Below are 54869 nucleotides of genomic sequence, written 5' to 3'. Positions count from 1 at the left end.
GGCGAGGACTTCCTCTCCTCCCTCCGCCCCGCCTACGACGCGCTCCGCGCCACCGTCGAGGACGCCTGCGTCGCCGCCCGCGGCGTCTCCGGGCGGCTGCGCGTCGGCTTCCAGGGCACCGCCGACGACCGCTTCATGGCCGTCGTCGGCCTCTTCGAGGACCGCTACCCGGACTGCTCCACGGAGATCACCGAGGTGCCCCTCTCCGACCCCTTCGGCCCGCTCCACCGCGGCGAGGTCGACATCGCGGTCGTGCTGCTCCCCGTGGCGGAGGACTCCCTCGTCCTCGGCCCGGTCTTCTCCCGCCAGCCGCAGTACCTCGCGGTCTCCAAGCGGCACCCCTTCGCGTCCCGCACGGTCCTGTGCGCGGAGGACCTCGCCGACTCGCCCCTCGTCGGCGTCCGCGGCCCGGCCCCCGCGTACTGGCGCGAGGCCCAGGCCCCCACCCGCACCCCCGACGGCCGCCCCGTCCCCGCGGGCCCGATGGTCGCCACCCTCCAGGAGGGCCTCTCCCTCGTCGCCGCCAACCGCGGCGCGATGCTCCTGTGCCACCCCACCGCCGAATACCACCACCGCCGCGACATCGCCTACGTCACCCTCACAGGCATCCCCGACTCGGCCCTCGGCCTGGTCTGGAACCACGACCACGAGAACTCCCGCATCCGCGCCTTCGCGGAGGCGGTGGAGGAGACGCTGGTGTAGGGCGACGGGCGGTGATGTGACGCCCTGTCACCGAGCGGGTGCGGCGCTTTATGATCGCAACTCCAAGGGGAGGGGGCGCACATGGCGGCAGGCGACTCGGCGTCACGCAGGGCACAGGAGGCCCGGCGGCAGGAACGGCTCCTGCGGGAGCAGTGGCAGGCCGCGCGCCGGCAGGCGGGCCGCTGGGAGGCCGCGAGCGAGGGGGAGCGGCAGGTCGCCGCGCAGCTGCTCGTCCTCACCGAGCGGGGCTGGCGGCTGCTGGTCGACCGGCGCTGGCCCGGGACGCGCTCCGGCAATGTCGACATGCTGCTGATCGGCCCGGCCGGGGTCTTCGTCATCGACGTCAAGAACTGGCGGTCGCCCCCGGAGGTCTCGGGCAGTCGCCTGAGCGCGGGAGGCGAATCCCGCGACGGCGACTACGGCAAGCTGCTGGCCATGACGAAGGCGGCCGAGCAGGCCGTCCTGGACTTCGGCATGTCGCCGGTGGCCGTCCAGCCCCTCATGGTCTTCGCCGGACAGCGGGTGCGCGGCGAGCTCGGGCGTGTGCGGCTGCTGGGCGAGCACGAGGTGGGCCCGGTGCTCCTCGCGGAACGGCAGCGGCTGCGCCCGGCGATGGTCGGCGCCATCACCAGGCACCTGGAGCAGGTCTTCCCCGCGTACGAGGGCTCGGCCGTCGCGCGGGAGGAGCCCGCGCGCCCGGACCCTCAGGACGACGGCAGGACAGGCCTGTTCGACGTGGAGAAACTGCGGGAAGCCGCGATGGCCGCGGCGCGGGAGGCGCCGATCGAGCAGTGGATGACCTTCCTCCACCCGGACCAGGCCGCCCTGGTGGGGCGCAGGTGGTCGGGCCCGGCCCGGATCAGCGGGCCCGCCGGCACGGGCAAGACCGTGGTCGGCCTGCACCGTGCCGCCCACCTCGCGCAGCGGACCAGCGGCCGGGTGCTGTACGTCACGTTCGCGAAGAACCTGCCGCGGGTGCAGAGCACCTTCCTGAGGACCATGGCCCCCGCCGTGGCCGATCGCGTCGACTTCCGCAGCCTGCACTCCTGGGCCCAGGAATTCCTCCACGAGCGCGGCATAGCCAGCCGCTCCACAAGGAGAAGGCCGAGACCGCCTTCAGCCTGGCCTGGGCGGGTGTGGGCCGGGACAGCTGCCTCGCCGAGAGCAGCGCCACGCACCAGTACTGGCAGGACGAGATCCGCTATGTGATCAAGGGGCGGGGGATCACCGCGTTCGAGGAGTACGCCGTGCTGCCCAGGCGCCGCCGCTCCACCCGCCTGCGGCGCCCGCACCGCGAGGCCGTGTGGGCCCTCTACGAGGCCTACGAACGGAACCGGAGCGACCGCGAGGTTCACGACTTCGACGACACCTCGCCCTGGCGCTGAAGGAGGCCCGCGAGCATCCGGACCGGTCACCGTACGGCGCGGTCGTCGTCGACGAGGTCCAGGACCTCAGCCTGGTGGGTGTCCGGCTCCTGCACGCTCTGGTGGGCGACGCACCCGACGGTCTCCTCCTGATCGGCGACGGCCAGCAGTCCGTGTACCCCGGAGGGTTCCGGCTGTCGGACGCGGGTGTCGACATCCGGGGCAGCCGGGGGCAGGTGCTGCGCGTCAACTACCGCAATTCCAAGGAGATCCTGGACGCGGCGCTGGCGGTGGTCGCCGAGGACGCCTTCGAGGACCTCGACGGCGTCCGGGTCCCCGGACGCCGGGAAGTCGACCTGACCTATCACGACGGGCACGTCGTCCGCGTCACGGAAGACACGGTCGAGGAACACGACCGGGCGCTGCTCGAGGCGCTGCACGCCCATGCCCGGTCAGGGCCCGCGCGGCCCTGGGGCGACAGTGCGGTGCTCTGCCCCTCCTGGGCCGCCCTCCGGCACTACCAGCACCTCCTGACCCGGGCGGGCATCCCCGTGTGCCCGCTGGAGCAGTACGACGGGCAGCCGGTGGACGCCCTCAAGCTGGGCAGCTATCGGCGGGCCAAGGGCCTGGAGTTCAAGCACGTCCACCTCCCCCGGCACGACGCCGAGCTGCACGGCGGAGCGCCCGGCAGCGAGACCGTCCAGGAGCGCCGCGAACTCGCGCGCAGCCAGCTCTTCGTCGCCATGACCCGGGCCCGCGACACCCTCTGGCTCGGCAGCGTCCGCGCGGACCGGGAGCACCGGCCGCCGGAGTGAGGCCCCCGTGAAACGCAGAACACCCCTCCGCCCGGGTTTCCACGGGCGGAGGGGTGTCGCTGGCGGTAGCGGTGGGATTTGAACCCACGGTGGAGTTGCCCCCACACACGCTTTCGAGGCGTGCTCCTTAGGCCGCTCGGACACGCTACCGAGAGAGAGCTTAGCGGACGTTGGGCCGTGCTCTGAAATCGGTGTGCGGGGAGGGGCTCGGGAAGGGTCGGGGGGCCGGTCAGCGGGTGCGGAAGAAGTCCGTGAGCAGGGCCGCGCAGTCGTCGGCGAGTACACCCTCGACGACCTCGGGGCGGTGGTTGAGACGGCGGTCGCGGACGACGTCCCACAGGGAGCCGGCCGCGCCCGCCTTCTCGTCGGCCGCGCCGTAGACGACGCGGTCCAGGCGGGAGAGGACGATCGCGCCCGCGCACATCGTGCACGGCTCCAGGGTCACGACGAGGGTGCAGCCGGTGAGGCGCCACTCGCCGACGGCCCGCGCGGCGTCGCGGATGGCGAGCACCTCGGCGTGGCCGGTCGGGTCGCCGGTGGCCTCGCGCTCGTTCCGGCCGCGGCCGATGACGGAGCCGTCCGGGGCCAGGACGACGGCGCCGACCGGCACGTCACCGGTGCCGGGGGCCAGCGCGGCCTCCGCCAGGGCGGCCCGCATCGGGCCGTGCCAGGGATCCCGTACGGGGTCGTGCCCGGGGGCGGGTACGGGATCGGGCCGGTGGCCGGAGCGGCCGGGGACGGCTTCGTTCATCGCACCAGTGTGCGTGACCCTGTCCGGCGGGCCGTCAGCGGACGGCCTCCAGGACCTCGGTGCAGCCGAGCGCGTCCGCGATGCCGCTCAGCGCGTCCCCGTCGAAGGACCGCAGCTCCCGCGGGCCCACGCCGAGGTCCTCCAGGATCAGGTGGTCGCCCAGCGGCCCGGCGGGCACCGGCCGGGCGGCGGCCGAGGCGTCTGCCTCGTCCTCGTCCGGCTCGGGCTCGCCGTCCTCCGTGCCGTCGAGGTCCGGGAGGCTGCCCAGGTCGCTCTCGGCCTCGTCGCGGCCGAGCAGCTCGTCGGTGAGCATCGAGCCGTAGGCGTTGCGACGGGCGGCCGCGGCGTCGGAGAGGTAGACCCGGGGGTCGTCCTCGCCGTCCACCCGGACGACACCGAACCAGGAGTCCTCCTGCTCGATGAGCATCAGGACCGTGTCGTCGTCGACCGAGGACTCACGGGCCAGGTCGGCGAGGTCGGACAGGGTTTCCACGTTGTCGAGTTCTGTGTCGCTCGCTTGCCACCCGTCTTCGGTGCGCGCGAGCAGTGCGGCGAAGTACACCGTGACTCTCCCACTGGTCATAGGCGGTGCCGGGCCGGACGGGGACCACCCCGCCCACTCGGAATCGTGGCAGAAACCCGGCCGTTGCGAGAGGTCTTCCGCGCTGCGTCGTGCAGCAGTCCGAAGAGATGTGCCTCACGCGGGCTCCGTACGGGCGTCGCGGGTACGGGCGTGTCACCGAGCGTGTCGCGCCGCGGCCGCCCGCCGGGCGGCCGCGGGCGGGCATCGGCGGCTCACCAGCGGAAGGTCCGCATCCGCATCTGTTGCCGCATCCGGGCGGCCCGTGCCCGGCGCGGCTGCACGCGGTCGCGCAGCTCCTTCGCCTCGTTGAGCTCGCGGAGGAACTGCGCCCGTCTGCGCCGGCGCTCCGTGTCGCTCTCGTCCTCCGCCGCCCTCGGGGGCCCGGGGTCGTCGCCGGGCCCGCTCCCGTACGTGTCGTGGCCGCGCCGGGTGTCCGGGTTGTCCGGGGTGCCCGCCGTGCCGGCCGTGTCCGTGGTGTCCGGATTCTCGCGGGTCTCGCGGTCAGCCATGGGCAGCACCACCTCGCGCCGAGGTCCTCGCCCGGAGCCACAGACCGGGCGTACGTGCCCACTTTCCCCCTAAGTGGTGGTTTGATGCCAGTGCAGCGACGGACTGTCGGAGGGCTCCGCGAGGGCACTGCCGCCCACCGCGCGGGAGCTGGCGCCCGAAAGCTCGGTTAATGTCGATGTCATGCGGATCCACGTCGTCGACCACCCGCTGGTGGCGCACAAACTCACCACGCTGCGCGACAAGCGCACGGACTCTCCCACCTTCCGGCGTCTCGCCGACGAGCTGGTCACCCTGCTCGCGTACGAGGCCACGCGCGATGTGCGCACGGAGCAGGTGGCCATCGAGTCCCCGGTCACGGCGACCACCGGCGTCAAGCTGTCCCACCCGCGCCCCCTGGTGGTGCCGATCCTGCGCGCCGGTCTCGGCATGCTCGACGGCATGGTCCGGCTGCTGCCGACGGCCGAGGTCGGCTTCCTCGGCATGATCCGCAACGAGGAGACCCTCAAGGCGGAGACCTACGCGACCCGGATGCCCGAGGACCTCTCGGGCCGCCAGGTGTATGTGCTGGACCCGATGCTCGCCACCGGCGGCACGCTGGTCGCGGCGATCAACGAGCTGATCGAGCGCGGTGCGGACGACGTCACCGCGATCACCCTGCTGGCCGCCCCCGAGGGCGTCGAGGTCATGGAGCGCGAGCTCGAGGGCGCGCCGGTGACCGTGGTCACCGCCTCCGTCGACGAGCGGCTCAACGAAGACGGCTACATCGTCCCGGGCCTGGGCGACGCGGGCGACCGCATGTACGGCACGGCCGGCTGACGGTCCCGTAGGAGCACGGAAAGCACACGGTGAGGGCCCCGCGACCGGGGCCCTCACCGCGGCCGTTCACGCCGGAGTGCGGTGAGCGGTCAGCACTTCGCCGGCGCGGGCGCCGGCGCCTTGGACGCCGGGGACTGCGACGGCGAGGGGGACGCCTCCTGCGAGGCGGGCTCCGACGCGGGCTCGCCGCCCATCTCGGTGAGCGCCCGGTCGGCGTCCTGCTTCGCCGAGAGCTCCTTGAACTCCGCGCCGAGGATCAGGTCGACGTCCTCGCCCGTGCGCTGGTCGTTCCTGACCTCCGTGCCGCCCAGCTGGGTGCCGAGCACCTTCAGCGACCCGTCGGCGGTCTCCGGGGCGCCCAGCAGGAGCCCCACATTGGCGACCTTCTTGTCGTAGAGCTCGGGGGCGTTCCCCACCTTGCCGATCCTGAAGCCGCGCTTCTTCAGCTCATCCGCGGTGATCTTGGCGAGCCCGCCGCGCGGCGTGGCGTTGTAGACGTTGACGGTGATCTCGTCGGGCCTGGGCAGTGGCCTGGGGGCGTCCGCGCGGCCGGCCGCGGCCGCCTTGCAGTCGCCCTTCCCGTTCTTGGTGCTCTTGCCGCCCTTGCCGTGTGCCGCCTGTGTCGTCTCGTCGCCGCCGGAGAAGACGTCGACGAGCTGGAGCGTCCCCCACCCTGCCAGCGAGAGCGCTGCGGCGACGGAGACGGCGGCGAGCACGATCCTGCGGCGATTTCTGGGGCGGCGCATGTGCGGGAAGCGATTGCCCGTGATGCGGTATTTTCCGCCCATGCCGGGAGGGGTGAGCATGCTCATGGGCGCAGCGTAGTGCCGGGCGGAGCCGCTGCCTACTAGATGATCAATGGGTTGCGCGCACGCCAACCCGAAAGGCCGAACAACGGCCGGAAACAGGCTCCATTCGGGCCGCAGGGCCCGGCGTTGACCTGTCGACTGATCAGTGCGACCGGTCGGTTCAGCCCAGTTCGAGCACGCGTGCGTGGAGCACCTGGCGCTGCTGGAGCGCGGCGCGCACGGCGCGGTGCAGACCGTCCTCCAGGTAGAGGTCGCCCTGCCACTTCACGACGTGGGCGAAGAGGTCTCCGTAGAAGGTGGAGTCCTCGGCCAGCAGGGTCTCCAGATCGAGCTGCTGCTTGGTGGTCACCAACTGGTCGAGCCGCACCGGGCGGGGGGCGACGTCCGCCCACTGCCGGGTGCTCTCCCGGCCGTGGTCGGGGTACGGCCGCCCGTTTCCGATGCGCTTGAAGATCACACGGAAAGCCTACCGGGCCAGTGGTCCCCGGCGCAGCCACGGCGCGGGAGTGCGAAGGCGACAATCGGCCGCATACCGGGAGTGAAGCCTGCCGGGCGCCCGGAAATATCCGGTCGCCGGCGGTGGTCAGCTGTTCGGGGGCACGAGCACGACGCCCGTGTACTCGACGGCGGACGTCCCCCGGTTGGCGTAGGAGTGCGGACGGTCGCCCGCCATGCGCAGTCCGTGACCCGCGGGCAGCACGGCCTCCTGGCCGCCGACGGTGACCGTCAGCGTGCCGCGCCGCACGTGCAGGAGCTCGACCGTCCCGGCGAGGTGGGACTCGCTGTGGTGCTCCTCGCCGGGCGCGAGCCGCCAGTGCCACAGTTCGCCGCCGACCGGCTGGGTGGCGCCGGTGACGAGGGTGCCCGTGCCGCCGTCGGGGCCGCTCCACAGGACGGGCTGGTCGGCGGGCGGCGACGGCTGGAGCAGGGGCGCCGCGGGCTGCTGGAGCAGGTCGGTCAGGGGTACGCCGAAGGCGTCGCAGAGGCGGATCAGGGTGGCGAGGTTCGGGTTGGAGCGGGCGTTCTCCAGCGCGACGAGCATGCCCTTGCTGACGTGCGCGCGGCCGGCCAGCGTGTCGAGGCTCCAGCCCCGTTCCTTGCGCAGCGCGCGGGCGCGGGCGGCGACGGCCTCCATGACGGACCGGTCGTCGGCGGACCGGTCGTCCTTCCCGGCGGGCCGGTCGTCGGCGGGCGTGCTGTCGGAGCTCATGGCGCCCATCTTCCCGCAACTTCGACTTCCGGTCGGTCGGTGTTACCGTCGAGTGCAGTGGAATGACCAACGGGAGGCTGACATGACGGTGGATCTCGACACGGTGGCCGGGAGCGTGCGGGTGGACGACGCCGTGCGCGCGCTGCGGCCCGACTTCGCCGTCCTGGCGATCGCGGCGGACGGGCTGCCGACGGGCCCGACCGACGCCTGGTCGCGCGGCCTCCTCAAGGACGCCGCCCAGTCCGTCGCCGAGGTGGACGTCACGGCCGAGCCGCACATCGCCGCCTGGCGGCAGGCGTACGCGGCGTTCGGCGCCAAGCCCGGCCGCACGCGCAACAGCGCCGAGGCCCTGATCCGCCGGGCGCCCGCCGGGCTGCCGGAGGTCAACCTCCTCGTCGACGTCTACAACGCCGTCTCCGTCACGCACCGCCTGCCCGTCGGCGGCGAGGACCTCGGCGCGTACGAGGGCGCGCCGCGCCTGGTCCGCGCCTCGGGCGACGAGCGCTTCGACACGGTGGCGAACGGCGGTCCCGCGGTCGAACACCCGGAGCCCGGCGAGGTCGTGTGGTGCGACGACCTCGGCGTCACCTGCCGCCGCTGGAACCACCGGCAGTGCGTACGGACGCGCATCACCGAGACCACGACCTCCGCGCTCTTCCTGCTCGAACGGCTCGACCCGCTGCCCTTCGAGGCCCTCGACGCGGCGGCGGAGGACCTCCTCGGCCGCCTCCGCGAACGCGCCCCGGGGCTGCGGGCGGTGACCCGCCTGGTGCGCTGAGCCTGCGCGATCACCGGTTTGTGCAAGGGCAGTTGGGCGAGGCGGTGCCACTGGCCGCGTACGCCCCGGTGCACAGGTGTATGAAGCCGGATATCACTTCTTCGGCGGCTTCTTCGAGGCGGCCGCCTTGGCCGCGCGCTTCATCTCCTGCTTGTGCGCCCGCACCTTGGCGAGCGACTCGGGCCCGGTGATGTCCGCGACCGAGCGGTACGCCCCCTCCTCGCCGTACGCCCCGGCCGCCTCGCGCCAGCCCTCCGGCGTCACGCCCAGCCGCTTGCCCAGCAGCGCGAGGAAGATCCGGGCCTTCTGCTCGCCGAACCCGGGGAGCTCCTTCAGCCGCTCCAGCAGCTCCGCGCCGCTGCCGACGTCGCCCCATACGGCGCTCGCGTCACCGCCGTAGTGCTCGACGAGGTACTGGCAGAGCTGCTGGATCCGCTTGGCCATCGACCCCGGATAGCGGTGCACCGCGGGCTTCTCCGACAGCAGCGCGGCGAACGCCTCGGGGTCGTGGGCGGCGATCTCGTACGCGTCCAGATCGTCGCGGCCCAGCCGTCGCGCGATGGTGTACGGACCGGAGAACGCCCACTCCATGGGGACCTGCTGATCCAGCAGCATGCCGATCAGCGCGGCGAGCGGGCTCCGCCCGAGCAACTCGTCGGCGTCCGGCTGCTGGGCGAGGTGAAGGGTGATGTCCATGCCCCGATGATCGCCCCGGGGAGGGCGCGGGAGGCGCTCCCACGCCCCGCGGTCACTTGTCGGCGTGGCCGCCGAGGTAGAACAGCAGCATGATGAAGCCCGCGAAGACGTGTGTCACGAAGACATAGACCAGGACGCGCAGGGCGACCTGTTTCTCGCGCCACTTCTCGGTGTCAGCGGCCATCACGGGCCTCCCTCACTCCGGGACGGCCCCGGTGACCCCGCAAGTCTATCGCTGCGGTGTTCGATCACCGGGGCCGTCGAGTGTCTGGAGTGCCCGCATTCGCTCCCCCGGTTCCGGGGGAATTGTTCGGTCGTTCCCGGAGCGGCTACTCCGCGATCTCGGTCCGCTCCCACCACTCGTAGACGACCAGCCGGCCCTCCCCGGTCTCCTGGTGCCGTGACGTGACCTTGAAGTGCTCGTACCCGCCACGGAACGGGATCTTCAGCTCGACCCCGGGCGGAGTGATCGGCACGATGCGCTCGGGCAGTTCGTCCGGCCCACCTTCGAGGAATGCTCTGGCAGCGCTGCTCATGCCCCAGTCTTCCCACAGAACCTCGGGCCACCGCTCCCCGGCGCGCCGACGGCCGCCGACCCCGGGAGCCGGATCTTCCGTGCGGGCCGTTGACGCCCCCGCGGGCGCGGGCCGCGTCAGTGCTGCTCGGGCGCCTTCTTGGTGATCGCGTCCGCTATGCGCAGCGTCATCTGCATCTGGCTCTCGTCCCGGTGGGTGGGGTTGAAGGAGTACTCCGCGCGGCGCTTGCCGTCCTGGGTGGAGACCATCGCGGAGTTGTAGCCGTACCGCTCGCCGGTCTTGCCCCACAGGGTGACGCCGTTCATGGTGACCGCCTGCAGGCCCATGCTGTAGCTGGCGGGGGAGCCGCCCTTCAGCATGCGCACGTCCTGGGACGGCAGGGTGAACATCTTGTCCAGCTGGGGCTTCGGGAGCAGCTTGCCGGAGAACAGCGCGGAGATGAAGCGGTCCAGATCCCCGGTGGTGGAGATCATCTCGCCCTCGCCCCAGGCCTCCGACTGGTTGTAGTCGGTGGCGTCCTTCAGGGTGCCGTCGGACATCGCCAAGTAGCCGTGCACGTGCGGGCCGTGGATCCTGGGGTCGTTGCCGGGCAGGGAGGTGTTCCTGAGCCCGAGCGGGCGCAGGATGCGGGCGTCGATCTCCTTGCCGTACGCGTGGCCGGTCACCTTCTCGACGAGCATCGCGGCCAGCACGTAGTTGATCCCGCGGTACTCCTGCTTGGTGCCCGGCCGGAACTTCAGGGGCTTCCGCGTCGACACGGCGACGAGCCGCTCGGGGGTCCACTTGTCGTAGCGGTGCGCGAGGACGTCCTCCGGGGTCGTCTTCTGCGGTACGTCCGCGCCGCTCTCGTCGGGGAGGCCGCTGGTGTGGTTCAGCAGCTGGCCGACGGTGATGGGGGCGTAGTCCTTCGGCAGCAGGCCGGGCAGATAGCGCTGGACCGGGGTGTCGAGGTCCACACGGTGCTCGGCGACCAGCTGCAGCACGGTCGTGGCGACGAAGACCTTGGTGATGCTGCCGATCCGGAACCGGTCGTCCGCCCGGACGGCCTGGCCGGTGCGCAGGTCGGAGGTGCCGGAGGTGCCGTACCACTGGCCCGCGGAGCCGCTCACCCGCAGCTGGGCCGCGGTGGCCTGGGGGTGCTGGAGGTCGGAGATGGCGGCCCGCAGCGCCTTGGTGTCGAGGGGCGGCGGCGTGGGCGCGGCGGCCGCGGCGCCGCTCGCGGGGAGGACGGCGGTCAGCAGCAGTGCGCCGGCCACGGAAGCGCCGACCAGGGCCCGGCGGGGCAGGGAGAAGGAGGTCATGGCTCCATGCTGTCGGCCGGACGCCCCCTGATCATCCGGGGCCGTCCCCCAGAGGACCCGGACGCGACCCTGAGACGTGCCGGGGTCGGGGGGACGTGTGTCCTCGGGGTGTGCGGGCGTACGGCCTTGCACCGCAGTCGAGTTGGGGACAGGGGCGGGTTTGCGGAGGGGGTCCGGATATACGTCAGGACGCCAAGCGATAATCAATCCTCCGGTTTCTTGGGGGAGTTGTGTCCATCGCGTTGTGTCAGGCGTTGTGGAGCATCGGTAGCGGTCATTCCGGTGATCGTGGTGTGACGCCGACTGATAGCGGATCGAAAAGATTGCCGTCAAGTGGCCGTCAGATTTTTTGACGACACTTGAAATACGCCTTTTCTTTACGTCCGTTGGTCCCCTCGCGCCCCGGGTGTACCACGGGCGCCAATCGATCCGGAGGGGGCTCGCCCACGACCGGCTTGATCAGCCGTTACGTCCCTCCGATGGCAGGAAGGGTGGTAGTGGACAACCCTTGACACGCAGCCGGTCAACCCAGAGGATCAGCACACCGGTTCACGGCGAACCGCGAACGGAACCTGGCCCTCCGCAAGGAGATCCGGGGGCCGTCGTCGGTGCTGATCGGCCGGTCGGTTGCTCTATACATGGGGGGATGGATCCGGGATGGATCACAAACGAGTCGCCGCGCCTTGATGCGGTCGCGATAATTCGCGCAAATCAATGACGCTCGGGGAAAAATTGAAATCGAGCGCCGATTTCATCGAATGCGTTCGGCGCCGCATATTCTGACGAGGGTCGCTCCGGGGGTGGATGCCGGCGTGCCCGCGATCGTCACTGCAAGGGTGTTGCCTGGGGGCGGCATGAAGGACCTTGTCGACTTCCATTCGTTCAACTCCTGCCTCATTCCACGTAGTTGCTCAATGAAGCTCTCCTCGGAGGCCGTCGCCACCGGAGTCGACGGCGAGGACCGGTGCCCGCCGGGTCCGACGGATCCCGGGTGCCGACGTGTGTCATGTCCGGTGCCCTGATCCGGCCGCCCTTCGCCGCGCCCTCGCCGGCGCGCGTCGTGCCGTGGCCGGGGGGCTCGCGCGTCCCGTGCCCGTCGTGGCGTGACGCCCCGGGCGACACGGACCCGGCGCGGCCCAGCGCGGATCCGGCCCCGTGGCATCGGGGCGGGCGGTCCGAAGCTCTCGCCCGCCCGGCCCGACCTGCGAGAAGAGCCTGGTCACTAAGGAGTTCAGCGAAATGGACCACGCATTCCCCGGAAGCGGTCGCCTCGTCGACTGCCTCCCCGACCTGCTCCGGGAACAGGCGCAGAAGCAGCCCCACGACATCGCCGTAGTCCACACGGGCGAGACCCTCACCTACCGCGAGCTGGTGGGGCGCAGCTCCGGGCTGGCCGCGTATCTGCGCGGGCTCGGTGTGGCCGGCGACGACTGCGTCGGCCTGTTCGTCGAGCCGTCGATGGACTTGATGGTCGGCGCCTGGGGCATCCTGTTCGCCGGAAGCGCCTATCTGCCGCTGTCGCCGGAGTACCCGGAGGAGCGGCTGCGGTACATGATCGAGGACACCCGGGCGCGGGTCATCGTCTGTCAGGAACACCTCACCGCGCGGCTGGCCGAACTCGCCCCGCACGGCACACGGATCATCACGCTGCGGGATGCCGGGGAATTCCAGGCGGCGCGTACGGAAGGCGCGCACGAGGAGCCCGCCGACGGCCCGGCCCCGGACGATCTGGCGTACATCATCTACACCTCCGGCAGCACCGGAAAGCCCAAGGGCGTGATGATCGAGCATCGCAGCATCGTCAGCCAGATGCGCTGGCTGCACGACGTGCACGCACTCGACCGCACCAAAACCGTCCTGCAGAAGACGCCCATGAGTTTCGACGCGGCGCAGTGGGAGATCCTCGCCCCGGCCTGCGGGGCCAAGGTCGTCATGGGCGACCCCGGTATCTACCGGGATCCCGAGCGGCTCATCGAGACCATCGCCGAGCACGAGGTCACCACGCTGCAGTGCGTGCCGACCCTGCTCCAGGCGCTGCTGGACACCGAGGAGCTGCACACCTGCACCTCCCTCACCCAGATCTTCAGCGGCGGCGAGGCCCTCTCCCGGAATCTCGCGGTGGAGTGCCTGGAGACCATGGAGCGGGTCGAGCTGATCAATGTGTACGGGCCGACGGAGTGCACCATCAACTCCTCGGCGTTCACGGTGGACCGGGACACCGTCAAGGAGGGGCCGCACGCGATATCGATCGGTGCGCCCGTGCACGACACGCAGTACCACATTCTGGACGAGCGGCTTTCGCCGGTGGCCGCGGGGGAGATCGGCGAGCTCTACATCGGCGGGATCCAGCTGGCGCGCGGATATCTGCACCGGCCGGACCTGACCGCCGACCGCTTCGTCGACCACCCTCTCGCGGGGGACGGCGGGGGCGGAAAGCTCTACCGCACGGGCGACCTGGCGCACTGGAACGCCGACGGCACGGTCCAGTTCGCGGGCCGGACCGACAACCAGGTCAAGCTGCGCGGCTTCCGCGTCGAGCTGGACGAGATCAAGCTGGCGATCGAGACCCACGACTGGGTCAAGAACGCGGCGGTGATCGTGAAGAAGGACCCCCGCACCGGCTTCCAGAACCTCATTTCCTTCATCGAGCTCAATCCGAAGGAAGCCGCCCTGATGGATCAGGGCAACCACGGCGCGCACCACCAGTCCAAGAAGAACAAGCTTCAGGTGAAGGCCCAGCTCTCCAACGCGGGCTGCCGGGAGTCCGCGGAGCTGAGGGGAAAGCCGGCCGTCGACCTGCCCGGCGCGGCACCGACCGCGGAACAGCAGGAGCTGGTCTTCGCCCGCAAGACCTATCGCTTCTACGAGGGCGGCGCGGTCGAGAAGGCCGATGTGCTCCGGCTGCTCGGCAGAAAGGTCACCGGCACCGCGCCGCGTGACGTACGGGATCTCTCCCTCGCCGAATTCGGGGAAATCCTGCGGTACTTCGGGCAGTACCTCAGCGAGGAGCGGCTCCTACCGAAGTACGGCTATGCCTCGCCGGGCTCGCTGTACGCGACGCAGATGTATTTCGAGCTGTCCGGGATCGACGGCCTGAAGCCCGGATTCCACTACTACCATCCCGTGCATCACCAACTGGTGCTGATACGCGAGGGAGTCGACTCCGGAACCCCGCGGATCAAGGTCCACTTCATGGGCAAGAAGCGGGCCATCGAACCGGTCTACAAGAACAACATCCAGGAGGTCCTGGAGATCGAGACCGGCCACATGGTCGGCCTGTTCGAGGAGATCCTCCCCGCCCACGGCCTGAACATCCAGGATCTGGAGTACGCCCCCGCCGTCCGGGAGCACCTGGAATGCGCCGAAGAGGACTACTACCTGGGGACGTACGAGATATCCGGGCGGGCCGTGCCGCGGCCGGACGACGCCCTCGACGTCTATGTGCAGGCCCACCCCGGAAAGGTCGCGGACCTCCCGGGCGGGCAGTACCGCTATCACGACGGCGATCTGGAGCGGATCTCCGACGACCTCGTCCTGAAGAAGCACGTCATCGCCATCAACCAGCAGGTCTACGAGCGGGCGAGCATCGGGCTGACGGTCGTCGGCCGGACCCCCGAGGACTGGCGCAGCTATATCGACCTCGGCCGCAAGCTCCAGCAGCTGGAGATGAACGACGCCGACCTCGGCTTCATGTCCTCCGGCTACAGCTCCAAGACCGGCAACCCCCTCCCGTCGGCCAAAAGGATCGACGCCGTGCTGAAGGCGGGCGGCAGGGAGACGGGCCCCTCCTATTTCTCCGTCGGCGGGCGCGTGAGCGAGGAACAGCTGCGCGGCCGGGGGATGAAGGAGGACACCGTCCACATGAAGGGCCCGGCCGAGCTGGTCAGGGACGACCTGGGCAACTTCCTGCCCGACTACATGATGCCGAACCGCGTCCTGGTGCTGGACCGGATGCCGCTCACCGCCAATGGAAAGGTCGATTTCAAGGCGCTGGGCGAGCGGGACGTGGAACTCACGGACCGGCCCTTCATCGCACCGCGGACCGGGACCGAGAAGCGGATCGGCGAGCTCTGGCAGAAGGGCATGAAGCGGGACTCCGTCTCGGTCCAGGACGACTTCTTCGAGGCCGGCGGCAATTCGCTGATCGCGGTGGCGCTGATCAACAAGATCAACCGGGAGTTCGGCTGCTCGCTGCCGCTCCAGGTGCTCTTCGAGTCCCCGACCGTGGAGAAGCTGGCCCGCCGGGTCGACGGCGAGAACGCGGACGCGTCCTCCCGCCTGGTGCGGCTGCGCAGGAAGGGCTCGCTGAGCCCCGTCTTCTGCTGGCCCGGCCTCGGCGGCTACACCATGAACCTGCGGCTGCTGGCCGGCCGGGCGGAGACCGACCGGCCCTTCTACGGGGTGCAGGCACACGGCATCAACCCGGGCGAGACGCCGTACGCCACGATCCGGGACATGGCCGCCGCCGACATCGAGGAGATCCGGCGGATCCAGCCGGAAGGCCCGTACACCCTCTGGGGATATTCCTTCGGGGCCCGCGTCGCCTTCGAGACGGCGTACCGGCTGGAGCAGGCGGGCGAGCGGGTGGAGAACCTCTTCCTGATCGCCCCGGGCAGTCCGAAGGTGCGGACGGCCGAGTTCCGCAGAGAGGCCACATACGCCAATGAGGCCTACGTGACGATTCTCTTCTCCGTCTTCGCGGGAGCCATCTCCGGGCCGCTGCTGGAGAAGTGCCTGGAGGTCGCGCACGACGACGAGAGCTTCGGCGAGTTCATCAGCGCGAACATCGAGGGCCTGGACCCGGAGTTGGTGCGCCGCGTGACCAGGATCGTCCATCAGACGTACTCGTTCGAATACGCCTTCCACGAGCTGGCCGAGCGCCGCCTCGACGCCCCGATCACCCTTTTCAAGGCGCGTGGCGACGACTATTCGTTCATCGAGAACAGCAGCGGATATTCGGCGACGGAACCGACCGTGATCGACCTCGAAGCCGATCACTACAGCATGCTCAAGGACCCCGACATCGCCGAGCTCCTCGACGGGATCGGCCACCGGCTGCGGGCCGGGAGGGAGCAGGAGAACTATGCCGCACGTTAGCATCAAGCATTTTCCGACACCCCTGACGATCGATCAGGAGACGGTGTTGGTCGAGGAATTGACAGCCGCGGTGCAAAAGGCCTTCGGGTGCGACGAGGGGGTCGTCTCCATCGCCCTGGAACCGGTCGCGGAAGCCGACTGGAACGAGCGCGTCTACGCCCCCGAGATCGAGGGCCGCAAGGACCTGCTGCGCAAGACGCCGAACTACTGACGAACACCCCGGGGGGCCGCCCGGCCGTCCCCCCGGAACCGCCGATCATTGACGCGAAACGAGAAGTGACAGTGCGCAACAACCATGTGAACGTCCCGCTGGTCTTCAGCGAGGAGGTGTCCGACGCGATCGCCTCCGGCCGTCCCGTCGTGGCGCTGGAGTCGAATGTCATCACCCACGGGCTGCCGTATCCGGACAACGCGGAGACCGCCCGCAAGGTGGAGGCCGCGGTGCGGGCCGGCGGTTCGGTCCCCGCGACGATCGGCATCGAGGACGGCCGCATCCTGGTCGGCATGACCGACGAGGACATCGAGCGCTTCGCGTCGACCCCCGGCATTCCCAAGGTCAGCAGCAGGGACATGCCGGTCGTGCTCGCCCGGGGCGGCATGGGCGCCACCACGGTCGCCTCCTCGCTGGTGGCGGCCGAGCTCGCGGGCATCCCCTTCTTCGCCTCCGCGGGCATCGGCGGTGTGCACCGGGGCGCCGAGCGGTCCATGGACATCTCCTCCGACCTGATCCAGTTCACCCGCTCCAAGGTCGCGGTCGTCTGCGCCGGCGCGAAGAACATCCTCGACCTCGGGCTCACCATGGAGTTCCTGGAGACGCACTGCGTCCCGCTGGTCTCCTACAAGTCCGACGACTTCCCCGCCTTCTACTGCCTCTCCAGCGGCTTCCGCAGCCCGCACCGGCTCGATGACGAGAGCGTCATCGCCCGTGCCGTCGAGGCGCACTGGGCCCTCGGCAACGACAGCGGGTTCCTGATCACCAGCCCCGTCGACGAGAAGGACGCCATCGACAGCCGGGAGGTGGAGCAGGCCATCGAGGACGCCGTGCTCGCCGCGGAGCGGGAGGGCGTGCGCGGCAACGCCCTCACCAAATACCTGATGCGTGCGGTCGACAAGGTCACCGAAGGACGGTCCGCCAAGGCCAACATGGCGGTGCTCATCAGCACGGCGGAGGCCGCCGGCCGGATCGCGGCCGCCCACGCCGAGCTCCTGCGCGAGAAGAACTGAACTCCCCTTCTCCTTGACGGACTTTCCTCCCCTGACCCCGATCCACCGATCGGAAAGGACCGACATGACAGACGTCGTAGTCTTCGACCTGGACGGCACGCTCGTCGACACACCCCGCGCGATCGTGGAGACGTTCACGGCGGCGTTCGCGGCCATGGGCCTTCAGACGCCGGACCCCGCGGCCGTACGGGCCACCATCGGCCTGCCGCTGGAGACGGCGTTCGGCAAGCTGATGGGCATCGCCGTGGATGACGACCGGGTCGCCGAGGGCGTCCGGCAGTACCAGCGGCTGTTCCGCGAGATCATCCTGCCGAGGGCCGGGGAGCTCCTCTTCCCCGGCGTCTCCGCGGGCCTGGCGGCGCTGCACGCGCAGGGGCTCACGCTCGCCGTGGCGACGAGCAAGTTCTACGCGAGCGCCGACGCGCTGCTCACCGCGGCGGGCCTGCGCGACCTCTTCGACGTCGTGATCGGCGCCGACCAGGTGACCAGGCCGAAGCCGGACCCCGAGTCCGGTCACGCGGTGATGGAGAAGCTCGGCGTCACGGCCGAGCGGACGGTGATGGTGGGCGACACCACCCACGACCTGCTGATGGCCAAGGCCGCCGGAATGCGCTCGATCGCGGTCACCTACGGGATCCACAGCCTCGAAGAGCTGAAGTCGGCCGACCCGACATGGATCGCGGACAGCTTCGACGACGTCCTCACGTGCATAGGCGCGGCCCACCCCGGAACGGGCGAGGGCCGGTAACCGTGCTCGGAAGGTCCAAGCACTGGCTCCTGGGCATCGCGGGAGGCGTCCTCCTCGCGCTGATGACCAATTACAACAGCCTGCTGGCGAAGCACACTTCGTCGGTGTTCGGCTCGTGGGTGGCCCACGGCATCGGTGCGGTGGCCGCTCTCCTCCTCGTCCTGGTGACCGCCAGGGCATTCGGGGCCGGTGGCGGGGAGCGGAAGGAGAAGCGGGCGAAGGCGCCGTTCTGGGTCTACCTGGGCGGCATTCCCGGCGCGTTCACCGTGATGCTGGCCGCCATCGCGGTGAACAGCAGCCTGGAGCTCTCCGGCACCATCGCGCTCATGCTGGTGGGCCAGGTGCTTTTCGGCATCGTGTCGGACTACTTCGGGCTGTTCGGCACCCCCAGACGCCGGCTGGTGCTCGCCGACTTCTTCGTGGTGCTCTCCGTCCTCACCGGCAGCGCGCTCATCATCTTCGGCGGGGCGTGAGAGATGCTTCCCTATATCCTGCTGGCCTTCCTGAACGGCATGATCATCGGCACCAGCCGGGCGGTCAACGGCCGCCTGAGCACCGGGATCGGGCCCTTCAAGGCCTCCCTGTGGAACCACGTCGTCGGCTTCCTCTTCCTCACGCTCGTCCTCCTCGTCATGGGCGACTGGAAATTCGACGACGCCGGCTCCGCGCCGCTCTCCGCCTATCTCGGCGGCTTCTTCGGAGCGCTGTTCGTGGCAGTGAACAGCTATGTGTTCCCGAGGCTCGGCGCGATGAACGCCGCCCTGCTGGTGATCAGCGGCCAGATGGTCACCGCGGTGCTCATCGACTTCCACAATCAGCACGAGACGCCCGGCGCCCTGCGCATCCTGGGCGTCGTCATCGTCATCGCGGGGATCTACTTGTCCAGAGTGACGAGCGCCGCCCGCGAGAAAGGCAAGGCCAATGACTGACGCCACCGTGGTCGAACAGCTGCTGAACGACCGGACGTACCACATCGAGTTCAACGGTCACCTCAGCAACCACGTCAAGCACGCGGTCGTCGCCCTCGACGGACTCGGCGCCTCCCCCGAGCAGATCAGGGCGTACTACGAGAACTACGCGCGCATGACCACCTACGGCTATGGCCTGGAGCCGCCGAAGGTCTCGAAGTACGAGATCACGGAGGCCAATTGGAAGACCTATCTGGGCCGGCGCACCAGCTTCTCCGCCTACTGCGATTTCTTCGAGCAGCAGGAAAAGGAACTGGGCACCGACGAACTCCTGCGGCGGTACGTACCGGCGCTGCTGCCCGGCTGGGTGGGCGCCTTCACGCACGCCACCATCCACCTGGGCTGGGCGCTCGACGCGAAGAACCGGTGGATGACCATCGAGGGCCTCGCGTACATGGCCTTCTCGTACGTCTCGTGCCACCCGGAGCGGGCGCGGGACGGCGGCGCCGGGGGCGAGCAGGCGGTGGACTCCCTGCTCCGGATCGCCGGTGCGTGGGAGGACGACCGGGAGGCCCTCCAGAACTGGGTCCGGGGCCTGGTCGGCGACACCGCGGTCGGCATCGCCGAGGGCATCCACCCCGAGCTCGCCCGGTCCGGCCTGCAGTACCGGATCGCCCGCCTCCTCGGCGCCGGCCACCCGCTCATCTACCGCACCCCCGCCTGGATCGACGAGCAGGACGCCGAGGCGAGCTGGGAGCAGCTCTACTACGTGGTGTCCCTGCTGTATCTGGCCGTCCCCGGCGACTTCGTCCTGCTGCACCTGATCACCTCCCTGCATGCGATGGAGCAGATCGCGAGCCGGCTGCCCGCCGAGCAGCGCAAGCACGTCGTCAAGTGCTTCTGGATCGGCATGCTGTGCGTGATCTTCTCCGGCGCCGACTTCCCGGCGCGCGCGAAGCTCGCGGGCCTGCACGCGGCGTTCCGGGACGCGGTCGACGCGGACGTCCCCGAGGTGTGGGACCAGGACTGGCGGCAGACGGTCCTGCGGGCCTTCGAGGAGGACGAGGAGCACAACCCGAAGCTGGTCTACGTGATGCGGCGAGTGTGGGAGCGCACCGGCTCCCGGTCGGTATACCGCGTCACCGCGGGCCAGTTCACCGTGACGCCGGGCCTGCCCCCGTCCTTCGAGCAGCCGCCGACGGAATAGCCGAATCGCCGAACAGCCGGAAGAGACACAACAGCGGGAGAACAGCCATCATGTCCAGCACGACCGCAGCGACGGAGCCGACCGTGTCGATCGAGAAGTACCTCGGCAGGAATGTGCACCTGCTGCCGCAGACGAATCAGCTGCGGGCCCTGCACACCGTCATCCGGGACCGCGACGCGCGCCGGGAGGACTTCGTCTTCTATTCGGAGCGGATCATCCGCATGCTGGTCGAGGCGGGCCTCGATCTGCTGCCCTTCGAGGAGCGGATCGTCGAGACGCCCGTGGGCCGCGAATACCAGGGCCTGCGATTCGCCGGAAAGCTCTGCGGCGTCCCGATCATCCGCGCCGGCGAAAGCATGGAAGGCCAACTCCGGGCTGTTTGCCGGGGGATACGCATCGGCAAGATCCTGATGCAGCGGGACAAGGTCACCAAGCTCCCGAAGCTCTACTACTCCAACCTGCCGGACGACATCGCCGAGCGGCACGTCCTGATGCTGGAGCCGATGCTGGCGACCGGGGGCACGGCGCTCGCCGCGATCCAGCTCCTGCTCGACCACGGGGTGGCGGAGGAGAACATCGTCTTCATCAACTTCATCACCGTGCCGGAAGGCATCGCCACCGTCTGTGAGCGCTATCCGAAGGTGAAGATCGTGACGTCCGCGATCGAGGAGCGGCTGAACGAGAACGCGTACATGATGCCGGGCATCGGGGACTTCGGGGACCGGTTCTTCGGCACCGACAAGTGAGACGGCGCCGACAAGCGGGCCGGTGCGGACGGCCGTACGGGGTGGCGTGACGCCCTCCCGTACGGCCGGGTGGTGACTACTTCCACGCCTTGTGGGCGGTGTCCCACTTCTGCCAGTGGCCGTTCACCTTGCGCTTCCAGCAGTGGGAGCGCTCGTCCCACTGGGCGTAGGTGCGGGAGTCGGCGTCGAAGCGCTGCCAGCAGTGGCCCTTGCCGTCCCAGTGGTCCTTCTTCTTGTCGACGCCCTTCTCCCAGCCGAGGTGACGGCCGTGGTCGTCCTTGTCGCGGTCGCCCTTGGCGTGCTCGCCGTGCTCACCGTGCTCGCCGTGGAGCATCTGGGTGTGGGCGGCCGGGGCGGGGTGCGGGGCCGGGGCGGCGAAGGCCGCGCTTCCGGTCGCGGCGGCGATGCCGGACAGCAGGGCCGCCGAGGCGGTGACCGCGGCGATACGGCGCATCGATGCGCTGGACATGCGTTCTCCTTGCTATGGGCCCCGTGGGGGTTCCCCGACCACGGGAGCCGTGCTCTTCGTGCGGGAGCATTCTTGGCGCCGCGGGGCCCGGGAAGAGGAGAACGGACAGGGTTACTTCATATGAGGGATCATCTGTTGACGGCCGTGCCTTGTGCGGCAACTGCCGTCGCGTGTGCGGTACTTGGCGTGAATCGGGCGGCTGGGCCGATTCGCAGCAAGGCTTCCCAGGGCCGCGAGCGGGCATGCGGTGAGTCACCCGAACGTGTCTCGGGTCGATGCCGCAACTTCCTTCGCCGTGAGCCGCGTTGAGGCTCACGCGCGCACTCTGGCTTCTTCGGACCCCTCGCCCTACCTTGGCCCCGATGGGCACATCCATCGCACGACTTGCCATGTCCTCGTCCGATGACTCCAGACACGAGGTGAGTCATGTATTTCCGTCGCACGCGCCCCCGGCGAATACACCGGCTGGGTCTGGTCGCCCTGCTGCTCGGCGTCGTGGCCGCGGTGGCCGCCGGGCCCGCGCGGGCGGTGCCCGACGCCGTGGCCCGGCCCCGGCAGCCGCTCGTGCAGCCGATCGATCCGCAGCGGTGGCGCAACCCCGATGACATGACGTGGGCCGAATACCGCGCGGTGCCCGGCACGGACTGGGCGAATCCGGCGGTCAGGCCGACCCAGCGCACCTTCAAGGGCGCCCTGGTGCTGCTGGACTACCCCGATGAGGAGTTCTCGGTCACCAGGCCGGCGGGCTCCACGCCGTTCGGCAATCCGCAGAGCGGCGCGGCCGGCATTCCCCGTGACCGGGTCCCGGCGTTCTACCAGGACTTCCTGAACAAGCCCGGACCGCTCAACCACGGTCACACCATCAACGAATACTGGATGGAGGACTCCGGCGGCCGCTTCGGGGTGGACCTGACCGCCTTCGGCGCGTACCGCATGCCGGGGAAGTCGTACCAGTACGGCATAGACACCGGGATGAACCCCGGCGCCTGCCCCCTGCGGGACACCTGTGACCAGGACATCCGGGCCGACGGAAAGCGCGCGTGGGTCGCCGACGTGGGCGCCGGCCGGACGGCGGAATTCGACTTCGTCTTCTACCTCACGGCCGGAGTGGACGAGTCCTCGGTCTGGCAGGAGTTCGGGCAGATGAAATTCCGGGGCCCCGAGGACGTACCCGCGGCCTGGGGCCCGCCTTCCCCGACGGCGTCCGGCGGGAATTCCGCGAAGACCCGTTATGTGCCGTGGACTTCATGGCAGGCGGCCGCCCGGATCTGGCCCAACGCGGAGAACGGCTCGTCCACCCAGGCGGAGAGCTCCGGCATGGCCACGTACGCCCATGAGCTCAGCCACATCCTGGGGATCGGGGACAACTACAACAACCCCTACGGCACTCCCTTGAGCCGCTCCTACACGGGGATATGGGGCATGCTCTCGCGCGGCTCCTTCAATGGTCCGGGAGGGCCGCACACGCGGTGGCGGATACCCGCCACGGCCGGGGGCTCCATGGGCGCCCAGCACGTCCTGCGGGACAAGCTCAAGCTCGGCATCGTCGACGAGAAGAACGTGCTGCGGCTCGACCGCGACGCCCTCAAGGACTCCGGCCCGGTCGTGGCCCGTGTCACCGCGCGGTCCGCGCCGCCCGGCGAGAAGGGGCTGGTAGGGGTCAACGTCACCATGGGGCGCGACCTTTCCCCCTCCTGCGACCGGAACACCGATCCCCTGTGCGACGGCGGCGGTTACGACAATTACACCGTCGAGGTCGTCGACCGCATGGGCATGGATTCCTTCACACCGGACAGCGGCGTCCTGCTCACCAAGACCAAGAACGCCGACCGGGCGCCCTTCGCGTGGGTGATCGACGCGCACCCCGAGGACATCGACATGGTGGACTTCCAACGCCCCGACGGCACCCCGCAGAAGATCACCATGGGCGACTACCGCCAGCTCAGCGACGCGCTCTTCCACGCGGGCGCCGACTCCGGCAGCTCGTACGAGTACGTGGACGAGGCCAACCGGCTGCACTTCTACATCCTCGACGTGCGGCGCGACGCCTCCGGCGTGCTCTCCTACAGCGTCGGCGTGAAGTCCCTCGACGGCGCCGGGCCGCAGGCCCGCGGCCTGGCCCTCGGCAAGGGCACGGCGCGGGGGAAGGCGGCGGAGGGGCGGGCCCTGTGCACCTTCGCCCTCGCGAACACCGGTTCGCCGCAGTCGTCCGACATCTACCGCCTGTCGGCCACCGCCTCCGGCCGCGGCTGGGGCGCGTGGCTCCCCAACCGCCTCGCGACCACCGCGTCGGGCACCTCGGTCCCCGTGGACGTGGCGGTGACGGCGAAGGCGGGCGCCGACCGCAAGGGCACGATCACCCTCACCGCCCGCTCGGAGAGCGACCCGCGCAGGACGGCCGAGGCCACCTGCTTGCTCAAGAAATAGACCGAAGGCCCTGCCCGGGAGGCGCTCCTGGGCAGGGCCTGGCCGGACGGCGTCCGGTCACTGGCCGAGGGCCACCCGGACGAGCTTGATGACGACCAGGACCATCGCGACCAGGAGGTAGGTGCGCAGCGCCCCCATGCCGATCTTGCGGCCGGTGGCCATGACGGGGCGGGCCAGGGTCTCCAGCGGGGGCATCCGCCAGCTGTCGCGGCCGGTGCGGTCGATCGGGTCCTCCTTCGTCCCGGTGCGCAGCCGGGTGAAGGCGTAGCCCGCCGCGAGGACCCCGGCGACGCCGCAGGCGGCCATGATGTCGAGGATCGCGCCCGCGGTGATGTCGGGGAAGAGGACCGAGGCGGTCAGGATGACCGAGAGGGTGACCAGGACGCCGACGACCGCCGCCGTGAAGGCGTTGGTCTTGGGCCCGTTGACCCAGGGGCCCAGGACCTGCTTGTCGTTGCAGAGCAGCAGGAGGAAGACCGAGGCGGACGGGAGCAGGACCCCGGCGAGGGTCTGGACGCCCTCGGTGAGCAGGCCCAGCGGGGAGCCGGGGATCAGCACGATGGCGGCGGCCGCGGCGACCAGCCCCGCGTAGACCGCGTAGAAGCCCTTGGCGCCCTTGATGCCGCGGTGCAGCGAGTGCTTCATGCCGAGGACGTCGCCGATGGCGTACGCGGTGGACAGCGACACGGCGAACGCGCCGATGATGGAGGCGTCCAGCAGGGCGATCGCGAAGAGCACCCCGGCGAGCTTCCCGGCGTGCGCCTCGATGCCGGTGGCCAGGCCCCCGGCGTCGGTGAAGTCGCCGAAGCGCCCGGTGCCGGCGAAGGTCGCGGCCGCGATGCCCATCATGGCCGCGGCGCCGATCACCACGACACCGATGCCGAGCCACAGGTCGGCCTTCTCGTACTTCATGAAGCGCGGGGTGATGCGCTTGTCGATGACGTACGACTGCTGGAAGAACAGCTGCCAGGGCGCCACGGTGGTGCCGACGATGCCGATGATCAGCAGCATGACGGTGGCCAGCTCCCCGGAACCGCCGGGGATGGCGGGCACGACGAAGTCGTGGGCCATCTGCGAGGACTTCGGGTGGACCATGAAGTAGACGGGGACGAGCAGCAGGCTGCCCGCGCACAGCGCGATGGCGACCCGCTCGAAGCGGCGGAACGACCCGGTGAACGCCGAGGCGATGATGATCGCGGCGGCCAGGATCACCGACGCCACCTTGGGCAGCCCCAGATAGCCGGTCGCCAGGGTGATCCCGATGAACTCGGTCACCAGGGTCAGCGCGTTGAGCAGGAACAGGTCGATGACGGAGAAGGCGCCCCAGAACTTCCCGAACCGCTCCAGGATGAGGCGGGCGTGGCCGACCCCGGTCACGGCGCCCAGCCGCAGGACCATCTCCTGGTTGACGTACAGCACGGGGACGAGCAGGAGCAGGGTCCACAGCAGGCTGGTGCCGTAGTTCTGGCCCGCCTGGCCGTACGTGGCGAAGGCACCGGCGTCGTTGTCGCCGACCATCACGATCAGCCCGGGGCCGACGATGGCGAGCAGCGTCTTGAGCTTGGCGGACAGGCCGCGGCGTTCGCCGTGGTCGTCCTGCTTGATGGTGCCGAGGGCACCGCGGATGTCGCCTATGTGGGCGTCGTCCAGCACCGCGCTGCGCTGCGCCGGAATCGTGGGGTCGGTGATCAGATCGGTCATGGGAGCCTCCCGGACGCCTGGGCAGGGCGAGGAGTCGGCGGCGCGCGACGGCCGTTCATCCGCGGGAGCGCAGCCCGGCGACCCGGGTCGGCCGGGTGCCGAACGGGTGGGGGCGGAGGCGCGGTCGAGCCCGCGGGGAAGGTGGTTACCGTGTGCCGGAGAAGGGCGAGGGCATGCGGAACGAGGGGCTGCTGTGGCCCTGACTACTGCAACTGCTGTCCATGTCTCTCGCCTCCTTCCGGCCGGGACGCGCATCGCGTCGACGACTCGGCAAGGAGCGGACCGGCCTCCGGGCCGGTTCACCCCAACTCGTCAGAGCTTTGGCACTGCACGGCGTAATCCCCCGACCGGGGAAGCCACTTGGGGTCACCCCTTAAGTCGGGGAGACCTGTCCTGACCCTGGGCGTCTCTCGACGTCGTGGGGTCAGTGGCCTGTGTCCGTGCAGACGCCTCACCGAACGAGGTGCCTCCTGCTTTTCGAACCTCCAGAAGCATAGACCCTTACTTGCATAATTACGCAACTACTTGGTCAAGGCTTGACCCTCGCCGCCACGCGTGCTGCCGACCGGAGCGTGGCATTCACCGCCCCCGGGCCCTGGGTAGTCTGCTGCGCGACATCCGCACCACAGGGGGCTCATCGGTGGACCACGACCGCATTGCCGCAGGCACCGCCGACGGCCACCACCGGCTGCACTGGCGCGGGGTGATCCGGACCCGGCGCGCCGTGGTCATCACCTCGCTCGCCGTCGGCGGGCTCGTCGTCTCCCTCAACTTCGGCGGACTGCTGGGCAGCCCGGACAGCCACCAGTCGCTCACCTCCCGGGTGATCGCCGGCGTCAGCGCGGGGGTCTTCCTGGTGGGCGCCCTGATCGCGGTGCGCGGGGCCACGGACGACCTGGTGAAGCTGCTGACCGGCCGGATCAGCGACAACCGGTCCGCCGCGCTGCGGGTGATATGCCTGCTGTCCGGCTACGCGCTGGTGATCCTGGGCGCGCTGAGCCTGCTCCGGGTGCCCTGGGGGAAGCTGCTGCTGGGCGGCGCGCTGACCGGTGTGCTCCTGGGCATCGCCGCCCAGCCGGTGCTGGGCAACATCTTCGCGGGCCTGGTGCTGATGGTCGCGCACCCGTTCACGATCGGCGCGAAGATCAGCGTGCAGTCGGGCCCGCTCGGCGGCCGGATCGAGGGCGAAGTGACCGACATGACGCTGCTGTTCGTCGAGCTGCACACCGAGGACGGCAGGACGCTCATCCCCAACAACGCCGTCCTCGGTGCGGTCATCGGGCCGCCCGGCCGCCCGTCGCAGGCGGCCTGAGGCTCAGGGCCGTGGGCTCTCCCGGCGCGCCCCGGCCGCGACCTTGTCCTGCTGCGCCGGGATCCGGCGTACGCACTCGACAGGGAATCCGGTGGGTCCGGACCGGTGCCCGATTACGATGCATTCATGATCCAGCCCTCGTCGACCGCACCGCCCTTCGGCCGCTTCGAGGAGGCCTGGCCGGCCGCCACCCGGCCCGGACTCCTCCCGGAGCCCGTGGCCGCCGCCCTGGAGCAGTGGCGGGGCTCCGCGTCCCTCGACTCCGTGCTGGTCGTCGACACCGACCCCGAGGTGGCCGACACCGCCGCCTTCTGCGCGGCCTACGACGTCCCCCTGGACGCCTCCGCGAACTGCGTGGTCATCGCCGCCAAGCGCGGGCAGGACGTCACGTACGCGGCATGCGTCGCTCTGGCCACCACCCGGGTCGACGTCAACAAGGCGGTGCGCAAGCACCTCGGCGCCCGCAAGGCGTCGTTCGCCCCGATGGACGTCGCCGTGACGGAGACCGGCATGGAGTACGGCGGCATCTCCCCCGTCGGACTCCCGCAGGGCTGGCCCCTCCTGATCGACGAGGCCGTCGCCGCCGCGCCGCACGTCCTCGTCGGCAGCGGCAGGCGCCGGGGCAAACTGATCCTCCCCGGCGGCCTCCTGTCCCGGCTGCCGAACGCCGAAGTCGTCGCGGGGCTGGCGGGCTGAGACCGGAGCACCTCCGGTCGTCCGGCTACTGGTTCAGCGCCGCCACGCCCGCCTGGGCGAACTTCTCGTCGAGGTCGCCGCTGGGGGCGCCGGCCACGCCGATGGCCGCGACGGGGGCGCCCTTCGCCTGGACCGGGGCGCCGCCGGGCAGGAACAGGGTGCCGGGGATGTCCTTGAGGTTCGGGGTCTGGGCGAGGCGGCTCACCAGGGCGGAGGTGGGCGCGTTCCAGGAGACCGCCGTGAAGGCCTTCTTCTCCGCGGAGGTGTAGGACTGCGGGCCCGCGCCGTCGCCGCGGAGCGTGACGACGGTGTTGCCGTCGCGGTCGACGACGGCGACGGAGACCTTCTGGCCCTCCTTGGCGGCGGCGTCGAGGCTCGCCTGGGCCGCCTTGGTGGCGGCGGCGATCGTCAGGTGCGTCGACTGCGCGAGGTTGCGGTCGTCGGCGTCGGCCTTGACCGTGGTCCTGGTCCCGGCCGCGGGGGACGCGGCGTTGGCGGCGACGGCGCCGACCGTTCCGGCGGCGAGTACGGCGGCGGAGGCGGCGAGGAGCTTCTTGGCGTTGGTCATGGCTCGATCCTCCGGCCGGGAACAGGCCCGCCGCCTCGGCCCGGCGGCTGCTCGTTCCGGGCGGGACGGCCGACCCTCCCGTCAGCCGATCGGCTGATGCGAGGGTGGTTCCGCCGGGTCAGGATGAGCGGGTATACGCAGGTCGAGGAGGGGGCGAGGAGGGCCGGATGCGACGCGAAGGGCCGACGGCGGAGGCAGCCGCCCCCGGAGAGCGGTGGCTCGCGGTCGTCATGCGCGCGTCGTTCTTCCTGCTGCTCGGCGCGTCGCTGGCCCGGTTCCTCACGCGTCACCCCGGTGACCCGCACACCCCGTGGATCATCGTGCTGTCCGCCGGGCTCGCGCTGCTGTACGTGCTCGGCCCCGTACCGCCCGCGTCCCCCGCGCCGCTCCGGCTCGCCTGGCCGGTCGCGGTGGTCGTCGTCTGGATGGTGCTGGTGGTCCTCGCGCCGAGCTTCGCCTGGTGCGCGGTGCCGCTGTTCTTCACGGGGCTGCGCACCCTGCCCCCGCGCGCGGCACTCGCCCTCGTCGCGGTGCTCACGGCCTTCGTGGTCGCCGCTCAACTGAAGCTGTCCACGGGCCGCTTCGACCCGAACCTGATTCTCGCCCCGCCCGCCGTCGCGGCGATCGCGGCCGCCGTCTTCGTCCATATGCAACGCCAGGCCGACCGGCAGCGGGAACTGATCGACGACCTGATCCGCACCCGGCGCGAGCTCGCCGCCACCGAGCGCCGCGAAGGCACCCTCGCCGAACGGCAGCGCCTGTCGATGGAGATCCACGACACCCTCGCGCAGGGCCTGTCCAGCCAGCAGATGCTGCTCCAGGCGGCCGACCGGGTGTGGGCGGCCGACCCCGGAACCGCTCACCGGCACGTCCGTACGGCGGCCTCGATCGCCGAGCGGAACCTGGCCGAGGCGCGACGCTTCGTCCACGACCTCGCCCCCGCCGATCTCGCCGACGGCGGCACCCTGGAACAGGCGCTGCGCGCCCTGGCCGCGCGCGAGGCGAAGGAGTCCGGCGGTCTCGCGGTGCGCTGCCACGTCGAGGGCACGCCGGCCGTCCCGCTGCCCGAACGCGTCGCCTCCGCGCTGCTGCGCATCGCACAGGGCGCGCTGGCGAACGTACGCGAGCACGCGGGCGCCACGACGGCCACCCTCACCCTCACCCACCTGGACGACCAGGTGGTCCTGGACGTCGCCGACGACGGCACGGGCTTCGACGCGTCGGCCGCGGCTGAGCCGGCGCCGGGCGCGCGGGGGCACGGGCTGCCCGCGATGCGCGCCCGGGCCCTCCGGCTCGGCGGCACCCTGACCGTCGAGTCGGTGCCGGGCGAGGGCACGGTCCTGTCCGCCGCGATCCCCCTGGACCTCTCGTCATGACCGAAGCCGCTGTCCGCATCCTGCTCTGCGACGACCACGCGGTGGTACGCGCCGGGCTGCTCGCCCTGCTCGGCAGCGAACCCGACATCGAGGTGGTGGGGGAGGCGGGCACCGGCGAGGAAGCGGTGGCCATGGCCGCGAAGCTCCGGCCGGACGTGGTGCTGATGGATCTCCAGCTCGGCCCCGGCATCGACGGCGTGCAGGCCACCCGCAGCATCTCGGCCACCGGCATCCATGTGCTGGTCCTCACCACCTACGACACGGACGCCGACATCGCCCGCGCCATCGCCGCGGGCGCCACCGGCTATCTCCTCAAGGCCGAGCGCCCCGAAGAACTCTTCGCGGCGATCCGCGCCGCCGCCCAGGGCCGCACCACACTCTCCCCGCCCGTCGCCAGCCGCGTCATGAACCAGATGCGCGGCGCCGCGCCCCCCACCCTGACCGCCCGCGAACTCGACATCCTCGCCCAGCTCGCCCAAGGCCTCGGAAACCGCGACATCGCCCGCGCGCTCTTCATCAGCCAGGCCACCGTGAAGACCCATCTCGGCCGGATCTACGACAAGTTGGGCGTGGACACGAGGGCGGGCGCGGTGGCGGTGGCTAAGGAGCAGCGGTTGCTGCCTTGAGCGGCCGGCCGGCTGGCTCCGGGGCGGTGGCGCGTGCGGGGCTCCGCAGCGTTCTGTCGGCGTTGAGGGACGTGGCGCAGAAGACAATGAAGGGCCCCACCGCGAACGGTGGGGCCCTTGGGCATCGTGCCTGGTGAGGTGCTGGCGGAGGGTACGAGATTCGAGGGGTTGTCCCAACACGCTTTCCAAATGTCCGTTTGGTATTATAGCGGGGGTCGCAGCCGTCCTGACCTGCGGCAGAGTCGGTCGGGTATGGGGCTTCAGACTGTGCTGAATGCAACCAAAACTGCAACCAGGCGCGATGGGTTGGCCGCGAAGCAGCGGGATCGCGCTCTGAGCTTGGGAATCATCGTGCTGTACGGGCTCGCAGGCTCTCTGACCTGTAGCAACGGGTGGCAGGGAATGCTTTTATCGGCCACGCTCATCAAGTCTGTGGCCTTAGGGGATCGCGCGCTTTCGCTTGGAAGTCATCCATCGAAAGTTCCCTTCGCCAATAATGCCTGTCACTTCCGGCAGTATTAGACGATTGCCGAAAATCGCGTATTCGACTCCTGTGCGCTGTATCTGGGCTGTGTGCAGGATGTTGAACTCGACGCATCGAAAGCCTTTGTAAAGCTCCTCGGTAATGCGCTTGTCGGCGTCGTAGGTAAGCAACCATCTCAGTGATGTAGTGCGAAGAATCTTCGCCAGATCTGCGTGATCATTCTGCGTGAGAGAGTCAAGGTAGAGCCTGTCTCCCTGAACGAGATAGGGAGGGTCAACATACAAAAGGACATCGTTGAATGTGGGCTCGAGTTGATGAATGAAGGAACGGGCATCCATTTGGGAAATGCTGACTTGATCGCGAAATTTTCCGAGATGAATGATTCGCTCCGCTAGTGCCTCGCGGTTGAAGCGGGCGTCAATTTTCCATTTTCCATTCTGTGCTAGTCCGCCGATGGGGCGCGCTCGAAGAATGCCTGATCGGTTACACCTATTGAGGAAGAAGGTGGCAAATCCGAGTTCTCGGTCACTCTTGTCAGTGGGGTTCCTATAGATCTCGGAGTATCGATGCCATGCGTCGAGGCTCACCTCCTCTGACCTGACCGCCTCAGCGAGTTGTTCGGAATCAAAGAAAATGCATCGCCACAAGGCGGCAACGCCAGAGTCCAAGTCATTGATATAGATGTGGTCAACTTCGCCGTCCACGAGTAGGCGCAAAGCCGCACCCGCGCCCCCCGCGAATGCTTCAGCATAGGAACGGGGGCGCGGGCGTTGTCGCGATAGTAGATGTGCGATGTAGGGGGCCAATCGAGCCTTGCCGCCAGGGTAGCGGAGAGGACTGATATACCTCATCGCTTCTTCTTTTCAAGGAGCTCATCGACCTTGGAAAGAAGAGGGCCGTAGGCCGCGCTCAGTTTCCGAACCTCAGAAGTCAGCGGATTGTTCTGCCAAGAGTGCACGAAGGAATGGAGGGTCTTGAGCACGAGTGCGCCTTCATCTTTCTGTGAGAACCGCCAAGCGTCACTGAGTGACGAGTCATCCTGTGCCGGGTCAATCTGATGCAGCGCGGCTCCGATCCGCCCTTTCAGGTCCGCCTGATTCCGCTTCCAGCCGAGTTGTTCGGCCGCGTCAGTGACCACGATATCTACGACGATCCGCACCATGATGGCGGCCACGTTAGGCATTTCATCAATGCTGATCCGCTTCGCTTCCTCGAGGACTTCGGAGGTGCGGAGGCTCACGTGCCGTAAAGAGACGCTTTGAAACAACCGCTTCTCAAAGTCGGGGCGCTTCCGTCTAGACGTCTTAGAGGGCGCATCAGAGGATCCGGAAGTTTCGGTTGTCTCGCCGACGTCATGGCCGACTGTCGAGTTAGCGAGCTTCTGCGGCTCATCGAGCCGGTACGCCAACTTCGGCAAGTCATCTTCGACCTGCTGAAGATAGCTGTTCCTTTGCCGTTTCGTTTTGATCTTATCGACAGAGACAGGGCCTGCCAGATCTTGAAAGAGGCGAGAAATGATCGGCCGCAATTTCCCCTTCGGGTAACTGGTCAGCACCACATCCCCGTCGAAGGAGATTCCCATCCGGTTCCGAACTTCCGGATCGCCGATCATCCTGCCGAGGTTCGTGAGGCGTGCCTCCCGAACGGTGGCAACGTCTTTGAGGAGTTCCGCATCCTCTGCGAACAAGTCGCTTACGGCCTCCGTGAGAATCCTGGCCTTCTCGGTTGGAGTTGACCGGCCACCGAACCTGCTGACTTCTGCCGAGTTCCACTTAACGACGCCGATCCCGCTGTTCTCGCCAGTGTGCCTCAGCCGGATCCAATGTGCTGCTTGCGCCCGATTTTCAGCGACAACACACTGCACGCGCCGAGGGACAACGCCACTGTTGGCGATTGCTGCGAACTTCCGCTGCAGCGGCTCGGTGGGTGCTAAGCTCGGCTTGTTCAATAGCTTGAGAGTGGCCACTCTCCGATTGCCTTCGAGGACCACGTTCTGAGATCCGTTCGTCATGACGACGATCAGCTCAGTCGGATTAAGGCCGTGCTGGACGATGTTTCGGGCGAGCCGGAGGAGCTTGTCGGGGCCCTTTTCGAGGAGGGCGGCGATCGATTCTTCGAGACTGCTTGTCTGCTTTGCGTGCCGAGGATTGGTCTCGTCCAAGACCAAAGACGACACGTGCATGCTTGCCTGCTTCATGCCACCCATAGTCCTCGCCGCCCCCTTGCAGTGCACCATATTTTCTGGCAGGCAGATCATACGTGGCCTCGCAACTGACATGCCATATGGACGCTTTTCAGTCATTGGCCGAGAATCACCGGAGAGTGCGCTCTGGGAGCCGCTGAAGGCCAACTGAGGCGGGTCAACGACGAAGGCCCCGACCGTGACGGTCGGGGCCTTGCGTCTGCCCAACTGGGGGTGCGGAGAATACGAGATTCGAACTCGTGAGGGGGCTGCCCCCTGCACGCTTCCCAAATGTTCGTCGGGCGGTTCGGGGCCGGTCGCGGGGGTTCTGACCTGCGGTGGAGTGGATGGCTCGGCGCACTCTGAACGGTGCCGGACGGGGGTGAATGCAACCAGAACTGCAAGCTCGCTGTGGCTTGGGTCCGGCCGCTCGAGGCGGGAGAAGTCCCCCTGCGCCCCGATGGCCCTGCTTCCGGTACTGGCGCCCTGTCCTTGATCAATCCGGCGCCAGCTGGAGAGACCCCCTTCAAGACCACAATTGGGTCTTGAAGGCCGACGTCACGTGAGGCCCCGGGTCAGCCAACAGCGTCCGCAAGGGGCCGGGTCCCGCCCGACAGCGCGAGCAGTGCCGCCTGGGACGGCGAGTCCGGCTCGGCCGCGTACAGCAGCAGCGTCAGCTCCTCGTCCGGCGGCGGCAGCCGCATCGCCTGGAAGTGCAGCTCCAGCAGCCCGTGCTCCGGATGCTCGACGCGCTTGACGCCGTACGCCTTCTCCTCGACCTCCTGCGACTCCCACAGCCGGGCGAACTCCGGGCTGCGCTCCCGCAGTTCGCCGACCACCTCGCACAGCCGCTCGCCGTCCGGGGTGCGGCCGGCCTCGGCGCGCAGCACGGCGACGATCTCGCAGCGGATCTGCGCCGCCTCCGGGTGCGTGGCCTCCGCGTCCGGGTGGAGGAACATCCGCCTGGCGATGTTGCGCTCCTCCGGCGGCAGCCGCGCGAAGTCGCCCCCCAGCTGCCCGCCCAGCCGGTTCCACGCCAGAACGTCCATGGCCCGGCCGTAGACCAGGGCCGCGACGCCGTCCATCGCGTCGAGCACGACCCGCAGGCCGGGCCGCACGACCTGCGGTACTTCCGGGACCGGCCGCCGGGCGGCCCCACCGTGCGCCGCCCGGTGCGCCACGTTCCGCAGGTACCCGTGCTCGGCCACGGTCAACCGCAGCCCGCGGGCCAGGGAGTCCAGAACCTCCGGCGAGACGTTCCCGCCGCGGCCCTGCTCGATGCGCGTGTAGTACTCCACGCTGATCCCCGCCAGCCGGGCGGCCTCCTCGCGGCGCAGCCCGCGCACCCTGCGCCGCGTCCCGCCGGGCGGCAGGCCGGTCCCGGCCGGATCGAGGGCCGCCCGGCGGGCCTTCAGGAACGCGTTGATCTCCGGCTCGGCATGCATCGGGCCATTCTCCGGCATGCCCGGGCCGGCCAGGCCCTGCGGGTACCAGGATCCGCCGGGTCTGGCCGGCGCGGTGCCGGGCGGGCAGGGTCGATCCCGACACCAGGTACACAAAGGGCAGGGAAGCAGCCATGAAGCGCAGGATCCTCGGCGGCACCGGCATATCCGTCAGCGAGTACACCCTCGGCGCGATGATGCTCGGCGCGTGGGGCACCAAGGACCACGACGAGGCCGTCCGCATCGTGCACACCGCCCTCGACGCGGGCATCAACACCGTCGACACCGCCGACATGTACTCCGACGGCGAGTCCGAGGTGATCGTCGGTAAGGCCCTCAAGGGCCGCCGGGACGACGTCGTCCTCGCCAGTAAATTCCACCACCAGATGGGCCCGGACGCCAACCAACGCGGCAACTCCCGCCGTTGGATCGTCCGCGCGGTCGAGGACAGCCTGCGCCGTCTCGGGACAGACTGGATCGACCTCTACCAGGTGCACCGCCCCGACCCGGACACCGACATCGACGAGACCCTGTCGGCGCTGTCCGACCTGGTGCGCTCCGGCAAGGTCCGGGCGATCGGCTCGTCCACCTTCCCCGCCGGGGAGATCGTCGAGGCCCAGTGGGTCGCCGAGAAGCGCGGCCACGTCCGCTTCCGCAGCGAGCAGCCGCCGTACTCGATCCTGGCCCGCGCCATCGAGCGGGACGTGCTGCCCACCGCGCAGAAGTACGGAATGGGCGCCCCCTCTCGCGGGCGGCTGGCTGTCGGGCAAGTACGGCGGCCCCGACGGCGCAGCCCCCGGCGAGGCCACCCGCTCGAGCTTCCTGCCGCAGCTGTTCGACACCGGCCTGCCCGGCAACGCCGCCAAGCTCACCGCGGTCACCGAGCTGAAGAAGGTGGCAGCCGACGCCGGGCTGACGCTGCCCGCGCTCGCCACCGGCTTCGTCCTCTCGCACCCCGCGATCACCTCCGTGATCATCGGCCCCCGCACCCACGACCAGCTCACCTCGCTGCTGGACGCCGCGGGAACGGTGCTGAGCGGCGACGTCCTCGACCGCATCGACGAGATCGTCCCACCCGGCACCGACCTCAACCACGACGTCACCCACTACGACCCGCCCGCGCTCACGGACAAGGCACTGCGCCGCCGCTGACCCGCACCGGACAGGATGTGCCACGTGTCAGCTTACGGCTGACTGAGCGCAGGGCCTCCGCCAGTGTCTGCTCGCCGCTGCCCATGAGTGGCTTCAAGGCAGTCACTTCGTGTCCGAAAGCCCAGACGTCGTCGACCGGGGCCTGGAACGCCAGCACACTGAGCCCTGCGGTGCGGAATGGGCTCTGCTCCAGGTACTTCATGCCCCCGGTGCCGCACAGATACGTACTGGCCCCGACAGCAACGGTGAGGTCGGCGAGGCGCTGCGACCGCCCTGACCGGGCCGGCAAGTCACTGCTGCGGAGAATCTGTCCGGGCCAGCCGAGCATGTTCAGCAGGAGGCGGGTGGATGCCTCGGCCACCAGGGCCGTCCGGTCGGTGGACGCGAACCGGTCGAGCACCGCCGACAGGCCGTGCTGGAAGTTCGGCCAGTGGGGGCTGGCCCCATAGTGCTGCTGGAGCATCCGGGCGGTCCGCTCGCGGGACCGTCCGGGCTCGGCCATCACGGCTTCCCGGATTCTTGTCTGCCGACCCCGGGGCAGGTGGGTGGGGACGGTGAGCCATTGGCGTCGCGTCGGGTCTTCCAGGGCTGCGAGGCGGGTTCGGTGCTGGTAGTCGCGGCGGGTGAACTGGACGTCGTCCAGGACGATCCAGTAGTCCGCCGCGAACAGCTTCGCCAGCGTGGTCAGCCGGGGGAAGAGATTGGGCTGGTGGATGGCACACAGCCCGCCCCGCGGCGGTTCAGACCTTGAGGAGACGGCTGTCGAAGCCGTCTTCGAGGAGGGATTCGTAGGCGGCATATACGTCCTCCGGGACGTCCTGCTCGATGGCGAAATCGAGCTTCGGGTACTCGATCACCCGCTGCAGGTCGCCGACGAGCTGGTGGACGACGAGCTGTTCGTCCCCGATCGTCTTGAGGTAGTCGTCGAACTCCAGTGGAGCCGAGGTGCAGATCACCTCGACCTCGGGCCAGACCTTGCGGGCGGTGGCGAAGGCGCGTCGCTCCATATAGGGCATGGAGACGAGCAGCACGGTCTTCACGGAGATCCCGGCAGCGGCCAGGACGTCGCGGGAGAGGGTGATGTTCTGCCCGGTGTTCGAGGCGTTGGGCTCCAGCAGTACCGCTTCCGTAGGCACTCCGAGGGCGAGCGCGTGCTCGCGGAAGTGCACCGCCTCGCCGCGCGGGAAGCGCTCGGGGGCGGTGGGATTGGAGCCGCCGGAGAAGACGAGGGTGGGGAACAGGCCGGCTCGGTACAGCTCGGCGCAGAAGGCCGGGACGCCGAGGTCGTGGCTGCCCAGCCCGATCGCGGCGTCGCACGGCCGCACCTCGTGGCTCATCTGGTGGTAGTCCCAGATCAGCTTCGCCCGTCGGCGCTGGTCGTCGGTGATGGCCCGCTGGTTGTCCGTCACTCGTCTCTCCCTGGTCACCGCCGCCGGGGGCCGCCTGCCCCTGCGGTCATGGTCCGGATGCTCTCGATGCTGCTCAGCTGGTGGCTCATGCCGTATTGCGCGGCCAGCTTCGCAGCCTGATCGAGGGCCGTCAGGCCATCATCCCGGGTGGCGGTGTCGGACAGCAGGATGTGTCCGTGAGCGGTGTCCAGACGTACGCGCTGCATCGGTGAGTCGGTGACTCCGGTGCTGCGGGCGATGCCGATGAAGTGCAGGGCTTTGCTCAGGTGGCCGGCGCCCCGGTGGGCGAGGGCGAGTTTTTGGTGGGCGACGGACCAGTCGTCCGGCTCGCCGAGTTCTTCGAAGTCGCGGGTCGCGGCGAGCATGACGCGGGTCGCATAGTCGTGCTCGCCTTCCTTGCTCAGCGCGGTTCCCACCCACAGGCGGGCTCTTGCGCGGTCGCGGCGGGCGAGCCGGTCGTCGACGGCCAGGTGTTCGTAGTGGTGGGCGGCGGTCTCCAGACGGCCGGACATTTCCGCGACGACGGTCAGGGAGAGGTCGAGCTGGGCGACGCGGCGGGGAATGTCGAGCTGGCTGAAGATCGACCGGGCTCCGGCATACGCATGCTGGGCCGACAGAGGCCCGACCACCGTCCCTTGGTCGCGCTTGAGGTCGCCCATGAGGGCGGTCGAGCGGGCGAGGAGATACAGGCCCTTGTCGTCCAGCTCCGGCGGCTGGAAGCGGGTCAGCCACCGGCCCAGCAGATTGTCGGCGAACGCGAAGTTCTGGCGGCTCAAGGCGACGACGACTCGGTCCAGGTCATCGGTCCACGATTCGTACTCCCAGGCTCTGGGTCCTGCCGAGGTGACGCGGTGGGTGGTCGCGGGCGGCCCGCCGGCCTCGGAGAGGAAGGTCTCGAACCGCAGATGAACTGACGAGTCCGCGCGGGCGAGCGCGGTATCCAAGATCGCCTGAGTGTCCGGACGGGGCTCCGTCGCGGCCAGGTGCTTCTCCCACTTGGAGACGGTCCTCACCGCGACGCCGAGGTGCTGGGCGAACGCGCGGACGCTCATCCGCAGGGCGAGACGCAGAGCCCTGGCTTCCAGGCCGGTCCAGTGGTGCACGGTCGCCACGCATCGCTCCCTTCCGAGAGCTCATGCAAGCACGGCACACGCATGCGGGGGGACGGAAGTGCCACGCAAGTGCAACACCGCGTCATTTCGCCGCCGCCCGTCAGAGAGGACGCTTCAACACGCAGGTCACAGCCCCTTATTGCCCGGGGCGGCCTTCCTGTTTCGTCTCCCTGATCTCTTGGACGGTCACCCTTCATGGAACCCCTTACCGAGCACCGTCGTGTCAGCGGCCCGGTCGTCTACGGCTTTCTGCGGCTGGTCAACGTCTCCACGGCCCGCCAGGAAGCCCTGGAGCAGTCGCTGGCCGAGTACTGCCGCCGGCACGAGCTGTCGCTGTCCGGACTGTTCACCGAACGCATCACCGAGGTCAACTCGGCGGCGTTCACCGGGCTGATGGACGCGCTGGAAGTGCCCGGCACTTACGGAGTCGTGCTGCCTTCCGCGTCTCACCTGGGCCCCAGGGCCATAGCCGCGGTGAGGGGCAAACGCATCGCGGCGACCGGTGCCCGGCTGCTGCTGGTCCGCAAGGAGACCCCGGGCCCGGCCCGCCGCAGGGGCCCCGGACCGGGCGGCTCCCCGGCCCGGCAGCGCGGGCACGGACCCGCACCGGCACTGGAGGCCGAGTCATGAGCGACGGCATGCCCGCGGCTGACCAGAGGTTCTTCGCCTCGTCGCCCGCCTCCGTCGGTCTGGCCCGCGACTTCTCCGACAAGTCGCTCCTGGCCTGGGGCCTGGATGCCCTCACCGACGACGTCCGGCTGTGTGTCTCCGAGCTCGCGACCAACGCGGTCGTCCACGGCACGGGCAACGGCTTTCTGGTCCGGCTCAGCGCCGATGACGGCTATCTCCACCTGGAAGTCCACGATGAGCAGCCCCGCTGGCCCGAATTCCGCTGCCCCACCCACACCATGACCTCCGGCCGGGGTCTGCACCTGGTCGCCGCCCTCTCGGCCGGCTGGGGCGTCGAGCCCCGCCGGCCCTCCGGAAAGATCGTCTGGTCGCGGTTCCGCATCGCGCCCGCCCCGCAGGAGACGACATGCTGACCCGCCCCCTGACACCCGCGCCATCCACCGGGCCCGGCCCGGGACTGCTGTTCTCGCTCAGCGCCTGGACGTGGTCGGGCAACGGCCCGGACGGGCAGGGCGTCGCGCACATCCTGCTGGCCCACCCGCCCGGACGCACCAGCCACGACACGTCGGCCGCGATCGAGTCCCGCATGCGGCACATCGCCGCCGGCCTCGGCCGCCTTGTCAGTGGCCGCGATGCTCTCGCCGAGATCGACGGCTGTCTGCGCGTCATCGGCAGCCGGGTGCTGCTGAAGTTCAGCGGCTCCCGTTACGGCCTTCGGCTGCCGACCCATCCCGGCTGGACCGACCTCGTCACCCGCCGGGGCCGGGCCGTTCTCATCCTCGGTCTGGACCCGCTGCCGCTGACCGCCTCGATACTCACCTCGACGCCGCCCTCGCGGCCGACCGGCTCCTCGTCGGCCTCGTCCGCACCCCCTGAACCACCAGCCGCCCACGCACGCCCCCACACTCAACCGAGAGGGAACGGCTATGGAACCCTTCGAACGCGCCCGGCTGGACGCCTACTTCACCAAGATCGCCACTCAGTTCGCCCCGACCGAGCAGGCCGCCTCGTTCCTGATCACCCACCTGCTCGCAGAGCGCCCCGGGTTCGTCCGCGCGGTCGCCGCGATGACCCGGCTGCGGGCCGTGCTGCCCAAACCGAAGTCCATCCACCCCGCCGCCCAGCGTGAGGTCGAACAGACCATCCCCTGCGACGCGCTCTCCCGCGAGCTGTTCACCGACCCCGACACGGCGCTGGACTACCTGGAGGCCCGGGCGGCCGGCGAGCCGGTGGTGCTGCTGGACGTCGGCGGCTACTTCGCCCCCGCCCTGGCCGAGCTGCACAGCCGCTTCACCGGCCAGATCCTCGGCGTCATCGAGGACACCGAGAACGGCCACCGCCGCTACGCCGAACTCGACAAGCTGCCTTGCCCGGTCGTCTCGGTCGCCCGCTCACCGCTGAAGGACCCCGAGGACTTTCTCGTCGGCCAGTCCGTCGTTTTCTCCGCCGAGGCCGTCATGCGCGACCGAGGCGACATCCTCCACGGTCGCCCGGCCTTGGTCATCGGCTTTGGCGAACTCGGCTCCTCCATTGCCCGGCTCCTGCACGCCAAGGGTGTCCAGGTCACTGTCAGCGACATCGACCCCGTCCGCCGCACCCAGGCCCTCTCCCAGGGTTTCGCCGTTGCCCGCGACCTCGAAGCCACCCTGGCCACCGCCGGCCTGGTGCTCTGCGCGACCGGCGCCCGGTCCCTCAAAGGCGAGGACTTCCCCCACCTGCGCAACGGCGCCTACGTCGCCACCGTCACCTCGAAGGAGGACGAGCTGGAGCTGGACGCGTTGCCGGACGTCTACAGCCGCAGGATGGTCGGCGAGCACGTCACCCGCTACCAGACCACCGGCCACTACTTCTACCTCGCCAACGGCGGCAACGCCGTCAACTTCCTGCACGGCGCGAGCGTCGGGCCCTTCATCTTCCTGGTCCAGGCCGAGATCCTGTCCGCGATCAGGATGCTCACCCGCGCCGACCTGGCCCCCGGCCTCCACGAGGTCAGCTCGGACGACCGAGCCGCGATCGCGGCGACCTGGCTCTCCTACTTCAACAGGTGATCGACTTGGCCATCACGGCAGACCACATCCGCACCACCATCCACGGCTACCTCGACGAGCACCCCGAGGAGGGGCCCGCTCTCACCCCTGTCCTCGGCCTCCTGGACGACGGGGCCGATCTGGCAAGCCGCAAGGAGTTCCGCGGTCACGCGACTGCCGGCGCCATCCTCGTCCGTCCAGACGGACGCGCCCTGCACATCCACCACCTCGCGCTGGACAAGTGGCTCCTGCCCGGCGGCCACCTCGAACCGCAGGACGGCACCCTCTTCGATGCAGCCCTGCGCGAGCTCACCGAAGAGACCGGCATCCCCGCCGACGCCGTCACGGCCACGGCCGACCGGCCCGTCCACATCGATGTCCACCCCATCCCGGCAAATGACGCCAAGGGCGAACTCGACCATCAGCACATCGACTTCCGGTTCCTTTTCCGCACCACCGCCGATGTCCACCAGCTCCAGACCGAGGAGGTCACCGAAGCTGCCTGGCACGACATGAAGGCCCTCGCCGACAAGCGTCTATGGCGGAGCGTCGCCGCTGCCCTCCGCTGACCCTGCAAGCGTGGTGTGTCCCGTGTCCGATACTGAGGCGGAGCAACACGAAGGCTTGCTCGGCCGGGTTCGGACGCCACCGTACGGGGGTGAATGCAACCAGAACCGCAACCACGGAATGGCCGCGTTCTGCCCGGGCATGGCTTTTTCGGCAACCCGGATATTCAAGGTCGGCGATCAGGTCAGTGTGCCGCTCCGGTGCCCGGGTCACCCGCGGGAAGCGGGGGCAAGTGCAGTAGGTGGTCGTCGGGTTCCAGGTCACGGCCCTGCTGAAGTGCGGTGGCGAAGGCGTCCTCGCCCAGGGCCGCGGTCGCGCGGGCGGTGACGCGGTCGACGTCGCCGCGTTCGGCCCGGGGGAGCGGTGCGCCGACCGACTCCCGGACAGCGGCGGCCGTGCCGAGCAGCCGGGCGGCGTGGCCGGGCCGCCCCGCGAGCGCCTGCGCGCCGGCCAGCCCTTCGAGCGCGAGCGCGACCGCCCGGGGATCGCCCGTCCTGCGTGCCGCGGCCAGACCCTCCAGGTGCAGTGTCTGGGCCTGGAGGGCATCGCCGTGCTGCTCGGCGACGAAGCCGAGCTCGGCGAGGACCAGGGCCGTTCCGGAATCCACGCCCAGTCTGCGGTTCCACTCCAGCCAGGGACGCAGCCGCGCCTCGGCGGCGGCGAGGTCGCCCTGCCTGCGGGCCCCGAGGGCGAGCCCGGTCGCGGCGAACTGTTCGGCAGGCCTGTGGGATTGCTCGGCGGCGAGCCGCCGGGCCCGCTCGTGGAACTCCGCGGCGGACGCGTATTCGCCGGTGAGCAGCGCGATCCTGCCCAGCCTGGACAGCCGGAACGAGACATCCGTCCAGAGCTGGAGTTCCTCCGCGATGCGCACGCCGTCGCGATGCAGCCGAGCGGCCTCCTCGTAGTCACCGGCGATCTCGGCAAGCACGCCCAGCTGTTCGGCGGCCTGCAGCTGGCCCCACCTGTCGCCGAGTTCGGCGAAGCGGGCCGCGCTGTCGACGGCGTGCCGCCTGAGGTCGGTGAGGTCGCCCAGGTACATGGCCTGGGTGGCGAGGGTGCTCTGCGCCGCGGCCATGCCCCAGTGGTCGCCGCGGGAGCGGAACTCGGCCAGCAGGTCGGCGGTCCGGTCCTTTTCGGGCGAGCCGCCGAAGCCGCAGCGGGCGAGGGCCAGGAACCACCGGGCCCTGGCGTCCGCCCCGTCGATCGGCCGGTTCGTTCGCGTGTCGTCGCCGGACAGCAGCGCGAACGCGGCCTGCCTCGCCAGCGCGCTGTTCCGGGCCGCGGCGGAGCCCCGGTCGGAAGCGGGGCCGTCGGAGTCCAGCGCCAGGTCGAACGAGCGCCGGGCCTCGTCGAGACGGCCCCGCAGGAACCAGTACCAGGCCAGCGCGTTGACCTGGCGCACCGCCAGGTCAACGCCGTCGGCCGTGTCGCCGCCCGCCGCGGCGTCGGCGAGTGCGCAGCGCAGGTTCGCGCTCTCGTTGTCGAGCCGCCGCAGCCATCGGCGCTGGTCGGGGCCGTACAGCCACGGCTCCGCCCGTTCGGCCAGTTCGGTGTAGTGGACCCGGTGGCGCCGGCGGGTCGGCCGCGACTCACCTGCTTCGTCGAGCCGGTCGAGGCTGTAGGCGGCCACCGACTCCAGCATCCGGTACCGGGGTCCGTCCTCGCCGTCCAGCACGGTGACCAGCGAGCGGTCCACCAGGCGGGTGACCACGTCGAGGACGGTGTCGGCGGGCACGTCCGGTCCGGCGCAGACCTCCTCGGCGGCGGCCAGGGCGCAGCCGCCGGCGAAGACGGCCAGCCTGCGCAGCACGGCGCGTTCGGGACCGGTCAGCAGCCCCCAGCTCCAGTCGATCACCGCGCGCAGGGTCCGCTGCCGGGCGGGAGCGTCCCGGCGGCCCGCGTTCAGCAGGCGGAAGCGGTCGCCCAGGCGCTCGGCGAGCTCGTGGACGCCCAGGGCCCGTACCCGGGCGGCGGCGAGCTCCAGTGCCAGCGGGATCCCGTCGAGGCGTTCGCAGACCAGGGCCACGGCGCCGGCGTTGGCAGGGCCGAGGGCGAATCCCGGGGAGGCCGCCGCCGCCCGTGCGGCGAAGAGCCGCACGGCGTCGGACTCCCGCAGCGGCTCGACCGCGTGCAGTGTCTCGCCGGAGATCGCCAGTGGCTCCCGGCTGGTGGCCAGGACACGCAGGCCCGGCGCGTGGCGCAGCAGCCGCTCGGCCAGTTCGGCGACCGGCTGGACCAGATGCTCGCAGTTGTCCAGGACGAGCAGCAGGCGTCGGGGGCCGAGCGCGTGGGCGAGCCGGTCCGCCGCCTGCCCGGCGGGCAGGCCGACGGCGGCGTGATCGCGGATGCCCAGCACGGTGGCCACCGCCGAGGCGACCTTGCCGGTGTCGTCGCCGGTGCCGGTGATATCGCCGGTCTCGGCAGCGAGTTCGACCAGCCGGACCCCGTCGGGGAAGGCATCGGCCGCCTGCGCGGCGGCCTCCAGGGCGAGCCGGGTCTTGCCGACACCGCCCGGTCCGGTGAGGGTGACCAGCCGGCCCGATGCGAGGAGGGCGCGGACCTGGGCGACGTCCCGGTGGCGCCCGACCAGCTCGGTCAACGTGGCCGGGAGGTTCGTACGGGACGGAGCGGTGGCGGGGGCCGGGGGCGGGGCCGAGGGTGCCCGGGCGGGCGCCAGCGCCGGGTCCTGCCGAAGGATCGCCCGGTGAAGGGCGACCAGCTCGGGGCCGGGGTCGAGCCCCAGTTCCTCGGCCAGCTGCTCCGTCGACTCGCGATAACTGTCCAGTGCCTCGGCCTGCCGGCCGGAGCGGTAGAGCGACCGCATGTGCACGGCCCGCAGCCGGTCGCGCAGCGGGTGCTGCCGTACGAGATCACCCAACTCGTCGGCGACCGCGTGGTGTTCGCCCAGTTCCAGGCGTATCCCGGCCAGTTCCTCCAACGCGGTCAGCCGCTGTTCGTCCAGGCCGGTGCCGACAGCCTGGGCGAAGGCGACGTCGCGGAATTCGGCGAAGGCGGGCCCACGCCAGAGCGCCAGGGCGTCCGACAGCAGCGGTACCCGGTCGCGCGGCTTCTCGGCCCGGCGCGCCCGCGCCGTCAGTTCGGCGAACCGGCCGGAGTCCACCGCGTCATCGGACACCTGCAGCAGGTAGCCGGCCGGCCGCCGGACGATCAGCCCCCGGCCACCGGGCTCGGCCAGTTCCAGCGTCCGGCGCAGCTGCGAGACCTTGGTCTGGAGCGTGTTGGCCGCGTTTCCGGGGACCGCCTCGCCCCACAGGTCGTCGATCAGGCGATCCGCCGACATCGGCTGCCCGTGGTGCGCCAGCAGATCGGCCAGCAGGGCGCGGACCTTCGGCTCGCGGACGGTGACCGGGGCCCCCTCGTCGGTTCGAACCTGCAGCGGACCCAGCACTTCGAAACGCATGACGTCACGTTAACCCCGCCCGTGGACGGCCTTCGTGCGTGCCCGTGCGTGGACCGTCAGCCGATCGTGCGCGGCCCTCGGCAGAGTCGTCCCCGTGAACGAGAACGGCCCCACCGAACGGAAGAGGAAGCCCACCATGACGAACCCGACCGCCCCGACCGCCATCGTCTCCGCCGAGATCCGGCTCGCCGCACGCCCGGTCGGCGAGCCCACCGCGGACGCCTTCGAGCTGGTCCGCACCGAACTGCCGGAGCCGGCCGAGGGCGAGATCGTCGTCCGCAACACCTGGATGTCGGTGGACCCGTACATGCGCGGCCGGATGGACGACGTGCCGTCGTACATCCCGCCGTTCCGGCTCGGCGCCGCGCTGGAGGGCGGCGCGGTCGGCGTGGTGATCGCCTCGCGGTCCGACGCCGTGCCGGTCGGCGCGACCGTCTCCCACTTCCTGGGCTGGCGCGAGTACGCCGTGCTGGACGCCGCCGCCGCGACCGTCGTCGACACCGGTCTCGCCCCGGCGCAGGCATACCTGGGCGCGCTGGGCACCACCGGCCTGAGCGCCTACGCGGCGCTGACCGAGAGCGCCCCGGTGCGCGAGGGCGACGTGGTGTTCGTCTCCGCCGCCGCCGGCGCGGTGGGCAGCGTCGCGGGTCAGCTGGCCCGCAAGCTCGGGGCGTCCCGGGTGATCGGCTCGGCCGGCGGCCCGGAGAAGGCGAAGAAGCTGGTGACGGACTTCGGGTACGACGCCGCCATCGACTACCGCGCGGGCTCGCTGGACGAGCAACTGGCCCAGGCCGCGCCGGAGGGCGTCGACGTGTACCTCGACAGTGTCGGCGGCGACCACCTGCGGGCGGCGATCGGTGCGATGCGCGGCGGCGGCCGGATCGCGCTGGTCGGTGCGATCAGCGGCTACAACGCCACCGCGCCCGCCCCCGGCCCCGACAACCTGTTCCAGGCGGTCGCCAAGGAGCTGACCCTGCGGGGCATGCTCGTCAACAACTACTTCCACCTGTTCCCCGAGTGGATCGGGCGCGCCGCGGGCTGGCTCGCCGACGGCACGCTGCGCACCGAGGAGACCGTCCTCGAGGGCATCGACCAGGCACCCGCGGCCTTCCTCGGCGTGCTGCGCGGCGCCAACACCGGCAAGATGCTCGTCCGGCTGGACGGCTGACGGCCGTGGCACAGCACGCCCTGCTGGTCCTCGCCCACCCGCGCGGCGACTCCCTCACCGCGCAGATCGCCCACCGCGCCCGCGAACGCCTGGCGGCCGACGGGTACACCGTCGACCTGCTCGACCTGTACGCCGAGGGCTTCGATCCCCGTACCGGCCCCGAGGACGAACCGGACTGGGCGGACCGTGACAAGGAGTACTCGCCCGAGGTCCGGGCCCACATGGACCGGATCGACGCCGCCGACGCCATCGTCGTGGTCTTCCCGGTCTGGTGGTTCGGGCTTCCGGCCATCCTCAAGGGCTGGATCGACCGCGTCTGGAACTACGGCTTCGCGTACGGCCGCAGCCGGCCCCGCCTGGGCGCCAAGCGGATGCTCTGGATCGGGCTGTCCAGTTACCCGCGCGAGCAGTTCGCCGAGCTCGGCTGGGACACCTTGATCGACCGCCAGCTGCGGGGCGGAATATCCGAGTTCTGCGGTATCGAGGACACCTCGGTGGCATTCGTCCACGACTCCCTGAGCGCAGGCCCCCTGGCACTCACCGCGGCGGACACCGCGCTCGCCGCGTTCCTCGGCGCACCTGTCGAATCCGTGAGGTGATCACGCTCCGGACGGCGGAAACCGGGGCGTGCAACGTCGAAGGGCCCCACCGCGAACGGTGGGGCCCTTCGACATCGTGCCCGGTGAGGCACTGGCGGAGGATACGAGATTCGAACTCGTGAGGGGTTGCCCCCAACACGCTCTCCAAATGTTCGTCTGGGGGTCCGGCAGGGTGCGGGGCGGTGCTGGCCTGGGGCGGAGCGGTTGGCGGGTGGCTCGTTGGACCCCGCCGGACGGGGGCGAATGAGACCAGAACTGAGACCGGGCGGTGCCTGTTCTCGCAGGTCAAGGCGCGAGGGTGGTCCCTGGCGGCGGCTACAGCACGCAGCTGGGGTCAGCTGCCCAGGCGACGCAGGAACTCGTCTTCGTCCAGGACCTCGATTTCCTGGCCGGTCTCCAGGAGGGCTTGGGCCTTCTTGGCCTTGCCGCTCAGGGCGTCACCGGGCTTGAGCTGAGTCTGGGAGGCAGAGACGAGGATGCTCGTTTTCTTGGTGACGTTTTTCTCCGGCTGTGCCCCGACTTCGGCGAGCTTGTGGAACGCCTCGTCGCGGGTCATGGATGTCAGCGTGCCGGTGATGCACACGGCCGCCCCGTACAGCTCGCCGTCCGGGTCGGCATCCGGATTCACGCCGGGCAGTGGTGTGCGGGCCCTGGCACTGCGGCCCTTGTGGTGGCTGCCCTGCCATTCACCTGCCGGTGTCATCCAGCCCCATCGGACCTGATGTCCGGACAGGAGAGCGTCAAGAGAATCCGCCTCGGCGGCGCGCATTGCGGCGAGCATGACCTCAGCCGATGCGGTCGCATCCGCGTCGGCGTCGTGGTGGTTGTCGAGGACGACCCCGGCAGCATCAGCGCAGTACGGCAGGCTGTACGAGAGCAGCTTCCACGTACGGCGGGCAATGACCTGCGAGCACGTGTAACGCAGCTCGGGCCAGGACAGGCCGTCGGCGGTGCAAGCGGCTCGTATGACACCCATGTCGAAGCCGGCGTTGTGTGCCACCAGCGGGAGGCCGTCGGCAAACGCGAGTGTCTCGCTCAGCGTGGCCTTCCAGCCGGGTGCGCCTGCCACCGCGTCCGACGTGATGCCGTGGACAGCGATATTGAACGCGTTGAAGTGGCTCAGGTCGGCAGGCGGTTGGATCAGCGTGCCCCAGGTGTCGGTGATGCGGCCGTCGACGACCTTCGCCATGCCTACGGCACACGGGCTGCCCCGGTGCTCGTTCGCGGTCTCGAAGTCGATGGCCACCCAGGAAGAGGACATGCCGCCCACCCTTCCTGCCGGACGATCTTGAGGCAAGGGCCGGGCGTCCTTCTGGCCTGGATCTTTCGGGTTTTGTGGACTGGACGATGCTCGCGGGGCCGGAGAAGGGTCTTGCTGAGGGACGAGGAACTACGCGCGATTCCACCAGGCTTGGACGGTTGGCTGGGGGCTCGGTGATGTCCGAGCCCCCAGCCCGACCAATCAGTCAGCTCTTAGGGGCGTACTGGCTGAAAAACAGGCGTCCAGCCATTGAGCTTCATCCCGACCAAGGATTGCGCTTCCGCACATAGGGGTGCTCAGTAACCCGCCGTCGATGCTCACATTCTTCAGCTTCTGCTTCATCTCTTCAGGAGCGGTATCGGCCATCGTCGTGGTGGGACCGGTGACCGGATGGGGCTCCCAATCCAGGTCCGAGTGCAGCAAGGTGGCGGATTTCTCGCCTTGCTGTTGCACGAAGACCATGGGCTCCCCAGAGTCGTTGACGAAGTAGGAGACGTAGTCTGTGGCCCCGATGGGGAAACCGCTCAACTTGGCCAACAGTTGCCTGAGTTCAGTTCTAAAGTTGGGCGTCATGGATGGAACGCTACCGGTGATCCCATTGAAGATCGACGGGATCTGTCGGACTGGCCGTGAAGCGGACGGAAGCGAGTCTTCGGCCTTCAGGAGAGTGGCACGCCGCTGGAAGCAGTGGCCGGCGTGAACGGGGCGGGGCAGGGTGACTGGCGCCCCGTGCTCTGGCTGAGTAGGTGGATCAAGCGCGCTGCTGCTCTGCGGCCTGCACGGTGTGCCGGAGAAGGAGGGCCGTGGTGACGGGGCCGACTCCGCCGGGCACGGGGGTGAGCGCGGAAGCCGTTTCCGCGGCTTCGGGGGCGACGTCGCCGACGAGGCCGTCGTCGGTGGCGTTGGTGCCGACGTCGATCACCACGGTGTTCTTGCCGATGTGGGCGGGGGTGATGAGGCCTGCGCGACCGACCGCGGCGACCAGGATGTCGGCGCGGTCGGTGATGGTGGGCAGGTCGCGGGTCCGAGAGTGGCAGACGGTGACGGTGGCATCGCGGTTGAGCAGGAGGTGGGCGAGAGGCTTGCCCACCACGGCTGAGCGGCCGACGACGGCGACGTGGGAACCGGAGATCGGGACGGCGTGGTGGTCGAGGAGTTCGATCACGGCTTCGGCTGTGGCCGAGGCGAACGCGGGGCGGCCGACGGCGAGGCGGCCGAGGGACGCGGGGTTGGCGCCGTCCACGTCTTTCTCGACGCTGATGGCCTCGGCGACGTTGTCGAGGCGGATGCCGTCGGGAAGCGGGGTCTGCATGATGATGCCGTGCACCGTCGGGTCCGCCGAGAGCTCTCGCAGTGTCTGACGGATGCTGTCGACAGTGGCGTCCGGGCCGAGGTCGAGGACGTCGCAGGTGATGCCGGCCTTTGTGGCGGCCTTGGCGATGGAGGAGACGTACCAGGCGGAGGACTCGTCCTTGGTGGCGGTCACCACGGTCAGACGGGGTGGGGTGCCGGCCTCGGTGAGGCGGGCAGCCCGGGTGGTGACGTCCGCGCGGATGGCGGCGGCGAATTCCTTGCCGGAGAGGGGCTTGGCGGTCACCTGGTGATCTCCTTGCGCACGGTGGCGGTGATTTCGTCGGTACGGTCGGCCAGCGCGTCCACCAGGGCGGCGGAGCGCAGCAGCGCGGTCCGGGCATCGGGATCCTTGATGCCGGAGAGGTTGATCTCGATGTTGAGGCGGGCGGTCGCGGCCGCTGCCCGTGCGGCTTCGGCTGCTGCGCCGATGTCGGTGATGACGTTGCGGTTGCCGATGGGCAGGAGCTTCTCGGCCAGGGCCACGATGTCGGCTGCGCAGGTGATCGTGGCTTCGGCGGGGCGGGCGGCGCCGAGGAGGGCGTCGGCGATGGCGGCCGAGCGGGCAGCCTTGGTTTCGCTGGTGTCCTTGGGGAGCTTGTAGGCATCGGTGACGGCACCGAACGCGGCTGCGTCATCAGCAGCGAGCTGGAGCGCCTGCTCGCGCAGGGCGTCCGCCTGCTCCGTGATGCGAGCAACCGTCTCCTCGTGGTCGGCGTACTTCGGCCCGGTGCTGTAGCGGGCGACCATGGCGACCAGGGCTGCGGCTTGGGCGGCGTGCAGAGCCCCTGCGGCGCCTCCGCCAGGAGCGGGGACCTTGGCCGCGAGTTCGTTCAGGTACGTCTCGATGGCTTGATCACGCACGGGCGGTCTCCTTCATGGAGGCTTGGTAGCCGAGGTACCGGGCGATGGGCTGTTCCAGCTCGCGGTAGCACGTGGCCCCGTCGGTGATGGCCCAGCCGCACCCGGCAAGATAGCGGGCCACTGCCCCTGCCTCGCCCGCCGAAAGCTCTTCCGCGACGCGTCGCACCATCTCCAGTTCCTCGTGCAGGAAGACAGCCGCCTGGTCGAGGTGGAGCACGATGCGGTGGCCGGAGGTCAGGGTGACGGCTCGGTGGCGCAGGAGGAGGGCGAGGAGATGGCGGGCGGCGATGGCATCCACCTGTGCCTGCGGGCGGCGGAGCCATGCCTCGCGGGCGATGCGATCGGCGATCAGGACGCCGGCTGCCCACGGTGCCCAGGCTTCGGAGCAGGCCTCCAGCATGACGAGGGCTTCGAGGTCGGCGCGGAGTTCGGCGATGACGGCGGCCAGGCGTCGGCTGCGGGCCGGGACTTCCAGCTCCGCATCGGAGCCCTGGCGGTGGCCCCACTCGTGGGCGAGAAAAGCCAGTTGTCGGAGCCTGCGCAGCGGGAAGGCGTGCATGCCTTCATGCCGGTCGTCGATGAGCGGCAGGACCCGGTCACGGAACAAGGTGGTCAACCGGTCGAGGAAGACAACCCCGAAGGACTGGCGGGCGGGACGCGCGGTGACGGCGAGCTGTTCGGGGAAGAGAACTGCGCCGCCGGAGGCGCGGGCGGTGTACGCCTTCGACGCGGCCACGATCCGCCCGAACGCGAGGACCTGGCCGCGGTCCTCGCAGGGTGGGAAGGCGTCGGGCATCGCGGCCCGTTCCGCGGTGAAGGCCACTGCTTCCAGGCCGTAATGCCCCGGCCATGGGCCGCCCGGGACCACCATGCGGGCGACCAGGATGTTCTCGCCGTCCTCGTGCACGGTCAGCCGGTGGGCGACCACGTCCGAGCGCAGTCGGCTCAGCGGCAGGGCGCCGCAACGCTGGAAGTCCTCGTACGCCAGGGCGACGTGGTCGAGGACGGCGGTGGGGGCGCCAGCCAGGGCGTGCGGGGTGCGGGCGTCCCGGCAGCATGCTTCGGGGTGGGTGAGGTTGTCGGCGTCCACGGCTGACACCAGCGCGGACGCCCAGGTTGAGAGGTCGTTCACCTTCGCTGCCTCCTCCATGGAGGTCGGTCAATCGGCTGCCTGCGAAAGCGCCTGTGCGAGGGTCATGCCTTCGAGGCGGGCGGGCGCGAGGCCGACCAGGGACCATGGCGGTTTCCGGACGACCGTGATCCCGTGCTCGTCGCACCGGTACACGCCCGCGTGAAGCGGTCTGAGGCTGTGACCGCCGTGCGGGCAGAGCATGTCGTCGTTCTTGAGACTGCGCCGGGCCGTACTCACCACTGGACCGTCGGGTGCATGCTCGACCAGTGCGCCGCGCGCTGCCGGGCGATCCGCGTCTCAGCCATCACGTCGCCGCTCCGTACGGCCTGCGCGAGGTCGGCGTCGATCCGGCGGCAGGACGGACAGGACGGTCCCGGCGCGTCGGGTGGGGCGGCGTAGTCGGGGCCGGGACCTGGCCCCAGTGGGGTGGTCACCACGTGTCGCCATGCCCTCTCCAGGTCCGGTCGATCGGCTCTCATCACTGGCGTCGTCCTCCTTCTCCGCGCGCTGGACGTAGGACATGGCCCGGCAGTACGTCCAGAAAGCGGTGTGCTCCTCGTGCCGGCCGGTGTGCTTCATGCAGGCGAGCTGTACGGGCGATGGGGCGTCCGCGCCTTCGGTCTTCCAGTCGCAGGCCAGGCACTGGGCCCCGTAGGTCACGGTCTCGGGGTGCAGGACGATGCGGTGGAGAACGAACCGCCATACGTTTCGCACGCACCGCAGGCCCTGCACGGGCTCGCGGGTCCTCACCATCGCGGTGGTCACGGCGCACCCGCTTCTGACTGGGCCGGGTGCGGTCTCGGCGTGCCCTCGTCGGGCTTGTTCACCGCGCGATGCCCCGCTTCGCCCACTGGCCGGGGTAGGCCGTCTTCCGGGCGATCGTGAGCGGGCCGTCCACCGTCTTGGGCGGGTGGCCCTTGAAGTGCAGGACCCGTCCGTGCTCCGACCGGCGCATGTCCCTTACTCGACACCACGCGCCCCGGTGCAGGACCCAGTCGCCCTCCCTGACTCTCTCCGAGGAGACGGGAACCTGCTCCATCCCCCATGGCACCGGGATTTGCTCCACTGTCTATAGCCCCCTCGTATCTCTCGATCTCGTCGATGGCGGCCCGCCATTCGAACCCGTCTCCGGGCGGCAGGAGCCAGACGCAGTGGGACAGCGGGTCGTCGGAGAAACGGACCGGGTCACCGATCCCGTGGATGATCCCGATCCGGCGCTGCTTGGTGTCGTGTACGGGCATGCCTCGGGCGACCCAACTGGGCAGGGCGGGGCGATCGTGCGGGAGGTTCGTTCGCGTCATGGAGGTCACCGATTCGTCGCTCGCTGGACGGGGTGATCATCGGCTCACCCAGTGGGACGGGGTAACCACCTGAAGGGGAATCTCGAAACGTCCTCGGGACATGGTGATGTCCCGGGAAATGTCCCTATGAGAGGGCCTGTTCGATGGCCTCAAGCACAGCGTCTGTCTCCTGGAGGTTGGCCAGGACGAACGGGGCTCCGGCAGCTGAAAGAGCGACGGCGTCATGCACACCCGACGCGACCGCGATGATGTTCACGCCGCTGTCGAAGGCTGCTGCCACGTCCCGGGGCGTGTCCCCGATCAGGACCATCGGCGTCAGATCGTCCACTCCTGCGTAGGCACGGGCCGCGCGCGCTCGTGCGACGGGTACGAGCTCCGCCCGGTCGTCGCCATCCGCCCCATAGGCGCCCACCTCCAGGTCCAGGAACCCGTCAAGCCCGAAGGCGGCCAGCTTGACCAGGGCGTTCTCCCGGATGTTGCCCGTCAGGACCGATTGCACCACACCGTCCATGCGGCGGACAGCCTCCAACGCCTCCCGGACGCCCGGGAGCGCGGTGCCACGTTTCTGCAGTGCCTTGAACCGGGCGGAGCCGGCGTGGGCCAATGCCACCTCGACCTCAGCCCATGGCGGCATCCGGCGACCAGGGGCATCGAACATCCCGCGCATGATCGACCGGTCGGTACGTCCTTCCGTCACGGCTTCAGCCCGGGGAGTCTCGCCCGTCAGTGCTTCGTACGCGGCGGCGTACGTCTCCTTCGAGATGCCGGAGTTCTCGATCAGGGTGTGGTCGATGTCCCAGTAGACGAGGCGGCGCATCGCATCAGCCTATGGCTGTAACCCCTGGCGGCAGCAAGCGAGTCCAGGGGGCATCTACGGATCTTGTCGAACCCCTGAAACGTCCCCGGGATGTCCCTCATCATGGCTCTGTGAACACGCGGCTACGCACGATGATGATCCAGTGCGGCGTCTCCCAGGACGAGCTGGCCGAGAGATGCGGCGTCATTCCGAAGAGTGTCCAGCGCTGGATCACCCAGGGGCGAGTCCCGCATCAGCGGCACCGGTTCATCGTGTGCCAGGAACTCGGTGTGGAAGAGAGCTATTTGTGGCCGAACACCGACCGGTGGGCGGAGGACGCCACCCGAGCGGAACTCATCCAGACCTACGCCGACCGCGCCTCCGTCCCTCGGGATGTGTGGCTGTCCCTCCTTACCGGCGCCAAGGCGAACATCGACGTCCTGGTGTTCAGCGGGACCTTCTACGCGCAGACGAACCCGCGGATCGCGGCGATGCTCGCGGAGCGGGCCGACGAGGGCGTGAGCGTACGGCTCTGCTTCGGGGACCCGGATGGGGCTGCCATCGCACAGCGCGGTGAGGAGGAGGGCATCGGTGACACCCTCGGTGCGAAGGTCAGGGCCTCGCTGACGTACTACCGCGCCCTCGTCGCGCATGCCGGCTGCGAGGTGCGCCTGCACGACACGACTCTCTACAACAGCTTGTTCCGCTACGACGACAACCTCTTGGTCAACCCCCACATCTGGGGCCGGCCCGCGAGCGCGAATCCGCTGTTCCACATCCAGCGATGCGGCGAAGGCTGGTTCGATAACTACGTCGGCAGCTTCGACGCGGTCTGGAACACGGCGAAGCCCTGGAACCCCGAGTCAGGAGTGTGAGCGTGGCCCGCACCGAGTACTGGAACGACCCTGCGGCTCCGAAGCCGAATACGTTGATCCCTGCCTCGAACTTGCTGGTGGCGAGGGGCGACGGAGCGATCCTTCTCCAGCGGCGCCGGGACACGGGGCAGTGGGCGCTGCCGGGCGGTGCGCAGGACATCGGCGAGTCGCCCGCCCAGTGCGCAGTACGCGAATGCGAGGAAGAGACCGGAATCGTCGCGGAGGTCACCGGATTGTTGGGCGTCTACTCCCCACCTGGGCACGTCGTCGCCTACAGCGACGGAGAGATCCGGCAGGCGTTCGAGGTCACGTATATCGGTAAGCCGGTGGGTGGCACGCCCACGGTCAACGAGGAAGCAGATGGAGTGCGTTGGGTGCTCCCAGGGGAGCTCGACGAACTTGACATCCACGTCTCCATGCGCCTGCAGATCGGCCACTTTCTGAGCGGCGAGTATCCGCACGTTATGTGAGCCGTGTCAGCGGCGCCCGGTCAGTCGGGACTCGGTGCGCTCCACGGCTCGACCGATCTCCGGTTCTGCCCGGCGGATGAACCGGCCCACGACACTTTCCGGTCCGTACCTCCCGATGATCTCGGCAATGCGCTCATCGTGGGAGGTCGGCTCCCCTGTCGGTGTCGTCGTCATGTCGCAGTACACGAGCGCGTCGACAAGGGCGCCCTGTTCGGGCAAGGGGAACTCGGCCTCCAGGGTCTCGCGAAGGCCCCGTTCCTCTGCCTCCAGCAGGGCGAAGGAGTGGTTGGCCACAAGCCGCACGACCAGTTCCTCCGCCTGGCCGTGCGCGCGGAGGAACCGAGCTCCATCGAGCGGGTGGAAGCCGGTGGACACGAGCGTTGGCGAATAGCCGATGTCGTGCAGGACCGCGGCTGTGACCAGCACATCCGCGTGGTCTCCGAGGATCGGAGCTAGACGTCTCGCTGCGGCCGCCACACCTTGGCTGTGGGCCCACCGTCGGGGCAGGGGCTCGGCAAGGAGCGAACGCGACAGCTCGAATGCCTGGTCCGGTGACATGGATTGAGATTACGCGTCGGACCTTGCTGGAGTGGGCTGTCCACTGCTCGATGGTCCGAAGAGTGCATTGGGGAGAACGAGCGGTGTCCCGAG

General features: G+C 69.8%; 57 protein-coding genes, 1 tRNA gene, 2 pseudogenes and 1 riboswitch (1 of these 61 cut by a window edge). Of the genes and pseudogenes, 28 read left to right on the top strand and 32 right to left on the bottom strand.

Annotated elements, in window-relative coordinates; all coding sequences use genetic code 11:
• The 4 genes from ABD269_RS29170 to ABD269_RS29155 all read left to right on the top strand — a co-directional run.
• Nucleotides 1–702, top strand: the 3' portion of a protein-coding gene (locus ABD269_RS29170) for a LysR family transcriptional regulator (RefSeq protein WP_344122698.1). 213 nt of this gene lie to the left of the window's left edge; only the last 702 of its 915 coding nucleotides appear in the window; the start codon falls outside the window, past its left edge; the stop codon is at nucleotides 700–702.
• A gap of 81 nt (nucleotides 703–783) precedes the next feature.
• Nucleotides 784–1911, top strand: a complete 1128-nt coding sequence (locus tag ABD269_RS29165; protein WP_344122696.1) for a nuclease-related domain-containing protein — start codon at nucleotides 784–786, stop codon at nucleotides 1909–1911.
• Nucleotides 1839–2087 (top strand): hypothetical protein, encoded by a 249-nt coding sequence (locus ABD269_RS29160; RefSeq protein ID WP_344122694.1) that lies wholly within the window; start codon nucleotides 1839–1841, stop codon nucleotides 2085–2087. Before ABD269_RS29165 ends, ABD269_RS29160 begins: the two co-directional genes overlap by 73 nt.
• Nucleotides 2006–2881, top strand: coding sequence for a UvrD-helicase domain-containing protein (locus tag ABD269_RS29155; RefSeq protein WP_344122692.1), 876 nt, complete (start codon nucleotides 2006–2008; stop codon nucleotides 2879–2881). Before ABD269_RS29160 ends, ABD269_RS29155 begins: the two co-directional genes overlap by 82 nt.
• Nucleotides 2882–2941: 60 nt before the next feature.
• Here the strand turns inward: ABD269_RS29155 and ABD269_RS29150 are convergent.
• The 4 genes from ABD269_RS29150 to ABD269_RS29135 all read right to left on the bottom strand — a co-directional run bounded on the left by ABD269_RS29150 (nucleotide 2942) and on the right by ABD269_RS29135 (nucleotide 4724).
• Nucleotides 2942–3031 (bottom strand) — tRNA-Ser (locus tag ABD269_RS29150).
• Nucleotides 3032–3110: 79 nt separating this feature from the next.
• On the bottom strand, nucleotides 3111–3632 hold the full coding sequence (gene tadA, locus ABD269_RS29145; RefSeq protein WP_344122689.1) for a tRNA adenosine(34) deaminase TadA: 522 nt from the start codon (nucleotides 3630–3632) through the stop codon (nucleotides 3111–3113).
• Between the two features lie 34 nt (nucleotides 3633–3666).
• Nucleotides 3667–4194: a tRNA adenosine deaminase-associated protein gene (locus ABD269_RS29140; RefSeq protein WP_301893855.1), complete on the bottom strand. Its 528-nt coding sequence runs from the start codon at nucleotides 4192–4194 to the stop codon at nucleotides 3667–3669.
• A 233-nt stretch (nucleotides 4195–4427) separates the two neighbouring features.
• The gene (locus tag ABD269_RS29135) at nucleotides 4428–4724 is read right to left on the bottom strand and encodes a hypothetical protein (protein WP_301893854.1); all 297 of its coding nucleotides are present in this window, start codon (nucleotides 4722–4724) and stop codon (nucleotides 4428–4430) included.
• A 181-nt stretch (nucleotides 4725–4905) separates the two neighbouring features.
• On the opposite strand from ABD269_RS29135, the gene upp (ABD269_RS29130) reads away from it, so the two are divergent.
• Nucleotides 4906–5541 carry a uracil phosphoribosyltransferase gene (gene upp / locus ABD269_RS29130; protein WP_116213009.1) on the top strand — a complete coding sequence of 212 codons (636 nt, stop codon included), beginning with the start codon at nucleotides 4906–4908 and terminating at the stop codon, nucleotides 5539–5541.
• 89 nt (nucleotides 5542–5630) lie between these two features.
• Here the strand turns inward: upp (ABD269_RS29130) and ABD269_RS29125 are convergent, their stop codons facing one another.
• The 3 genes from ABD269_RS29125 to ABD269_RS29115 all read right to left on the bottom strand — a co-directional run bounded on the left by ABD269_RS29125 (nucleotide 5631) and on the right by ABD269_RS29115 (nucleotide 7560).
• The gene (locus ABD269_RS29125; protein WP_301893852.1) at nucleotides 5631–6353 is read right to left on the bottom strand and encodes a LytR C-terminal domain-containing protein; all 723 of its coding nucleotides are present in this window, start codon (nucleotides 6351–6353) and stop codon (nucleotides 5631–5633) included.
• 157 nt (nucleotides 6354–6510) lie between these two features.
• Complete coding sequence (locus ABD269_RS29120; protein ID WP_003986294.1) at nucleotides 6511–6807, bottom strand: type II toxin-antitoxin system VapB family antitoxin; 297 nt, start codon at nucleotides 6805–6807, stop codon at nucleotides 6511–6513.
• Between the two features lie 126 nt (nucleotides 6808–6933).
• Entirely contained in the window at nucleotides 6934–7560 is a 627-nt protein-coding gene (locus tag ABD269_RS29115; protein WP_301893836.1) for a helix-turn-helix domain-containing protein, read from the bottom strand.
• A gap of 82 nt (nucleotides 7561–7642) precedes the next feature.
• On the opposite strand from ABD269_RS29115, the gene ABD269_RS29110 reads away from it, so the two are divergent.
• The gene (locus ABD269_RS29110; protein ID WP_344122684.1) at nucleotides 7643–8338 is read left to right on the top strand and encodes a B3/B4 domain-containing protein; all 696 of its coding nucleotides are present in this window, start codon (nucleotides 7643–7645) and stop codon (nucleotides 8336–8338) included.
• Nucleotides 8339–8431: 93 nt separating this feature from the next.
• Here the strand turns inward: ABD269_RS29110 and ABD269_RS29105 are convergent, their stop codons facing one another.
• The 4 genes from ABD269_RS29105 to ABD269_RS29090 all read right to left on the bottom strand — a co-directional run bounded on the left by ABD269_RS29105 (nucleotide 8432) and on the right by ABD269_RS29090 (nucleotide 10871).
• Nucleotides 8432–9034 (bottom strand): HhH-GPD-type base excision DNA repair protein, encoded by a 603-nt coding sequence (locus tag ABD269_RS29105; protein ID WP_301893832.1) that lies wholly within the window; start codon nucleotides 9032–9034, stop codon nucleotides 8432–8434.
• A gap of 52 nt (nucleotides 9035–9086) precedes the next feature.
• Nucleotides 9087–9218 (bottom strand): DUF6126 family protein, encoded by a 132-nt coding sequence (locus tag ABD269_RS29100; RefSeq protein WP_301893831.1) that lies wholly within the window; start codon nucleotides 9216–9218, stop codon nucleotides 9087–9089.
• A gap of 145 nt (nucleotides 9219–9363) precedes the next feature.
• Nucleotides 9364–9570: a DUF5988 family protein gene (locus ABD269_RS29095; RefSeq protein ID WP_301893829.1), complete on the bottom strand. Its 207-nt coding sequence runs from the start codon at nucleotides 9568–9570 to the stop codon at nucleotides 9364–9366.
• A 116-nt stretch (nucleotides 9571–9686) separates the two neighbouring features.
• On the bottom strand, nucleotides 9687–10871 hold the full coding sequence (locus ABD269_RS29090; protein ID WP_344122679.1) for a serine hydrolase domain-containing protein: 1185 nt from the start codon (nucleotides 10869–10871) through the stop codon (nucleotides 9687–9689).
• A 1239-nt stretch (nucleotides 10872–12110) separates the two neighbouring features.
• Here ABD269_RS29090 and ABD269_RS29085 point away from each other — a divergent pair.
• From ABD269_RS29085 to upp (ABD269_RS29050), 8 genes are all read left to right on the top strand, one after another.
• Nucleotides 12111–15968, top strand: a complete 3858-nt coding sequence (locus ABD269_RS29085) for an amino acid adenylation domain-containing protein (protein WP_344122677.1) — start codon at nucleotides 12111–12113, stop codon at nucleotides 15966–15968.
• Nucleotides 15969–16014: 46 nt separating this feature from the next.
• Nucleotides 16015–16179, top strand: coding sequence for a tautomerase family protein (locus tag ABD269_RS29080; protein WP_344122675.1), 165 nt, complete (start codon nucleotides 16015–16017; stop codon nucleotides 16177–16179).
• A gap of 71 nt (nucleotides 16180–16250) precedes the next feature.
• Nucleotides 16251–17192 (top strand): pseudouridine-5'-phosphate glycosidase, encoded by a 942-nt coding sequence (locus ABD269_RS29075; protein ID WP_301893825.1) that lies wholly within the window; start codon nucleotides 16251–16253, stop codon nucleotides 17190–17192.
• A gap of 64 nt (nucleotides 17193–17256) precedes the next feature.
• A complete protein-coding gene (locus ABD269_RS29070) occupies nucleotides 17257–17940 on the top strand; it encodes an HAD family hydrolase (RefSeq protein WP_344122672.1) in 684 nt (227 codons plus the stop codon).
• A 2-nt stretch (nucleotides 17941–17942) separates the two neighbouring features.
• The gene (locus ABD269_RS29065; RefSeq protein ID WP_301893821.1) at nucleotides 17943–18413 is read left to right on the top strand and encodes a DMT family transporter; all 471 of its coding nucleotides are present in this window, start codon (nucleotides 17943–17945) and stop codon (nucleotides 18411–18413) included.
• Between the two features lie 3 nt (nucleotides 18414–18416).
• A complete protein-coding gene (locus tag ABD269_RS29060; protein WP_301893819.1) occupies nucleotides 18417–18869 on the top strand; it encodes a DMT family transporter in 453 nt (150 codons plus the stop codon).
• Nucleotides 18862–20055: a questin oxidase family protein gene (locus ABD269_RS29055; RefSeq protein WP_344122669.1), complete on the top strand. Its 1194-nt coding sequence runs from the start codon at nucleotides 18862–18864 to the stop codon at nucleotides 20053–20055. Before ABD269_RS29060 ends, ABD269_RS29055 begins: the two co-directional genes overlap by 8 nt.
• A gap of 113 nt (nucleotides 20056–20168) precedes the next feature.
• A complete protein-coding gene (upp, locus tag ABD269_RS29050) occupies nucleotides 20169–20801 on the top strand; it encodes a uracil phosphoribosyltransferase (RefSeq protein ID WP_301894403.1) in 633 nt (210 codons plus the stop codon).
• 76 nt (nucleotides 20802–20877) lie between these two features.
• Here the strand turns inward: upp (ABD269_RS29050) and ABD269_RS29045 are convergent, their stop codons facing one another.
• On the bottom strand, nucleotides 20878–21270 hold the full coding sequence (locus tag ABD269_RS29045) for a hypothetical protein (RefSeq protein WP_344122667.1): 393 nt from the start codon (nucleotides 21268–21270) through the stop codon (nucleotides 20878–20880).
• A 426-nt stretch (nucleotides 21271–21696) separates the two neighbouring features.
• On the opposite strand from ABD269_RS29045, the gene ABD269_RS29040 reads away from it, so the two are divergent.
• A complete protein-coding gene (locus ABD269_RS29040; RefSeq protein WP_344122665.1) occupies nucleotides 21697–23697 on the top strand; it encodes a M6 family metalloprotease domain-containing protein in 2001 nt (666 codons plus the stop codon).
• A 57-nt stretch (nucleotides 23698–23754) separates the two neighbouring features.
• On the opposite strand, the gene ABD269_RS29035 is transcribed toward ABD269_RS29040, so the two are convergent.
• The gene (locus ABD269_RS29035; protein WP_344122662.1) at nucleotides 23755–25398 is read right to left on the bottom strand and encodes an NRAMP family divalent metal transporter; all 1644 of its coding nucleotides are present in this window, start codon (nucleotides 25396–25398) and stop codon (nucleotides 23755–23757) included.
• A 296-nt stretch (nucleotides 25399–25694) separates the two neighbouring features.
• Nucleotides 25695–25868: riboswitch (M-box (ykoK) riboswitch) on the bottom strand.
• Nucleotides 25869–26038: 170 nt separating this feature from the next.
• Between ABD269_RS29035 and ABD269_RS29030 the strand changes: the two genes are divergently transcribed.
• Both ABD269_RS29030 and ABD269_RS29025 read left to right on the top strand, forming a co-directional pair.
• On the top strand, nucleotides 26039–26710 hold the full coding sequence (locus ABD269_RS29030; RefSeq protein WP_301893810.1) for a mechanosensitive ion channel domain-containing protein: 672 nt from the start codon (nucleotides 26039–26041) through the stop codon (nucleotides 26708–26710).
• 126 nt (nucleotides 26711–26836) lie between these two features.
• Nucleotides 26837–27406, top strand: a complete 570-nt coding sequence (locus ABD269_RS29025) for a YbaK/EbsC family protein (protein WP_344122659.1) — start codon at nucleotides 26837–26839, stop codon at nucleotides 27404–27406.
• Between the two features lie 25 nt (nucleotides 27407–27431).
• On the opposite strand, the gene ABD269_RS29020 is transcribed toward ABD269_RS29025, so the two are convergent.
• Entirely contained in the window at nucleotides 27432–27974 is a 543-nt protein-coding gene (locus ABD269_RS29020) for a GlcG/HbpS family heme-binding protein (RefSeq protein WP_344122657.1), read from the bottom strand.
• 167 nt (nucleotides 27975–28141) lie between these two features.
• Here ABD269_RS29020 and ABD269_RS29015 point away from each other — a divergent pair, with 167 nt between their 5' ends.
• Complete coding sequence (locus tag ABD269_RS29015) at nucleotides 28142–29350, top strand: sensor histidine kinase (RefSeq protein WP_344122655.1); 1209 nt, start codon at nucleotides 28142–28144, stop codon at nucleotides 29348–29350.
• Entirely contained in the window at nucleotides 29347–29976 is a 630-nt protein-coding gene (locus tag ABD269_RS29010) for a response regulator (RefSeq protein ID WP_344122653.1), read from the top strand. Before ABD269_RS29015 ends, ABD269_RS29010 begins: the two co-directional genes overlap by 4 nt.
• Before the next feature lie 438 nt (nucleotides 29977–30414).
• Here the strand turns inward: ABD269_RS29010 and ABD269_RS29005 are convergent, their stop codons facing one another.
• The 3 genes from ABD269_RS29005 to ABD269_RS28995 all read right to left on the bottom strand — a co-directional run bounded on the left by ABD269_RS29005 (nucleotide 30415) and on the right by ABD269_RS28995 (nucleotide 34087).
• Nucleotides 30415–31311: a DNA adenine methylase gene (locus tag ABD269_RS29005; RefSeq protein ID WP_344122651.1), complete on the bottom strand. Its 897-nt coding sequence runs from the start codon at nucleotides 31309–31311 to the stop codon at nucleotides 30415–30417.
• Nucleotides 31308–32657 (bottom strand): hypothetical protein, encoded by a 1350-nt coding sequence (locus ABD269_RS29000; protein WP_344122649.1) that lies wholly within the window; start codon nucleotides 32655–32657, stop codon nucleotides 31308–31310. The genes ABD269_RS29005 and ABD269_RS29000 overlap by 4 nt, the downstream gene beginning before the upstream one ends.
• Nucleotides 32658–33217: 560 nt before the next feature.
• Complete coding sequence (locus ABD269_RS28995; protein ID WP_344122647.1) at nucleotides 33218–34087, bottom strand: helix-turn-helix domain-containing protein; 870 nt, start codon at nucleotides 34085–34087, stop codon at nucleotides 33218–33220.
• 131 nt (nucleotides 34088–34218) lie between these two features.
• Here ABD269_RS28995 and ABD269_RS28990 point away from each other — a divergent pair.
• Nucleotides 34219–35236 (top strand): annotated as a pseudogene (locus tag ABD269_RS28990) (aldo/keto reductase).
• Here the strand turns inward: ABD269_RS28990 and ABD269_RS28985 are convergent.
• The 3 genes from ABD269_RS28985 to ABD269_RS28975 are packed head-to-tail and all read right to left on the bottom strand — an operon-like array spanning nucleotide 35208 to nucleotide 37757.
• Entirely contained in the window at nucleotides 35208–36035 is an 828-nt protein-coding gene (locus ABD269_RS28985) for a WbqC family protein (protein ID WP_344122645.1), read from the bottom strand. The pseudogene ABD269_RS28990 and the gene ABD269_RS28985 overlap by 29 nt on opposite strands.
• The gene (locus tag ABD269_RS28980) at nucleotides 35977–36645 is read right to left on the bottom strand and encodes a YdcF family protein (protein WP_344122643.1); all 669 of its coding nucleotides are present in this window, start codon (nucleotides 36643–36645) and stop codon (nucleotides 35977–35979) included. Before ABD269_RS28980 ends, ABD269_RS28985 begins: the two co-directional genes overlap by 59 nt.
• 14 nt (nucleotides 36646–36659) lie before the next feature.
• Nucleotides 36660–37757 carry a helix-turn-helix domain-containing protein gene (locus ABD269_RS28975; protein ID WP_344122642.1) on the bottom strand — a complete coding sequence of 366 codons (1098 nt, stop codon included), beginning with the start codon at nucleotides 37755–37757 and terminating at the stop codon, nucleotides 36660–36662.
• A gap of 195 nt (nucleotides 37758–37952) precedes the next feature.
• Between ABD269_RS28975 and ABD269_RS28970 the strand changes: the two genes are divergently transcribed.
• The 4 genes from ABD269_RS28970 to ABD269_RS28955 all read left to right on the top strand — a co-directional run bounded on the left by ABD269_RS28970 (nucleotide 37953) and on the right by ABD269_RS28955 (nucleotide 40983).
• On the top strand, nucleotides 37953–38387 hold the full coding sequence (locus tag ABD269_RS28970; RefSeq protein ID WP_344122640.1) for a hypothetical protein: 435 nt from the start codon (nucleotides 37953–37955) through the stop codon (nucleotides 38385–38387).
• Nucleotides 38384–38800, top strand: a complete 417-nt coding sequence (locus tag ABD269_RS28965; RefSeq protein WP_344122638.1) for an ATP-binding protein — start codon at nucleotides 38384–38386, stop codon at nucleotides 38798–38800. Before ABD269_RS28970 ends, ABD269_RS28965 begins: the two co-directional genes overlap by 4 nt.
• 513 nt (nucleotides 38801–39313) lie before the next feature.
• Nucleotides 39314–40435 carry an adenosylhomocysteinase gene (locus tag ABD269_RS28960; protein ID WP_344122636.1) on the top strand — a complete coding sequence of 374 codons (1122 nt, stop codon included), beginning with the start codon at nucleotides 39314–39316 and terminating at the stop codon, nucleotides 40433–40435.
• Entirely contained in the window at nucleotides 40432–40983 is a 552-nt protein-coding gene (locus tag ABD269_RS28955; protein WP_344122633.1) for an NUDIX hydrolase, read from the top strand. Before ABD269_RS28960 ends, ABD269_RS28955 begins: the two co-directional genes overlap by 4 nt.
• 182 nt (nucleotides 40984–41165) lie before the next feature.
• Here the strand turns inward: ABD269_RS28955 and ABD269_RS28950 are convergent, their stop codons facing one another.
• Nucleotides 41166–44402: an AfsR/SARP family transcriptional regulator gene (locus tag ABD269_RS28950; protein ID WP_344122631.1), complete on the bottom strand. Its 3237-nt coding sequence runs from the start codon at nucleotides 44400–44402 to the stop codon at nucleotides 41166–41168.
• A 136-nt stretch (nucleotides 44403–44538) separates the two neighbouring features.
• On the opposite strand from ABD269_RS28950, the gene ABD269_RS28945 reads away from it, so the two are divergent.
• A complete protein-coding gene (locus tag ABD269_RS28945; RefSeq protein ID WP_344122629.1) occupies nucleotides 44539–45570 on the top strand; it encodes an NADP-dependent oxidoreductase in 1032 nt (343 codons plus the stop codon).
• A 5-nt stretch (nucleotides 45571–45575) separates the two neighbouring features.
• Nucleotides 45576–46169, top strand: coding sequence for an NAD(P)H oxidoreductase (locus ABD269_RS28940; protein WP_344122627.1), 594 nt, complete (start codon nucleotides 45576–45578; stop codon nucleotides 46167–46169).
• 334 nt (nucleotides 46170–46503) lie between these two features.
• Here the strand turns inward: ABD269_RS28940 and ABD269_RS28935 are convergent, their stop codons facing one another.
• From ABD269_RS28935 to ABD269_RS28895, 10 genes and pseudogenes are all read right to left on the bottom strand, one after another.
• A complete protein-coding gene (locus ABD269_RS28935; RefSeq protein ID WP_344122625.1) occupies nucleotides 46504–47415 on the bottom strand; it encodes an exonuclease domain-containing protein in 912 nt (303 codons plus the stop codon).
• A gap of 216 nt (nucleotides 47416–47631) precedes the next feature.
• A complete protein-coding gene (locus tag ABD269_RS28930) occupies nucleotides 47632–48003 on the bottom strand; it encodes a hypothetical protein (RefSeq protein ID WP_344122623.1) in 372 nt (123 codons plus the stop codon).
• A 178-nt stretch (nucleotides 48004–48181) separates the two neighbouring features.
• A complete protein-coding gene (locus ABD269_RS28925) occupies nucleotides 48182–49027 on the bottom strand; it encodes a bifunctional 5,10-methylenetetrahydrofolate dehydrogenase/5,10-methenyltetrahydrofolate cyclohydrolase (RefSeq protein ID WP_344122622.1) in 846 nt (281 codons plus the stop codon).
• Nucleotides 49024–49644 carry a cyclodeaminase/cyclohydrolase family protein gene (locus tag ABD269_RS28920; RefSeq protein ID WP_344122620.1) on the bottom strand — a complete coding sequence of 207 codons (621 nt, stop codon included), beginning with the start codon at nucleotides 49642–49644 and terminating at the stop codon, nucleotides 49024–49026. The genes ABD269_RS28925 and ABD269_RS28920 overlap by 4 nt, the downstream gene beginning before the upstream one ends.
• A complete protein-coding gene (locus ABD269_RS28915; protein WP_344122618.1) occupies nucleotides 49637–50776 on the bottom strand; it encodes a hypothetical protein in 1140 nt (379 codons plus the stop codon). Before ABD269_RS28915 ends, ABD269_RS28920 begins: the two co-directional genes overlap by 8 nt.
• A 27-nt stretch (nucleotides 50777–50803) precedes the next feature.
• On the bottom strand, nucleotides 50804–51013 hold the full coding sequence (locus tag ABD269_RS28910; protein WP_344122616.1) for a hypothetical protein: 210 nt from the start codon (nucleotides 51011–51013) through the stop codon (nucleotides 50804–50806).
• Nucleotides 51010–51255 carry a hypothetical protein gene (locus ABD269_RS28905; RefSeq protein ID WP_344122614.1) on the bottom strand — a complete coding sequence of 82 codons (246 nt, stop codon included), beginning with the start codon at nucleotides 51253–51255 and terminating at the stop codon, nucleotides 51010–51012. The genes ABD269_RS28910 and ABD269_RS28905 overlap by 4 nt, the downstream gene beginning before the upstream one ends.
• A gap of 67 nt (nucleotides 51256–51322) precedes the next feature.
• Nucleotides 51323–51529: pseudogene (locus tag ABD269_RS35530) on the bottom strand (DUF7848 domain-containing protein); the annotation flags it as partial.
• 70 nt (nucleotides 51530–51599) lie between these two features.
• Nucleotides 51600–51731 carry a hypothetical protein gene (locus ABD269_RS28900; protein WP_344122612.1) on the bottom strand — a complete coding sequence of 44 codons (132 nt, stop codon included), beginning with the start codon at nucleotides 51729–51731 and terminating at the stop codon, nucleotides 51600–51602.
• A gap of 470 nt (nucleotides 51732–52201) precedes the next feature.
• Nucleotides 52202–52894 (bottom strand): HAD family hydrolase, encoded by a 693-nt coding sequence (locus ABD269_RS28895; protein ID WP_344122610.1) that lies wholly within the window; start codon nucleotides 52892–52894, stop codon nucleotides 52202–52204.
• Nucleotides 52895–53004: 110 nt separating this feature from the next.
• Between ABD269_RS28895 and ABD269_RS28890 the strand changes: the two genes are divergently transcribed.
• Both ABD269_RS28890 and ABD269_RS28885 read left to right on the top strand, forming a co-directional pair.
• Complete coding sequence (locus tag ABD269_RS28890) at nucleotides 53005–53748, top strand: XRE family transcriptional regulator (RefSeq protein ID WP_344122608.1); 744 nt, start codon at nucleotides 53005–53007, stop codon at nucleotides 53746–53748.
• A 2-nt stretch (nucleotides 53749–53750) separates the two neighbouring features.
• Entirely contained in the window at nucleotides 53751–54218 is a 468-nt protein-coding gene (locus ABD269_RS28885; protein ID WP_344122606.1) for an NUDIX hydrolase, read from the top strand.
• Nucleotides 54219–54224: 6 nt separating this feature from the next.
• Here ABD269_RS28885 and ABD269_RS28880 read toward each other — a convergent pair whose 3' ends face one another.
• A complete protein-coding gene (locus ABD269_RS28880; protein ID WP_344122604.1) occupies nucleotides 54225–54776 on the bottom strand; it encodes an HD domain-containing protein in 552 nt (183 codons plus the stop codon).
• Nucleotides 54777–54869 lie beyond the last annotated feature (93 nt).

Source organism: Streptomyces blastmyceticus (assembly GCF_039521185.1).
In the GTDB taxonomy this organism is placed as follows: Bacteria; Actinomycetota; Actinomycetes; order Streptomycetales; family Streptomycetaceae; genus Streptomyces; species Streptomyces blastmyceticus.
The sequence above is the reverse complement of the archived record's forward strand: the minus strand, read 5'-3'. Positions and strand labels throughout refer to the sequence as shown.

Coding starts and splice junctions, on each gene's coding strand:
- ABD269_RS28905 (WP_344122614.1), bottom strand. CDS start 51,255: ATGAGAGCCGATCGACCGGACCTGGAGAGGGCATGGCGACACGTGGTG.
- ABD269_RS28995 (WP_344122647.1), bottom strand. CDS start 34,087: ATGCATGCCGAGCCGGAGATCAACGCGTTCCTGAAGGCCCGCCGGGCG.
- ABD269_RS29070 (WP_344122672.1), top strand. CDS start 17,257: ATGACAGACGTCGTAGTCTTCGACCTGGACGGCACGCTCGTCGACACA.
- ABD269_RS28965 (WP_344122638.1), top strand. CDS start 38,384: ATGAGCGACGGCATGCCCGCGGCTGACCAGAGGTTCTTCGCCTCGTCG.
- tadA (WP_344122689.1), bottom strand. CDS start 3,632: ATGAACGAAGCCGTCCCCGGCCGCTCCGGCCACCGGCCCGATCCCGTA.
- ABD269_RS29015 (WP_344122655.1), top strand. CDS start 28,142: ATGCGACGCGAAGGGCCGACGGCGGAGGCAGCCGCCCCCGGAGAGCGG.
- ABD269_RS28970 (WP_344122640.1), top strand. CDS start 37,953: ATGGAACCCCTTACCGAGCACCGTCGTGTCAGCGGCCCGGTCGTCTAC.
- ABD269_RS29105 (WP_301893832.1), bottom strand. CDS start 9,034: ATGGACATCACCCTTCACCTCGCCCAGCAGCCGGACGCCGACGAGTTG.
- ABD269_RS29095 (WP_301893829.1), bottom strand. CDS start 9,570: ATGAGCAGCGCTGCCAGAGCATTCCTCGAAGGTGGGCCGGACGAACTG.
- ABD269_RS28895 (WP_344122610.1), bottom strand. CDS start 52,894: ATGCGCCGCCTCGTCTACTGGGACATCGACCACACCCTGATCGAGAAC.
- ABD269_RS29125 (WP_301893852.1), bottom strand. CDS start 6,353: ATGAGCATGCTCACCCCTCCCGGCATGGGCGGAAAATACCGCATCACG.
- ABD269_RS29090 (WP_344122679.1), bottom strand. CDS start 10,871: ATGACCTCCTTCTCCCTGCCCCGCCGGGCCCTGGTCGGCGCTTCCGTG.
- ABD269_RS29165 (WP_344122696.1), top strand. CDS start 784: ATGGCGGCAGGCGACTCGGCGTCACGCAGGGCACAGGAGGCCCGGCGG.
- ABD269_RS29040 (WP_344122665.1), top strand. CDS start 21,697: ATGTATTTCCGTCGCACGCGCCCCCGGCGAATACACCGGCTGGGTCTG.
- ABD269_RS28950 (WP_344122631.1), bottom strand. CDS start 44,402: ATGCGTTTCGAAGTGCTGGGTCCGCTGCAGGTTCGAACCGACGAGGGG.
- ABD269_RS29060 (WP_301893819.1), top strand. CDS start 18,417: ATGCTTCCCTATATCCTGCTGGCCTTCCTGAACGGCATGATCATCGGC.
- upp (WP_116213009.1), top strand. CDS start 4,906: ATGCGGATCCACGTCGTCGACCACCCGCTGGTGGCGCACAAACTCACC.
- ABD269_RS29020 (WP_344122657.1), bottom strand. CDS start 27,974: ATGACCAACGCCAAGAAGCTCCTCGCCGCCTCCGCCGCCGTACTCGCC.
- ABD269_RS28900 (WP_344122612.1), bottom strand. CDS start 51,731: ATGCGCCGGTCGGAGCACGGACGGGTCCTGCACTTCAAGGGCCACCCG.
- ABD269_RS29100 (WP_301893831.1), bottom strand. CDS start 9,218: ATGGCCGCTGACACCGAGAAGTGGCGCGAGAAACAGGTCGCCCTGCGC.
- ABD269_RS28945 (WP_344122629.1), top strand. CDS start 44,539: ATGACGAACCCGACCGCCCCGACCGCCATCGTCTCCGCCGAGATCCGG.
- ABD269_RS29135 (WP_301893854.1), bottom strand. CDS start 4,724: ATGGCTGACCGCGAGACCCGCGAGAATCCGGACACCACGGACACGGCC.
- ABD269_RS29085 (WP_344122677.1), top strand. CDS start 12,111: ATGGACCACGCATTCCCCGGAAGCGGTCGCCTCGTCGACTGCCTCCCC.
- ABD269_RS29025 (WP_344122659.1), top strand. CDS start 26,837: ATGATCCAGCCCTCGTCGACCGCACCGCCCTTCGGCCGCTTCGAGGAG.
- ABD269_RS28880 (WP_344122604.1), bottom strand. CDS start 54,776: ATGTCACCGGACCAGGCATTCGAGCTGTCGCGTTCGCTCCTTGCCGAG.
- ABD269_RS29115 (WP_301893836.1), bottom strand. CDS start 7,560: ATGAGCTCCGACAGCACGCCCGCCGACGACCGGCCCGCCGGGAAGGAC.
- ABD269_RS29035 (WP_344122662.1), bottom strand. CDS start 25,398: ATGACCGATCTGATCACCGACCCCACGATTCCGGCGCAGCGCAGCGCG.
- ABD269_RS28985 (WP_344122645.1), bottom strand. CDS start 36,035: ATGCCGCCTACGAATCCCTCCTCGAAGACGGCTTCGACAGCCGTCTCC.
- ABD269_RS29010 (WP_344122653.1), top strand. CDS start 29,347: ATGACCGAAGCCGCTGTCCGCATCCTGCTCTGCGACGACCACGCGGTG.
- ABD269_RS29000 (WP_344122649.1), bottom strand. CDS start 32,657: ATGAAGCAGGCAAGCATGCACGTGTCGTCTTTGGTCTTGGACGAGACC.
- ABD269_RS29055 (WP_344122669.1), top strand. CDS start 18,862: ATGACTGACGCCACCGTGGTCGAACAGCTGCTGAACGACCGGACGTAC.
- ABD269_RS28930 (WP_344122623.1), bottom strand. CDS start 48,003: ATGACGCCCAACTTTAGAACTGAACTCAGGCAACTGTTGGCCAAGTTG.
- ABD269_RS29045 (WP_344122667.1), bottom strand. CDS start 21,270: ATGTCCAGCGCATCGATGCGCCGTATCGCCGCGGTCACCGCCTCGGCG.
- ABD269_RS29110 (WP_344122684.1), top strand. CDS start 7,643: ATGACGGTGGATCTCGACACGGTGGCCGGGAGCGTGCGGGTGGACGAC.
- ABD269_RS29005 (WP_344122651.1), bottom strand. CDS start 31,311: ATGAGGTATATCAGTCCTCTCCGCTACCCTGGCGGCAAGGCTCGATTG.
- ABD269_RS28960 (WP_344122636.1), top strand. CDS start 39,314: ATGGAACCCTTCGAACGCGCCCGGCTGGACGCCTACTTCACCAAGATC.